The sequence below is a fragment of the Erythrobacter sanguineus genome, from assembly GCF_900143235.1.
GTDB lineage: Bacteria > Pseudomonadota > Alphaproteobacteria > Sphingomonadales > Sphingomonadaceae > Erythrobacter > Erythrobacter sanguineus.
In genome coordinates this window covers 1-56636 of sequence record NZ_FRDF01000013.1, presented here as the reverse complement: position 1 = coordinate 56636, position 56636 = coordinate 1, and the positions used below count along the sequence as shown (strand labels likewise).

The window sequence follows — 56636 nt, the reverse complement described above, 5'->3', positions numbered from 1 at the left end:
TCAGCACGCCCACCTTGTCGGTGAACACCCCGTGCGGACGGTTGCCGCTGTTCGCGCCCAGCACCCGCAGGCCGCCGACCAGCGCGGCCAGTTCCGGGATCGACAGGCCGAGCAGATGCGCCTTGTCGATCAGCATTTCCTCGGTGCGGACGATCGCCTTGGTGCGCAGATAGTTGCGGAAGCCATCGGCAAACGGTTCCAGCGGTTCGAAGCTGGCGGCATCGGTGTGTTCCTCACCCGCGTCGCCGCGCCCGCCCGTGAACGGCACGGTCACGTCGAAGCCAGCATCCTTGGCCGCCTTCTCGATGGCGGCGGAACCCGCCAGCACGATTGCATCGGCCATGCTCAACGAACCGCGATGCTGCCCGATCACGTCCAGCACCCTGGCCAGTTCCGCCGGATCATTGGCGTCCCAGTCCTTTTGCGGGGCAAGCCGCACGCGCGCGCCATTGGCCCCGCCGCGATGGTCGGAATTGCGGTAGGTTCCCGCCGAAGCCCACGCCGCCTTGACCAGTTCGGAGATGCTCAGCCCGCTGCCGAGGATCGCCGTCTTGAAACGCGCCACCTCGGCATCCGAAGGGGTCGTTCCGGCAGGCACCGGATCCTGCCAGATCAGGTCTTCGGCCGGGACTTCGGGGCCGAGGTAACGGATCTTCGGCCCCATGTCGCGGTGGCACAGTTTGAACCACGCTCGCGCAAAGGCATCGTCCAATGCGGCCTGATCGTTCAGGAAACGCTCGGAGATCTTGGCGTATTCCGGATCGCGCTTCAGCGCCATGTCGGCGGTGGTCATCATCGTCGGCACCTTCTTCGAAGGGTCGCGCGCGTCGGGGGCCATGTCTTCTTCGGTCTGGCCGATCGGCTGCCACTGGTTGGCCCCGGCGGGCGATTGCACCAGTTCATAGTCATATTTGAACAGCAGCCGGAAATAGTCGCCGCCCCACTGGGTCGGGTTGTTCGACCACGCGCCCTCGATGCCCGAGGTGGTGATGTTGCCGCGCGCGATCTCCTCCTCGTCATTGAGCCAGCCGAAGCCCATCAGGTGCAGTTCCTCGCTTTCCGGTGCGCCGCCGAAAGTATCGGCCGGATGCGCGCCGTGGGCCTTGCCAAAGGCATGGCCCCCGGCGGTAAGGGCCACGGTTTCCTCGTCATTCATGGCCATCCGGGCAAAGGTTTCGCGCATGTCGCGGGCCATGCCTTCGGGGTCATGCGGGTTGCCCTGCGGCCCTTCGGGATTGACATAGATGAGGCCCATCTGGATCGCGGCCAGCGGGTTTTCCAGCGCCATGCCTTCCTTGGGCTGGATGCGGGTGGCAACGCCTTCATTGACCCACTGTTCTTCGGTGCCCCAGTAGACGCTTTCCGGTTCGAACACGTCGGCGCGGCCGCCGCCAAAGCCGAACACCGGCCCGCCCATCGATTCAATCGCGACATTGCCGGCAAGGATGAACAGGTCCGCCCAGCTGATGTTCTTGCCGTATTTCTGCTTGACCGGCCAAAGCAGCCTGCGCGCCTTGTCGAGATTGCCATTGTCGGGCCACGAATTGAGCGGGGCGAAGCGCTGTTGCCCGCTACCCGCACCGCCGCGCCCGTCACCCGTGCGATAAGTGCCTGCCGCGTGCCATGCCATGCGGATGAAGAACGGGCCGTAGTGCCCATAATCGGCTGGCCACCAGCTCTGGCTATCGGTCATTAGCGCGGTGAGATCGGCCTTCAGCGCATCATAATCGAGCGCATTGAAGGCTTCGGCGTAATCGAAATCCTCGCCGTAAGGGTTGGCGCTGCGTCCGCCCTCGGTCAGGATATCGAGCTGCAATGCCTCGGGCCACCAGTCGCGGTTGGTGCGGCCCAAAAGGTTGCGCATGCCCGCATTGCCGTGGAAGGGGCACCCGCCGCTCATTTCTCCGGTCTTGGCATCCATGATCGTCTCTCCTCTCGCCTGTTATCTGTTCAGACTCGCCCTTGGGTAGAGCCTATGGCGGGAAGATTACGCTTTCAGGATGGTGCGTCCAATCGATTAATGCGCGATGATTGATTGATTGAGACGATTATGTTTCCGCACGCCGTCCGGCGTGCGATATCCTCGGCCCTTGCGGGCCTGCGGGCGGGCGGTCGCCCTTGCGGCCCGCATTCGCGGTCCGAAATCATCAGCAAACGGGCTCCCATGGGAGCCCGCAACGCCGGAGTCGAAGCCGAAGGCGCAGACGTGCGAAGCACACCTGCATGGCCGCCCGCAGTGACGCGCCCTGCGAAACTACGCCGCCTCGGCAATATCCTCGACCGGCTCGTTGCGGATCAGGAAGTCGAAGGCGCCGAGGCCAGCCTTGGCCCCTTCGCCCATCGCCACCACGATCTGCTTGTGCGGCACGGTGGTGCAATCGCCTGCGGCATAAATGCCAGGCAGGTTGGTCGCACCGTGATCGTCGATCACGATTTCGCCGAACTTCGACAATTCGAGGCCCGTTTCGCGCAGCCATTCGGTGTTGGGGACGAGGCCGATCTGCACGAACACGCCTTCGAGCGTGATGCGCCGTTCCTCGCCATTGGCGCGGTTCTTCACCACCAGCCCGTTCACGCGGCTGCCATCGCCCAGCACTTCGGTGGTCTGGCCGTTGGTGATGATTTCGACATTTGGCATGGAACGCAGCTTGCGTTGCAGCACTTCGTCGGCGCGCAGCTTCACGTCGAATTCGATCAGGGTGACGTGGCCGACGATCTTGGCCAAGTCGATTGCCGCTTCGACGCCCGAATTGCCGCCGCCGATCACCGCGATGCGCTTGCCCTTGAACAGCGGGCCGTCGCAGTGCGGGCAATAGGCCACGCCCTTGTTGCGATACTCGGCCTCGCCCGGCACGCCGAGATTGCGCCAGCGCGCGCCGGTCGACAGCACCAGCGAACGGGCGCGCAAGGAAGCGCCGTTGGCCATCACGACCTCGTGATAGCCGCCGATCTCCTTCGCGGGTTTGAGTTCGACCGCGCGGGCCAGATCCATCAGGTCGATATCATATTCGCCCACGTGGCTTTTCAGGCTGTCGGTCAGCTTGGGGCCTTCGGTATAGGGCGTGCCGGGCAGGTTCTCGATGCCCAGCGTGTCCATCAACTGCCCGCCGAACCGTTCCGCCGCGATCCCGGTGCTGAAGCCCTTGCGCGCGGTATAGACCGCCGCCGCCGCACCTGCCGGGCCGCCGCCGACAACCAGCACTTCAAACGCGTCTTTGGCGGACAATTTCTCCGCCGCCCGCTTGTCAGCATTCACATCCAGCTTCGACAGGATTTCGGCCAGTTCCAGCTTGCCGTTGTAGAACGGTTCGCCGTTGAGGAAGGTCGCGGGCACGGCCATGATGTCGCGCCGCTCGACCTCGTCCTGAAACGTGCCGCCTTCGATCAGGGTCGCGGTGATGCGCGGATTTTCCAGCGCCATCAGGGTCAGCGCCTGCACCACGTCGGGGCAGTTGTGACAGCTGAGCGAGAAGAACATCTCGAAATGGAAATCGCCTTCCAGCGCGCGGACCTGTTCGATCAGGTCGGCATCAACCTTGGGCGGATGGCCGCCGGCCCACAGCAGCGCGAGGACGAGGCTGGTGAATTCATGCCCCATCGGCAGGCCCGCAAAGCGCACCCACTTGTTGGCGTCCGAAGCGCGGCGGATGACGAAGCTGGGCTTGCGGTCATCGGTCCCGTCAAACCGGGCGGTGACAAGATCGTGCTGCGCAGCGATCTGTTCGATCAGCGTAGCCGTCTGCCGCGATTTCTCGCATTCGCCAAGCGAGGCGACCAGTTCCACGCCTTCGCGAAGATTGCCGAGATATTGCTTCAGCTGGGCCTGCATGGCGGCGTCGAGCATGATGTCCTCCGGGCGCGGATGATCGCGCGGGAAATGGGAAATTATCGGGGTTCAGGTAACGCGGGACTGGATGCCTCCCGCCCGTTCAAAGGGGGGGGGAAGAGCGGGGGCATCCGGTCCCGGCTACGACCCGAGGGCTGCGTGGCTCCCGGGATTTTACGGCCAGCGCGAAGCTGTGGGGGAAGGGGGGATGCCCCGCGCTGGCCGGTCTTGTAACGTCAGATCTTGCCGACGAGATCGAGCGAAGGGGCCAGCGTATCGCTGCCTTCTTCCCACGCTGCCGGGCAGACCTGACCGGGGTTGGCGCGCACATATTGCGCGGCCTTGATCTTGCGGGTCAGTTCGTTGGCATTGCGGCCCACGCCTTCGCAGGTGATTTCCATGATCTGGATCACACCGTCCGGATCGACCACGAAGGTCGCACGGTCAGCAAGGCCCACGCCTTCACGCAGCACGCCGAACTGGTTCGACAGCACGTGGTTCTGGTCACCCAGGAACGGGAAGGTCAGCTTACCGATCTTGTCCGAAGTGTCGTGCCAGGCCTTGTGGCTGAAGTGGGTGTCGGTCGAGACAGCATAGACTTCAACGCCCATGCTCTGCAGCGTGGCGTACTTTTCGCCCATGTCCTCAAGCTCGGTCGGGCACACGAAGGTGAAATCGGCCGGGTAGAAGAAGAACACCGACCACTTGCCGGCGAGATCTTCGCTGGTGACGTCGAAGAAATCCTTGCCCGCCTGAAACGCGGTCGCCTTGAACGGGGTGAGGGTTGAACCGATGATACCCATGGAGTTTGTCCTTGTGTTGGGGTTGAGAGGATAGGGTTGAGACTGATGCTGCCCAATTAGTGCGTTTTGCGCTGCACAAAAGTTGATTGTTGCGATTGCGAAGATCGGTTTTTTCAATCGTGGGAACGGGAACCGATCGGATTTGGTGTTCAGGGGTGTGCCGGGCTGCGTCTGCTTTTGGGCGCTGGCGACTGATTTCGCTATGGCCGCAAGTGGGTGGGAAGCAGACACCTTGTTTCGCCGTCATCCCAGCGAAAGCTGGGATCGCTGGCGGTCAGTTGATCTGCTCGAAAAGGTCACCCCATTCAGGGTTGCTCTTTTCAATCTGCTCGATCTTCCATGCGCGCTTCCATGCCTTCATCGCCTTTTCTCGGGCGATGGCGGCGGCGGTCTCGGCATGAGGCTCCGCGCAGACCAGTCGGTCAAGGCCATAACGACGGCAGAAGGCAGAGCCTTTGCTTTGCTTGTGTTGCATGATCCGCGCGGGCAGATCGGCGGTGACGCCGATATACAGCACGCCGCCGCGTTTGTTGGTCATGATGTAGACCCTGCCGCCGATTGCCGTGAGCTAGCACGAGGGCGAGAGCGATCCCAGCTTTCGCTGGGATGACGGTAAAGTCCGTTCCGGGGTCGCTAGCCGAACGGCAGCTTTTATCCGCATCATCGCGAAAGCTGCCCTGCCGCTACCCCACTTGCGCGCGGTGCAGCAGTTTGTGATCGGCCAGCACCAGCGCCATCATTGCTTCGACCACGGGCGTGCCGCGAATGCCGACGCAGGGGTCGTGGCGGCCCTTGGTGACCACCTCCACCGCCTGGCCTGCCGAATTGATTGATTCCACCGGGGTGAGGATCGAACTCGTCGGCTTGAACGCGACGCGGCACACCACCGGCTGCCCGGTCGAAATGCCGCCTGCCGTCCCGCCCGCGTGGTTGCTGGCGTAGATTGGCAAGCCATCGGGTCCGGGCCGCATCCGGTCGGCGTTCTGTTCGCCGGTCAGGCGCGCGGCTTCGAAGCCGTCGCCGATTTCCACGCCCTTGACCGCGTTGATCGTCATCATTGCCGCCGCCAGATCGCTGTCGAGCTTGGCATAGATCGGCGCGCCCCAGCCTGCGGGGACGCCGGTGGCAACGCATTCGACGATAGCGCCGAGTGACGATCCGGCCTTGCGCGCCGCATCGACCTTGGCCTCCCACCGCCTGGCGGCGTCGGGGTCGGGGCAGAAGAACGGGTTGTTCGCGATTTCGGCATGGTTAATCCGCGCGGGATCAATCCGGTCGCCGCCCAATTCGCACACATAAGCCACGATGCTGACTTCCGGGATCACCAAGCGCGCCACCGCGCCCGCCGCCACCCGCGCCGCCGTCTCGCGCGCGGAAGATCGCCCGCCGCCGCGATAGTCGCGGATGCCGTATTTGGCGTCATAGGCGTAATCGGCATGGCCGGGGCGGTATTGTTGGGCGATGTCGGAGTAATCTTTCGACCGCTGATCGGTGTTCTCGATCATCAGCGAAATCGGCGTGCCGGTGGTCTTGCCCTCGAAGGTGCCCGACAGGATCCGCACCAGATCATCCTCGCGCCGCTGGGTGGTGAAACGGCTGGTGCCGGGCTTCCTCGCATCCATGAAGGGCTGGATATACTCCTCGCTGATCGTCAGCCCCGGCGGGCAGCCATCCACCACCGCGCCCAGCGCAGGTCCATGACTTTCGCCCCAAGTGGTAAAGCGCAGCACGCGCCCGAAGGTGTTCCAGCTCATGCCGTTTCCCTTACCGCAAAAGCGCCGCGTGTCGAGCAGGCGTGGATTTCCTACTTGATCCGACCCGGGTAAAACCGGCGGCATGATCCGCGATGCACGCTGCCCCCGTCCGCCCGTTTTGCAAGCCGCGTGGCCGGGGCCGGCTTTTCCTCCCTGAACAGTGTCTCATGTGTCTCCAACACGCCCGCCAGCCAGTTGCGGACAGGGCGCAGAGCCGCACTGGCGTTCGCGGCCGCGATGGGGCAAGACTGCCGCGCTCAAGGTGCAAAGCGGTAGCGCGGGCTGGAACTCATGATTGCAAAGCTATCCGGCAGGCTGGATGCCACGGGCGAAGACTGGGCCATTATCGACGTGGGCGGGGTGGGTTACCTCGTCCATGCCTCGCGCCGGACGTTGGCGGCGCTGGGCGAGGTGGGCGAGGCCTGCACCATCCACACCGAATTGCAGGTGAGCGAGAACGACATGCGCCTGCTGGGGTTTGCCGAAGGGGCCGAACGCGACTGGTTCCGGCTGCTGACAGCGGTGCAGGGCGTGGGCAGCAAGGTTGCCCTCGCGATCCTCTCGGCCCTGTCGACCGGCGAGTTGCGCGATGCCTGCGGGCGGGTCGATGCGGCAATGGTGGCGCGGGCCAATGGCGTCGGGCCGAAGCTGGCGGGCCGGATCGTGAACGAGTTGAAGGACAAGGCGGGCACGATGCCGGGCGGCGGGCCGGGAGGCAATGGCGCTTTCGGAGGCGGCCCGGCCGCGCCAGTCGCCCTCGCCAGCGCCGATGCGGTGAGCGCGCTCGAAAACCTCGGCTTCAAGCCCGCCGTCGCCGCGCAGGCCGTCGCCCGCGCACAGGCCGAACTGGGCGAAGGCGCGAGCGAGGGCGACCTGATCCGAGTGGCGCTGAAGAAGGCGGCGGGTTAGGATCTGGGCAGGACAGGAGGAAATCTGATGCGTATTGCAATGACACTCACCTTTGCCGGGGCCTTTGCGCTCGCCGCCACCCCGCTGGCCGCGCAGGATATGAGCGCGTTCAAATCCGGCCCGGTGCTGGAGGAGTTCGGCGCGCACGCTCCGGTGCCGGGGGTGGAGCAACTGCCCGCCGATAGCACCTTTGCCATCGCCTTCGATGTCTCGACCCCGGCTGCGGAAGGCAGCACCAATCGCGGCTTCGACAGCGTCGCGCGGTTCCTCAACATGCATGTCGCCCACGGCGTGCCGCAGGAGAACATCCGGCTGGTGGTGGTGGTCCACGGCAAGGCCGCGCTCGAACTGCTGACCGATAAAGCCCACGCCGCCAACCCGCTTTCGCGGCAGGGTGACAACCCCTCTGCCAAGCTGGTGGAGGCGCTGCTGGCCGAGGACGTGCGCCTCATCCTGTGCGGCCAGAGCGCGGCGGCTTACGGTATCGCGCCCGATGATCTGATTCCCGGCGTGGAAATGGCGCTGTCCGCCATGACGGCCCACGCGCTGTTGCAGAGCAACGGCTTTACGGTGAACCCGTTTTGATGGGGCAGCCGCGCCGTGATCCCCTCCCGCCGCCATTTGACAAGTCCTACCCGGCGTGGCTGCTGCCGGTGCTTGGCGGGATACTGATGCTGATTGCGGTGCTGGGCATGACATGCGCGATCAAGTTTGCAGGGCAGGAAGACTGCGAGGCAAAAGGTGGCCGGTTTGCAGCGGGGCCGGGCGCTGCGAAGACGTGCATTTTTCCGGATGATGAAGAACCATCATGACCACCCCTGACCCCCTCCATACCCCGTCCCGCCAACCCGGCGACCCGGACGCAGCCCTGCGTCCGCGCCGTCTTGCCGAATTCGTCGGGCAGGAAGCCGCCAAGGGGAACCTTGCCGTCTTCATCGCCGCCGCGCGCGCGCGCGGCGAAGCGATGGATCATACGCTGTTCTTCGGTCCCCCCGGCCTTGGCAAGACCACGCTGGCGCAGATCATTGCAGGCGAGCTTGGCGTCGGTTTCCGCGCCACCTCTGGCCCCGTCATCGCCAAGGCGGGCGATCTTGCCGCGCTGCTCACCAATCTCGAACCGCATGACGTGCTGTTCATCGACGAGATTCACCGCCTTTCCCCGGTTGTCGAGGAGGTGCTTTATCCGGCGATGGAGGACCGCGCGCTCGATCTGATCATTGGCGAGGGGCCGAGCGCCCGCAGCGTGCGGATCGACCTGCCGCCCTTCACCCTGATCGGCGCGACCACCCGGCAGGGGCTGCTGACCACGCCGCTGCGTGATCGGTTCGGCATCCCGGTCCGCCTCAATTTCTACAGCCATGACGAGCTGGAACGCGTCGTCACTCGCGCCGCCGGGCTGCTCGGCCTCGCGATCCAGCCCGATGGCGCGCACGAAATCGCCCGCCGGTCGCGCGGCACGCCCCGCGTGGCCGGACGGCTGCTGCGCCGCGTGCGCGACTTTGCCGATGTCGCCGGTGCCGCCAGCGTCACCCGCCATGTGGCGGACGAGGCGCTGACCCGGCTGGAGATCGACCGGCTGGGCCTCGACGCGATGGATCGCCGCTATCTCACCATGATCGCCACCACCTACAAAGGCGGGCCGGTGGGGATCGAGACGCTGGCGGCGGGGCTGGCTGAACCGCGCGACACGGTAGAGGACGTGGTCGAGCCCTATCTGATCCAGCTCGGCCTGATCGCCCGCACCGCGCGCGGGCGGATGCTGAATGATGCGGGATGGGCGCATCTGGAGCTGAGCCCGCCCAGAGAATCACCCCCGAGCCAGTCCGGGCTGTTCGAAGATTGAGTCTGCGCGCCGGTGTTAACCTTGTGGCTAACGCGACCCCTGTTTTCGGTGCCAGATCGGGACAGCGCCTCTCAAATCTCGCGATTCCGGCCAGATTTGCGCGCTCTGGCGGCCTTGCCGATGGTTAAGCCGATTGCCCTGCAGGACTTTATCCCATCAGATGGAGGCTGGATCAGGTGAAGTTGCGGGCAGTCCGCGGCCAGCCACCACAGGCAAACAAGGTTACCGTCTATGTCGCTCAAGATGGCCATCGCGAAGCTTTCCGCCGCAGCAGCGGGCGTGGCGTTGTTGCAGGGCGGTGCGGTGCGCGTGGCCGAGCCGATGAACACCGACGCACCCGATTACTCCACCAATATCGACGGGAAGCTGATCGCGGTCGATCCGGACAGCGGCGCGCGCTATATCAAGTCGCGCGAGCGTGTGGTGCCGTTGCCCGAGCAGCGTCGCCGCCGGATTGTCGAGCGTACGATCGAATGCCAGCCGGTAGCTCCGGGCGGCGCGCCGAGCATGCCTGCGGGCGCGGTGCAGGCCTATTTCGACCCCAATGAATGCCCGCCGATCGCGCAGGTGGCCTACATGCCCGCGCCGCTGCCCCCGCTCCCCCCGATTCAGGGCGGCGGCGGCTTCGGGGCTGCGCCGATCATCGGCGGCGGGCTGGGCTTTGGCGGCGGTTTCGGCGGTGGGTTCTTCGGCGGCGGCTTCTTTGGCGGCGGGGGCGGCTCGTCTTCGGGCGATGTGTCGGTCTCGACCACCACCTCGACTTCGGGCGGCTCGACTTCGGGCGGCTCGACTTCGGGGGGATCTTCCTCGGGCGATGTCAGCTCGACTTCGGGCGGCACCACGTCCGGCAGCAGCGGGATCGTGATCGATATCAACATCGACAATTCCACGTCGACCACCTCGTCCTCGGGCCAGATCAGTTCCTCGACCGGCCAGGTTTCGACGTCGACGTCCACCGGCGGGGTTTCGAGCAGCACCGGGGCGGTTTCGAGCACCAGTTCGACGACTTCGGGCAATGTCTCGAGCTCGACCGGGTCGGTATCGTCGAGCACCGGCGAAGTTTCGAGTTCATCCGGCAATGTTTCCAGCAGCTCGGGGAACGTGTCGAGTTCCTCCGGCAATGTGTCGAGCAGCTCCGGCAACGTATCGAGTTCCTCGGGCAACGTATCGAGTTCATCGGGGAACGTTTCGAGTTCCTCGGGTGACGTCTCGAGCAGCTCGGGCAATGTGAGTTCTTCGACCGGCGCTGTGTCGAGTTCTGGCTCTTCGTCATCATCTTCCTCTTCGAGCTCGTCTTCGTCCTCGTCCTCGTCCAGTTCCTCGGGCGGGGGTGATGGCAGTTCGGGCAGTTCGGGTGGGTCGAGCAGCAGCGGTGGTTCGTCCAGCAGCGGCGGCTCGTCCAGTTCCTCTTCCAGCTCCAGTTCGTCGTCTTCGTCGAGCTCCTCGGGTGGCAGCACCACCAGCGGCGGCACGAGTGGCCATCCCGGCACCACCACCACATCGGGCGGTTCGGGCGGCAGTTCCTCGTCGTCGTCCTCCTCCTCCTCAAGCAGCAGTTCATCCTCATCCTCGGGCGGTGCGACCAGCGGCGGCAGTACGTCCGGCGACATGACCAGCAGCACCAGCAGCTCGTCTTCGTCTTCGTCCTCATCGAGCAGCTCGTCCTCGACAGGCACCTCGACCGGCAGCAGTGGCTCGTCGGGCAGCTCATCGAGCAGCAGCAGCGGTTCCTCGTCCTCGTCGAGCGGCAGCAGCAGTTCGTCGTCGAGCAGCAGCACCAGCGGCGGCACCGAAGTGCCGGCCCCGCCGATGATGGTGCTGTTCGGGCTGGCCGCCGCAGCAATCCTGAGAAGGCGCAAGCTGCGCCCGTCACAGGACGCGTAAGCGCGCGGCGCAGCACACTTGTGCGGTAAACAGAAAGGGCGGCTCCGGGGGGAGCCGCCCTTTTGTTGCAGGGGGAATGGAACGCAGCAGCGCTATTCGAGCGGCCGGCCCGCCTCTTCCCAGGCGAGGATGCCGCCGGCCAGATGCTCCACCGGCTTGCCGGTCGCCTCGGCCAGCTTCGCGCCCGCCATCGCCGAACGCTTGCCCGAGCGGCAGTAGAGCACCACTTCGCGCCCGTCCGCCGGGCCGAACGCTTGCGGGTCAAAGCGATCCAGCGCGATATGTTCGGCACCGGGGATCATGCCCTCGGCGATCTCTTCATCGGTGCGCACGTCGATCAGACGGATGTTGCCCGCCGCCAGCCGCGCCGCCAGTTCTTCCGGCGTCACGTCGATCATCGGGCCGGGCGCGCGGGCCTGCGGCACGGTGGCCGCGGCGTCATCGGCCAATCCTGCCCCGGCCCCGGCAAAGGCCAGTTCAAAGCCGAGCGGCGCCGAGGGCGCGTCCCGCTTGCCATCCTTGCGCGAACCGCCGCTGCAGGCAGACAGTGCTAGCAGGGCCGAAGCGGCAAACAGGGCGGCGCGGGACGCTTTCATCCTCTCGCTTATGCCGCAAGCTTGCGCAAAACGTAATGGAGAATGCCGCCGTGGCGGTAATATTCCATTTCATTTGCGGTATCTATGCGACACAGCGCGGTGAAGCTGAAGCTCGTTCCGTCGGCGCGGGTGACTTCCACGGTGATGTCCTGACCCGGCACCAGATCGGCAAGGCCGCGCATCGAGAAGGTGTCATCCGCCGTCAGGCCGAGCGTCTCGCGGGTGTCGCCATCCTTGAACTGCAAGGGCAGCACGCCCATGCCGACGAGGTTGGAGCGGTGGATGCGTTCAAAGCTTTCGACGATCACCATACGCACGCCAAGCAGGATCGTGCCCTTGGCCGCCCAGTCGCGGCTACTGCCAGTGCCATATTCCTTGCCGCCGATCACCACCAGCGGCGTGCCGTCTTCCTTGTGGCGCATGGCTGCGTCGTAGATCGGCATGGTCTCACCGCCATAGGTCGAAAAACCGCCTTCGACGCCGGGGACCATCTCGTTCTTGATGCGGATATTGGCGAAGGTGCCGCGCATCATCACTTCGTGGTGGCCGCGGCGCGAGCCGTAGGAGTTGAAGTCCTTCTTGGCGACCTGGTTGGCCATCAGAAACTTGCCGCCGGGGCTGTCTTCCTTGATCGAACCGGCCGGGCTGATGTGGTCGGTGGTGACCGAATCGCCGAGGATCGCCAGCGGCTTGGCATCGACGATGTCCATGATCGGCGCGGGCGTCATGGTCATGCCGTCAAAATAGGGCGGGTTGGCGACGTAGGTGCTGCCTGCGCGCCACTGATAGGTGTCGGACGGTTCCACCGTGATCGCCTGCCAGTGCTCGTCCCCGTCATAGACATTGGCATAGCGGCTGACGAACATCGAACGGTCGATATTGGCGGCGCGGTTTTCCGCGATCTCGGCGTTGGTCGGCCACAGATCGGCGAGCATCACCGGCTTGCCATTCTGATCGTGGCCGATCGGGGTGGTGGTGATGTCTTCGGTGACGGTGCCCTTCAGCGCATAGGCCACCACCAGCGGCGGCGAGGCGAGGAAGTTGGCGCGCACATCGGGCGACACGCGGCCTTCGAAATTGCGGTTGCCCGACAGAACCGAAGCAGCAACGATGTCATTGCCGTTGATCGCGGCGCTGATCGGCGGGGCGAGCGGGCCGGAATTGCCGATGCAGGTGGTGCAGCCATAGCCGACCAGATCGAAGCCGATCGCGTCGAGGTGATGTTGCAGGCCCGACTTCACCAGATAGTCCGTGACCACCTGTGATCCGGGAGCGAGCGAGGTCTTGACCCACGGTTTTGGCTTCAAGCCCTTTTCGTTGGCTTTCTTGGCGACGAGGCCGGCAGCAATCAGCACATCGGGGTTGGAGGTGTTGGTGCAGCTGGTGATGGCCGCGATCACCACATCGCCATCGCCGATATCGTGGCTCTTGCCGTCCACTGCCACCCGGGCCGGGCCGCTCTTGCCGTAGACCTTCGACAGGTCGCCGTTGAACAGTTCGTCCACCTCTTGCAGGATCACCTTGTCCTGCGGGCGCTTGGGCCCGGCAAGGCTGGGGACGACCGCGGCCATGTCGAGGCTGAGCGTCTTGGTGAAGACCGGCACATTGGCCGGATCGAACCACATGCCTTGCGCCTTGGCATAGGCCTCAACCAGCGCGATGTTCTCTTCGCTGCGGCCGGTCAGGCGCAGATATTCGATGGTCTTGTCGTCGATCCCGAAGAAACCGCAGGTCGCGCCATATTCGGGCGCCATGTTGGCGATGGTGGCGCGGTCGGCGAGCGTGAGGTTGGCGACGCCCGGCCCGTAGAATTCCACAAACCGCCCGACCACGCCGACTTCGCGCAGCATCTGCACGCAGGTCAACACCAGATCGGTGGCGGTCACGCCTTCGGCCATCGCGCCTTCGAGGTAGAAGCCGACGACTTCGGGGATCAGCATCGACACCGGCTGGCCGAGCATTGCGGCCTCCGCCTCGATCCCGCCGACGCCCCAGCCCAGCACGCCTAGGCCGTTGATCATGGTGGTGTGGCTATCAGTGCCGACGCAGGTATCGGGATAGGCGACCATCACCCCGTCCGGCCCTTCGGATGACCACACGGCCTGTGCGATATGTTCAAGATTGACCTGGTGGCAGATGCCGGTGCCCGGCGGCACGGCGGAGAAGTTCTGGAAGCTCTTGGAACCCCACTTCAGGAAGTCGTAACGCTCGGCATTGCGCTCATATTCGAGCGCCATATTGGCTTCCATCGCCTTGGGGTGGCCGAATTCGTCGACCATCACGGAATGGTCGATCACCAGGTTGACCGGCACCAGCGGGTTGATCTTGGCGGTATCGCCGCCCAGTTTCTTGATCGCATCGCGCATCGCGGCCAGATCGACCACGCAGGGCACGCCGGTGAAATCCTGCAACAGCACGCGCGCCGGGCGGTACTGGATTTCGTCACCCGTGACAGGATTGTCCTGCCAATCGACAATCGCCTGAATATGCTCGCGCCCGACAGTGAAGCCTTCATCTTCAAAGCGCAGCAGGTTTTCCAGCAGCACCTTCATCGAGATTGGCAGGCGCGAAACATCGCCCAACTGCTCGGCGGCCTTGGCCAGCGAGTAATAGGCATATTCCTTGCCGTTCACCGAGAGGGTCTGACGGGTTGCGAGCGTATCCTTGCCGATGTCGGTCATGGGGCGTTTTTCCATCCTTTTGTCTGTCCCGCACCCCGATCCGAAAAAAGGCGCGGTTTTCGGGCGCGCACTGCGCTTTCAGGCGCGTCAGGTCAAGGGGGCGAAGGGACATCGCCCTTGCCGAAATGGTCTTAGGCGGGCAGGTTTTCAGGCATGGGATCGCGGCGGGTGACCAGCCAGCACCCGGCGACAATCAGCATCGTGCCAGCCAGCGTCGGCACGGTCACGCTTTCGCGGAAGAACAGCCAGCCCAGCACGCTCGCCCAGACGAAGCCCGAATATTCGATCGGCACCAGCGCCTGTGCTTCCTCGCGGGCATAGGCCCAGGCAATCGCCATTGATCCCGCCACCGTGAGCGCCGCCGCGGCCACCAGCGGCATCAGGGCATGGCCGTTTGGCGGCAGCCACAGGATCGGCGCGGCAAGCAGCAGCACCGCGCCGCCGATTCCGCTGTGGAAGGTCGCGATCTCGACGGGGCCGGCGAGCTGTGATTGCCGGCGGATGACGATGAAATTATAGGCATAAAGCACCGCCGAAAACAGCATCGCGGCAAGGCCGAGGGCGGCGTCCCGATCAAACGCGCCCGCGCCGATCCGTCCGCCGACGATCACCAGCGTCCCCGCAAAACCCAGAATGCTGGCCAGCACCGCCTTGCGCGCGATGGTTTCTCCCAACAGCACGCGGGCGAGGTAAAGTGCCAGCAGCGGCGCGATGAAGCTCAATGCGATCGCCTCGGCCAGCGGCAGGCGGGTGAGCGCGAAGAAGAAGCTGAGCGCCATGAAGGCGGACACCACGCCGCGTTCGAGGTGCAGTTTCATGACCCTTCGCGATGGCCATGCCGGGCCGCGCGCAAGCCAGAAGGGCGCAATGATGCTGGCCCCGATCAGCGCGCGCAGCACCGTGGCGGTATAGGCGCCGATCATCAGCGCGGCCTCTTTCATGAAGGCATCCATCAGCGACAGGAAACCGACCCCGGCAAAGGCGGCAAGAAACGGCAGGAGCGGATGGGTGCGCGGCGGCATGGCGCAAGCCCCATAAGCGCAAGGGCGCGCAAGGTCACGTGTCCTTGTGCCGTGCCTGTTCACGCGCACGCAAGCCAAGATAGTTGATAGGAACCGCAAGTCTCGCGTATGATAGCCGCGGATGGTATGGCGTTGCACAGGGCGGCGCGACGGGGTTGAAAGCTTAACTATGACGCAGTTTGCGGGCAGATTGGCATGCGGGATCGCGGCGGCGGCGCTGCTGGCAGGCTCGGCCTTTGCCCAGAGCGAGGCCGGTCGCGAGGATATGATCCCCGGTGGCCAGCAATGGACCGGGCCCGAGCGGGTGGAGTTGCCGACCGCGCCCCCGGCTCCAGCGCCAACCCCCGATCCGAGTCCCGTTGCGCCCGCTGGCGAGAACTTCGACGCGGCCTTTCCGCGGATGGTGTCCGAACCTGTGGTGCAGGGCGGCATGGAAAAGCCTGCGTCGCTGATGCAGCCATGGACGCTTGCCAATGCTGCCAAGCTCGTCGCGGTGATCGAGGGGATCGGTGCCGAGGGGCTTGATCCGGCTGATTATGACCTCGCGCCGCTCAAGGTCGCGCTCGTCTCCGGCCCGTCGGAAGAACTCGATGCGCTCGCCTCGCAGAGCTTCGTGTGGCTGGTCGAGGACCTGCGTGATGGCCGCACCCCGATGGATGCGCGCACGCAGTGGTTCGTCGAAGACCCTGACCGCGAGCTTTACCGCACCGGCAACGTGCTGGCAGACGCGCTGGCATCGGGCGACATCGCCGGGACGCTGGCGAAGCTGGCGCCGACCCACCCCGATTACGCCCGCCTGCGCGAGGAACTGGCCCAGACGCCCGAAAGCGAGACGGCCAAGCGCAAGCTGATCCGCGCCAACATGGACCGCTGGCGCTGGCTGGCGCGCGATCTCGGGCCGCAATACCTCATCACCAACGTGCCCGAGTTCCAGCTGCGCCTGACGGTCAAGGACCGCATCATCAGCACCTATCGCACAGTCGTGGGCAAGCCGGGCCGCACAGCCACCCCGCAATTGGCCGAGATGGTCGAAGGCGTGGTGTTCAACCCGACATGGACGGTGCCGCAGTCGATCGTCAAGGGCGAAGGGCTGGGCGCCAAGGTGCTCGCCAACCCCGCATGGGCCAAGCGCAACGGCTATGTCGGCACCAAGGGTGTCAATGGCTATATCAGCGTGGTCCAGCAGCCCGGGCCGGGCAATTCGCTGGGGCAGATGAAGCTGGAGATGCCCAACCCGCACGCCATCTTCTTCCACGACACGCCCTCGCGCCACCTCTTCGCCAATGACAGCCGTGCGCTGTCCCACGGCTGCATCCGCACCGAACGGGCGCTGGAACTTGCGATCACCATGGCGATCCTCGGCAAGGGCGCGAGCAAGGACGAGGCGGTGGCGATCTCGAGCTCGGGCAAGTACACCAAGGTGATGCTGAAAAAGCAGTTTCCGGCCTACATCACCTATTTCACCATGGCCTCCGACATCAACGGCGAGATGGCGACCTTCAAGGACATCTACAATCGCGACGCGCCGGTGCTGGCCAGCCTCGACAAGCCGCGGGTGCGCAATCGCAGCAACGTGATCGACGACGAGGTGATCGTGATCGAGGACGATCTGCAGGACGGCTGACGCCTCAGAACGCGCTGGTCGCCGGGCGCGGTGACAGATCAAGCGGCTGGCGTTCGATCATCGCCAGTTCGGGCACCGGCTGGATGGAACCGTCTTCCTCCAGCCCCAGCGAATCCGCAAACAGCAACCGCCCGCCCGAAAGGTGCATCAGCGCGATCCGGAACTGGTCCTCGCCCATCGCGAAGCAGCCATTGGAGCGCCCGAGCCTGCCCCAGCGATCAATATGCGAGGCTTCCGCATAATCGGCGCGGTGCATCACGATGTAGCGGCGCAGCGCGGCATTGTTGCTCTCGTCCAGCCCGCCTAGCCGCACCGAGGTGCCATAGCGGCCCTTGTACCATTCCCATGTCACATAGGCCCCGCGGCTGGTCGCGTTGGAACCTTCGGTGTTGGAGAACTGCTTGAGCCAGCCATCATGCTGGCGGTCTGACCCTGTGCCGTGGCTGACATAATGGGACTGCACCGTGCCCCGGTCGAGATTGACGAAGTGGAACCGCGGCTTGGCCGAATGCAGGCCGAAATCGGCGATGCCTACGATATCGCGTTTCCAGATCGCATCGCCTGCCCGGTCAAGCTCGCGCTTGGCCAGCGCAAACAGCACCCGGTCACGTGGGGAGCCTGCAAGCGGCGCTGCGGGGACCGTGCTGGCAAGCAGGCGCGCAGGAACAGCCAGTGCCGCCCCGGCAATCAGAGTGTTCCTGAGAAGGTCGCGCCGCTTCATTGCAGAATAACCTATAGTGCGCCGGTTGCGTTCCCGGTAACGGAAAATGACGTTTTGTCCCATATCGGCGTCACTTCATCGCTGCTGGCTGGTCATTTTGGCGGGGCGTTTCGTGAATGGCCTTGGCCGCCATGCCAAGCCGGATCACCGCCGGCATCGCGTCCGTCACCGCCGCCCGGAACCCGGCCAGCACCGCCAAACGCGGATCGCCGGCCGCCATCATCCGGGCAATTGTCGGCGCGGTCGGATCGAGCCGCGATTGCGCCAGCCACGCGGCAATCTCCGGCGTCTGCGACCATGTGCCGCGGTTCATCATGTTCATCATGAAGGCATAGGGGAAGGTTTCCGGCGTGTCGGTCAGCGGCCCGGCGCGGGCGAGCTGATTCTTCGTCGCATCATCCGGATAATGTGCTTCGAGGAACGCGGTGATCGCGGCGCTGAGCGTCACCAACGGCACATTGACGGGTTGCAGCACGATCGTGTCGCCGCGAAATTGCGGGCCGCTGTTTTCCATCGCGCTGAAGGGCACCGCGCGGGCGGTGCAATCGATGAACAGCGCGTCGGTGGGAACGGCGTGCGCGACATCACCGAACAGCAGTTTCCCCGGTTCGATCGCGGTCACCCGGCCGGTGCGGATGACCTGCGTGATCCGCCGCAGCAAGGCGATCTCGCCTTCGGAGATCACCGCATAGTGATACATGTCAGGCCGCACATCGGGATCGAGCCGCAGCATGTAGCCGCCGCGTTCGAGTGCTTCGAACACATCATGTCCGTCGCTGGCCTGTGCAAAGGCATTGAGATGCGCGATCTGGCTTTCGACCGTAGCGCCGAGGAAATCCTCCCCCGGCTGGACATATTTGCGGTTGTTGAGCCAGCTGTCGCGTGGCCGCACCCAATGGATCCTAGCGGGATCGACCCCCGCCTCGATCAGCCACACGCCGGTATCCATCGCGGTCTTGCCCCCGCCGAGGATGACGAAATTCGATGGGATGCGGGACGGATCCTTCCACAGATCGGGCAGCGCGCCGGGCGCTGTCACCCGCACGCCGCCCGCAACGGCAAAGGCGCGGGTATGGGTTGCTGGCACCGAAGTCTGGTAGAAGGTCGCATCCACCAGCTTGCGGCGCACGGCGATGCTGTGTTCCGCGCCCGACAACACACCGATGATACGCGCGGTGCCGCCTTCGTCACGGCCCCTGAATTCGCTGAGCCGGTGATACGCCACCCGGCCGCTGGGCAGCAGGCGGTGGTTCATCACCCGTTCGAAATAGGCGGTGACTTCGGCCCCGCTGGCCAGCGCGTACAGCCCCTTGTTGGGGCCATGCGGGTCGATCTGTTCGCTGGGGAAGGCCATCGAATTGACGCCGTAAAAGGCCGATGGCTGATGCAGCGCGACGAAGGGATAGGCATCGTTCCAGTGCCCGCCGGGCCGGGCGTGCTTGTCGACAAAGGTGATGTGGCAATCAGGATCTTCGTCGATCAGCGCATCGGCAAAGGCAAGGCCCACCGCGCCCGCGCCGATGATCAGATAATCGGTTTCATCATCGGCCATCTGTTGTTCTCCGGGCGGCGCTTTGCATCTGCTGTAACATCATGTCGGCCATGCCGCCCGTGCATTTTCGTCGGCCATCGCCAGCATCGAGGCCGCGTGGCGCGCGGCGACTTCGCGGGCATCGTCGCCATATCCCCCGCCCAGCGCCGAAGCGATGGCAAGGCCCCGGCGGCGGGCTTCGGCAACCACGAAGCGGTCGCGCAGTTCCAGCCCGGCATCGGTCAGCGCCAGCCGCCCCAGCTTGTCGCGGTGGTGGGGGTCGACACCGGCCTGATAGAGCACGAAATCGGGCGCGAAATCGGCGAAGACTTCGGGCAGGTGGCGGGTCAGCGCCGCCATGTAGCCATCATCATCCACCCCGTCTGGCAGGCCGACATCGCGGCTGGAACGGGCCTTGCGCACCGGGAAGTTCTTCTCAGCATGGAGCGAAAGGGTGAAGATGTCCTCGCGCCCGGCGGTGAGGCTGGCGGTGCCATCGCCCTGATGCACGTCGAGGTCGACGATCAGGATGCGCCGCGCATCGCCGGTCGCGATCAACCGGTTGGCCGCGACCGCGAGATCGTTGAACACGCAATAGCCTGCGCCCGTATCATGCAGCGCATGGTGGCTGCCAGCGGCGGAGTTGGCGGCATAACCGTGGCGCATGGCGAGCCGCGCCGCCAGCCATGTCCCGCCATTGGTGTGGCGCACGCGGGACGTGATCGCAGGTGTTACCGGAAAGCCGATGCGCCGTTCCTTGTCGCGCGGGACTGCGGCGCGGAACACGGCATCGACATAGTCGGGGCAATGGACAGCCTCCAGCCATTCGCGGGGCATCGGCTCGGGCGCGTGTTCGGTCATCGCCGCTCCGCTGGCGCGCAGTTCCTCCATCACGAGGTGGTACTTGTCGAATCGGAACGTCCCCCGATCAGGCCGGGGAGCCATATAGTCGGCGTGGTGAACGACGTGGAGCATTCAGCTTAGGGCTTCCGTTCCTGTCTGTTGGAGACACATGTGACACTGTCCAGGAACCAGAAATACGGGCCGCCCACGGCTGCGGTTGCAAGTATCGGGGTGAGGAGGCGGGATCGCGATCATGTGCGGGTCATGCCAGCTTCACGCGCTGTAGGACAGGCTCACAGCCAGCCCGTATGTTCGGCGAGGATCTTGCAGCCCAGCCCGATCAGGATCACGCCGCCCGCACGTTCGGCCCATGCGCCCATGTGGTGGCCCGCGCGTCGGCCCAATGCCACCCCTGCAAGGCTCAAGGCGAAGGTGACGAGGCCGATCAACGCCGCCGCCGTCAGCGGGTGGACACCCAGGGTCGGCAGGGTGATCCCCGCGGCGAGCGCATCGATACTGGTTGCAACCCCTGCCACCAGCAGCGCCGTGCCGGTAAGCGCGCGGGAGGCCTCATCCTCGCCGACATGGCCGCCGAGCATCCGCACCCCGAGGACGGTCAGCAATGCAAAGGCAATCCAGTGATCGACCGCTTCGATATATTCGAAGGCGAGTGCGCCAATGCCCCAGCCGATCAGCGGCATAATCGCCTGAAACAGCCCGAAGGTGAGCGCAATCGCCAGCGCGCCTGCCACCTCGGGCCGGAACCGCGCGCCCTGCGTCAGCGCCACCGCAAAAGCGTCCATCGCCAGGGCGAGCGCGAGGAGGATGGCTGCGATCACCGCTCTGCCCGCCTATTCTGCGGCGGGCAGGGGTGCCTCTGCCAGCGCGGCCAGTTCGGTGTGAATCGCGTCCTCGCTGCGGGTGGCGGCATTGCGCCAGCTTTGCGCGGTGTCGGCGTTCACCAGCGCGCCTTCCGCCGTAAGCACCAGCAGCGCAGGGGTGCCGGGAAAATCGGCGAGGCCGAAGCGCTGGGCAATGGCAAGATTATGCCCGTCGCCGGTCTGCGGCAGGCCGACATTGACGAACACCAGTTCATACCGTTCGGCCACCAGCGCTGACAGGCGCGGCGTTTCCAGCCATCCGGCCAGCGCGCGGCTATCGTGGCACCAGTTTGCCCCCATCACCAGCAGCACCCGCTTGCCACCAGCGGCGGCGCGGGCGAGCGCTGCGTCGACATCGCCCATCGCATCAGCCGTGACGGCATAGGATCTCGCCTCGGGGTGGGTCGGAGCGGGCGGCGTGGTCGCGCAGGCGGACAGCGCCAGCGACGCAACCAGCATCTGGCCTCCGGCAAAAGCGGCGCGGATCACTCGGCAGCTTCGGCGGGTTGCTGCGGCGCGGCGTGCGGATCGAAGGCGACCTGCTCCCCCGCTTCGATAGCGGCGGCCTTTTCCTCGACCAGCCGGACGATGTGATCGAGCATCGCCTCGTCATCGATGGCGTGGGCTTTCATGCCCGACAGATAGACCATGTGCTTGCCATTGCCGCCGCCGGTCAGGCCGATATCGGTCTCGCGCGCTTCGCCGGGGCCGTTGACGACGCAGCCGAGCACCGAAAGGCTCATCGGAGTCTTGATGTGTTCGAGCCGCTTTTCCAGCGTTTCCACCGTGCGGATCACATCGAAGCCCTGCCGCGAGCATGACGGGCATGACACCACCCGCACGCCGCGGGTGCGCAGGCCCAAGGCCTTGAGCATGTGGTAACCGACCTTGATCTCTTCTTCCGGTTCCGCCGACAGGCTGACGCGGATCGTGTCGCCAATGCCCGCCCACAGGAGCGAGCCCATGCCGATGCTCGACTTCACCGTGCCGCCGATCAGCCCGCCCGCTTCAGTGATGCCAAGGTGCAGCGGGCAATCGACCGTTTCGGCGAGCCCATGATAGGCCGCGACCGCAAGAAACACGTCGGAGGCCTTCACCGCCACCTTATATTCGTGGAAATCGTGGTCCTGCAGCAGCTTGATGTGATCCAGAGCGCTTTCGATCAGGGCTTCGGGGCAGGGCTCGCCGTATTTTTCGAGCAAATCCTTTTCGAGCGAACCCGCGTTCACCCCGATGCGGATCGCGCAGCCATTGGCCTTGGCGGCGCGCACCACTTCGGCAACGCGCTGGGCGGAACCGATATTGCCGGGATTGATGCGCAGGCACGCTGCGCCAGCATCGGCTGCTTCCAGAGCGCGCTTGTAGTGGAAATGGATGTCGGCCACGATCGGGATGCGCGCGCCGCGAGTGATCTTCTTGAAATCGCGGGTCGATTCCTCGGTCGGGCAGGACACGCGGATGATGTCCGCGCCCACTTCCTCGCATCGGCGGATCTGGTCGAGCGTCGCCGTCACGTCCTCTGTCGGGGTGTTGGTCATGGTCTGCACGGTGATGGGGGCATCACCGCCAACGGGGACATTCCCCACCATGATCTGACGACATTTGCGCCGTTCTATCGTGCGCCAAGGACGGATGCTGGACATGAGCCAGCCTATAACCGCCTGCGCGTTTCTGGGCAATCACAACCGCGCGCTTGACTTGGCGCCGCACCGCGCCAGTCTGGCGGGCCAAGGGGAGAAACCATGCTGACCGATAATCCCGCCGAATTGCGCAGCCCGGCGCCCAGCCTGTTCATGCGCGTGATCACGTGGCTGATCGCACGGCGCCCGCCGGTGTTCCCGCACGACACCGAAGGCTTTCACCGGCGGATGACGGGCCGCCCGCTGCCCGCCGACGCCCCCATGCCAGAGCGGTTCCGCCGCCGCTTCGTGGTGGAGGAGCGCGAGGTGCAGGGCCAGAAGGTGGTGACGCTCCACCCGCAATCCGGCCCCGCTCCGTGGCACATGCTCTATTTCCACGGTGGCGGGTTTGTGCAGCCGATGTTCAAGGTGCATTGGCCGCTGGTGGCTGAAATGGTCGATACCTGCGGGGTGAGCATCACCGTGCCGCTGTATGATGTCGTGCCCGAAGCGCCGCACGCCGCGCAGGATCACCTTGCCGATGCGGTCTATGCCGAACTTGCGGAGGCCCATGATCCGGCCCGGATCATCTTGAACGGCGATAGCGCGGGCGGCCACATGGCGCTGGCGCTCGCCTTGCGCCTCGCCCGCAATGGTGGCCCGATGCCGGGCAAGCTGGCGCTGTTTGCCCCGTGGCTCGATCTGACGCTGGCCGATCCGGCGATTGCGGCGGTCGAACCGCATGACCTGATGCTCAAGATCGGAACCTTGCGCGCCTGCGGGGACATGGTCGCAGGCGGGCGCGATCCCGCCAGCGCGGAAGTCAGCCCGCTTTATACTCCGGCAGAGGAACTGGCCGCGCTGCCCCCGACCCGCATCTGGACCGGGCGGCACGACCTGTTCATCGTGGATTCGCGCACATTCGTGGGCCGCCTGCGCGCCGCCGGGGTGGACGCGAAGCTGTACGAATACGAGGCCGCGCCGCACGTCTTCATGGCGATCACCCCCACGCGTGAGGCGAAGGATGTGTTCGGCCTGCTGAGCGATTTTCTCGCCGCCTAGGCGGGGTATTGCGCCCCGGTCAGCTGTTCGCTGAGCGTCCACAGCCGTTCGGCAGATTGGGCATCAAGCGCATAGGAGCGCACCCCGCTTGCCGATGATTGGTCGTCCACCGCGGCGACGTGGCAATCCTCGCAATAGACCCCGCCGGCGCCTTCCAGCTCCGGCGCGGTCGCCGCCCAGCAGCTGGTGGCCGCGCCCTGGGGGATGGTCTTCCAGGCAAAACCGGCATCGCTGGTGGTAACCCGCGCCATCAGTTCGGCGACCATCGCCGCGTCCAGATGGCGGCCCAGATTGGTGTTGATTCCGCCGGGATGCACCGCATAGGCGTGAATGCCTCTCTGCCCGTAGCGGGCCTCCAGCCCCACGCTGAACAGGATGTTCGCGGTCTTGGACTGGCCGTAGCTGATCCACGGGTCATAATCCTGTTCGGTGAAGTTGGGATCATTGCAGTCGGTGGGGGCAAACTGGTGCCCGCGGCTCGACAGGTTGACGATCCGCCCGCTGCCTTTGGTGTTCGCACCCGCTTCGATCAGCGGCATGAGTTCGGCGGTCAGCGCGAAATGGCCAAGGTGATTGGTGCCGAACTGCATTTCGAAGCCATCGGCGGTCCGCAGCAGCGGGCAGGCCATCACCCCGGCATTGTTGATCAGCAGGTCGATTTTTGCGAACCGCGCCCGCGCCTCGTCCCCGCAGGCGCGAATGCTGGCGAGGTTGCCGAGGTCGCAGATGATGGTTTCAAGCTCGGCATCGGGCAGATCGGCGCGGATCGCGGCCACCGCCGCATCCAGCTTGCCCTGATCGCGTCCGGCCATGATCACAATCGCGCCCGTCGCCGCCAGTGCGCGGGCGGTTTCCTGCCCCAGCCCGGAATTGGCCCCGGTGATGAACACCGTGCGGCCCGTCAGGTCGATGCCTGTCAGCACATCATCGGTGGTGCTGTTCCTGTCAAAAGTGGGGCCAAGGGTGGTCATGCGCGCTCTCCCAATCGCAGTTCATACAGGAATTCCGGATCGATATGCTCGCCCACCCGGAAGGTGATGTCGGCTATATGCGCAAAACCATACCGCTGGTAAAAACGCTGCGCGCCGAAATTCTCGGAATAGACCGACAGCAGGACGGCATCGTGGCCCCTTGTTCGCGCCTGTTCCAGCGCCCAGTCCATCAGCTGCGCGCCGAGCCCCGCGCCGGTGTATCCCGGCAGCGCGTAAAGCTGGCCCAGCTCGATCGGATCGCGCGCGGTTGAATGATGCGCATAGTGGCTGGGGTGGCGCAGCTTGCAGAAGGCGACCAGTTTGCCGTTTTCGTCGGCGAGGCGATGGGTGCATTCGCTCCCTGCAATTTCCTCGGCCACGGCGGCGGGATCATGCACCTCGGCGATAAAGGCGGTAAGGTCAGCCTCGCGGTAAAGGTGGCCGAAGGCGGCGGTGAAGCTTTCCGCGCCCAGCCGCGACAGGGCGGGCGCATCGGCGATGGTGGCAGGGCGCAGGATCATGGCCGCGCTCTAGCGTGCGAGGGCCGCACTGTTAAGCTGGCGAAAGGCGCAGGGGCGCGTTATGCCTGCGGCCATGAAGAACCTCATCACGCTGATTGCGCTCGCCCTGATGCCCGCCGCTGCCTTGGCCGAGGACGCAGCGCCGCCGCCCGAAGCCCCCAAATGGTCGATTGCGATCCACGGCGGGGCGGGGACATTGAACCGCGATGCGATGACGCCTGAACGCCGCGCCGGATACGAAGCCGCCTTGCAGGAAGCGCTCGATGCCGGGCGCGCGGTGCTGGCGCGCGGCGGCAGCGCGATGGATGCGGTCAAGGCGGCGATCCTGCCAATGGAGGATTCGCCGCTGTTCAACGCCGGGCGCGGGGCGGTGTTCACCTGGGAAGGCACGAATGAACTCGACGCCTCGATCATGGACGGGCGTGATCGGAGCGCCGGGGCCGTGGCCGGGGTGAAGACGGTGAAGCACCCGATCCTGCTCGCCGATGTGGTGCGCACGCAAAGCCCGCACGTCATGCTGATGGGCAAGGGCGCGGAGGAATTCGCCGCCGAACAGGGCTTTGCCGTGACCCCGGCCGAATGGTTCGCGACCGAGGCACGCAAGCGGGCGCTGGAGCGGATGAAGACAGACAAGCTCTCCGCGCTGGATGTTGATCACAAATTCGGCACGGTGGGCGCGGTGGCGCTCGATATGGAGGGCAATCTTGCGGCGGGCACCTCGACCGGCGGGATGACCGGCAAGCGCTGGGGCCGGGTGGGCGATGCTCCGGTGATCGGCGCGGGGACCTATGCGGATAATCGCGCTTGTGCTGTGTCGGCGACGGGGTGGGGCGAGTATTTCCTGCGGGTCGGTGTGGCGCATGAGATTTGCGCGCAGTTGCGGGCCTCGAGCGAGTTCAAGGCGATGATCGTTGACGATGAAATCGCAGATGAACTCCCGGCTGGCATCTGGAAAGACGAAGCCCAGACCATCGCAGATGCGGTCATGGCCGACGTGGCGCAGCTCGGCGGCGATGGCGGGGTGATCCTTGTCACGCCTGAGGGCCATGCGATCTTCAGCTTCAACACCAGCGGCATGTATCGCGGGCGGGCGACCAGCGACGGGGTGAACGAGGTCGCGATCTTCGGCGGCGAGGAAGGCGACAAGGCTTCGGCCACGCCGGATCATTGATCGAGATACTCCCCTCCCGTAAGGGGAGGGGAGAAGTTCAGTATAGCTTACCCACCAGCGGCAGGCCCCGCTCCGGTTCGGCGAATTCCTTGATCAGCGCGCCCACCCGCGCCAGCGTCATCTCGCCGCTGGCCAGCATCTCGTCCTCGCTCTGCCGCGCGCGGAAGTAACAGGCGAAGGTGATCGGCGGCTGTCCCTTCGGCCCTTCGGCAAAGCCGATGTCGATGTAATTGTAGTCGCTGCCGATCAGCCCGCTGGTGCCGGTCTTGTCGCCCGCCACCCAGCCTTCGGGCAGGCCCGCCCGCACCCGGCGGAGGCCGGTTTCGGTGGCGATCATCCAGCCTTTCAATTCCGCCCGCGCTGCCTCGGGCAGCACGTCGCCATAGATGATCTTCGCAACGGTGCGCGCCATTGCCGCCGGCGTGGTCGTGTCGCGGAATTCGGATGTGGGAACGTTGTTCATCTCCGGCTCGGTGCGGTCCACCCGGCTGATCTCGTCCCCGATGCTGCGCCAGAACGCGGTCAGCGCCGCCGGGCCGCCCAGCTCGCGCAGCAGGATATTGGCCGCCGGATTGTCCGAGGTGACCTGCGTCGCCCGCGCCAGTTCGCGCAATGTCGCGCCCTTAGCCATCCGGTCGCGGGTGAAGGGCGCGTGCTGCAGCATGTCCGCCTCGTCCCACATCACGCGCTTGTCCCCATCAATCGCGCCTGCCGCATCGCGTTCCAGCAGCAGCGCCGCCAGCGACAGCTTGAAGGATGAGGCATGGCCAAACCGCCGGTCGCGGTTGATCCCGACCGAAAGGCCGGTGGCGGTATCGAACAGTTCCACGCCCAGCGTGCCGTTCCCTTGCGCCTCGATCAGCCGCAGCTGCGCCGCCAGCCGCGCCGCAGGGGCCTGATCGGGGGGAATGCATGCCGCTGCGCCCAATGCCAGCGTTCCGCCGATGAAGAACCTTCGGTCGATGATCATGAGAACTTGTCCGCTTTTCGTTTGCCGAAGCGCATCTCGCCCTCCAGCTTGGCCCGCAATTGCCCATAGAAGGCTTCGAGAAAAGCCCTTTCGTCGCCTGCGCCCGGATCCCAGCCGATCTTGCGGCAGATGGTGGCATGCACCGCGGCCAGCGCATCGGGCGAGGATTCGCGCAGCATCCGTTCCAGCGTCTGCAATTCCTTTTCGCCGTAAACCGCCAGCTCCGCCTCGCCGAAATCATAGCGCGCGCCGGTCACGTCGCTGGCGCCCAGCGCGGCTGCGCCCTGTGTGGAAAGCGTTTTGGCGAGCCGGGTGCGCGGCATTTCCACCACCCAGGTTCCGGCGATGATATCGCCCGCGCGCAGGGCATCGCGGTTGAAGAAGGGCAGCAGCAGGAACAGCGCAAACCACAAGGTCGCAATCCCCGCCAGCGGGCCGATATCCTCGCCGCCCGCGCTGCTGGCCAGCAGCACGAAGATGAACACCAGCGGATAGAACAATTCGATATCGCGCAGCAGGTTGCGGGCGATCACCGCTTCGCCGCTGAGCCGCCCGCCGCCCTGTGCCGCGACCCGGATACCGACCACGCGCTTGCCCAATGTCGCCCCGCGCGGGCCCAGTTCCTGCACGAGGAAATAGCCGTACCAGGTGACGAAGACGACGATCACCAGCAGGATCTGGAGGAATTCCTGCGCGCCGCGCGGTGCAGCCGAAGGGTCGAGCGCCGTGCCGTCGAGCAGGCCGCCCGCGATCCAGAACAGCAGCAGGTGAAAGGCGACCAGCCCGGTGATGATGATCAGCACATCAAGGATCAGCGCCCCGGCGCGGGCACCGCGCGCGGCAATCGTGATCGGCAGCGCCAGCCCTTCGGGCGTCACCATCATGCGCTGGCGCTTTTGCGCGGCGCGTTGCGGCAGGCGCGCGGCTTTCATGCGCTGTCCCCGGCGGGTTGGCGCGGACGGTAAAGGAAGAAATAGGCAAGCCAGAAGGCCAGCATCATCCCGCCGATCAGGAAGCGCGGCCCGGCACCTTCGACCAGCTGGCGCGGAAAGGCTTCAAGCAGCGCCGCGACGATCATCATGATCACCACGCCGACCATCACCACCGCCCCGCGCTTGCCCCCCTCGGAGGCAGCGATCAGCACGGGCCGGTTGCCGGGAAAGGCCATCGACCGCCCGATATGCAGCCCTGCCGCGCCCGACAGCAGGATGCCGAACAATTCGGTGGTGCCATGCACGCTGAGCCATGCGGCGAGGTCCACCAGCAGCCCCTGCCCATCGAACAGCCACAGCAGCGCGCCCAGCAACGCCATGTTGTGCACCAGCAGCATCAGCGACGGGATGCCAAAGGCGAACCCCAGCGCGAAGGCAAGGATGCAGACAGCCGAATTGTTGCTGAACAGATAGGCCGCGAAGCTTGACAGGCCGACGGCGCTTTCCTCGGTCGCGAGGGTGGAAAGCAATTGTTCGCGGCTGGCCCCCGGCACACGAACCTCGCCCGGCCCGCCAGGCACGAGGCGGTAATACCACGCCTCGTCACGCGCCACGAGCAGCCAGCCGACCACACTGCCCGCGACCATCACGAACAGCGCGATGCAGATGTCGAGCCACATCGCCCTGACCGCGCGGCTCCACCCGCCCAGCAGGAAGTCGCGCAACCATGCGGCAAACCCCTTGGGCGGGCCATAGACCTGAAACCAGGCGCGCTGCACCAGGCTTTCAAGATAGGCCAGCGTTGCCGCATCGAGGCTGGTTTCGCGCGCCACGGCAAGGCTGGATGCCGCGGTGCGGTACAGCGTGGGCAGGGCCAGCAGATCATCATCCGCGATGCGCTTCAACCCGCCGCGCTCCATCCGTGCGACGATATCTTCCAGCCGGCGCCAGTCGCCCTCGCGTTCCAGCCGGAAACGGTCGGAACGCAGCGCTGCGCTTTCGATATCGGGCGGGGCTGCCACCGCGCCGCGTCCGAACCATGATGACAGGACCGGCGCCCTCATCCGATCATCTCGCTGTTCTTGATGATAAAATAGCGGTCGATCAGCTGCGGGCCGATTTTCTCCCATGGGGCCTCGACCACGTCGATCCCCATCCGGCGCAAGCGCCCGAGCACCAGCTTGCGCTGCTGGGCAAGGGTATCGGCGGTGACCGCGCGGGCAAGCGTGGCGATGTCGGCAGGCGGCGCGGCGATGATATCCTCGATCTCGGCATCGGCCATGGTGACGAACAGCACCAGATGCTTGTTGGCCAGCCGCCCGAGGCTTTCGACCATGATTTCGGCTGCCGTGGGATCGGTGAAGTCGGAAAACACCACCACCAGCGAACGGCGTTTCAGCCGGGTCGTCAGCGTCGCCAGCGCGAGCGTGAAATTGGGCTCGGCGCTTTCGTAATCGAGGCCTGCCGCCGCGCTTTGCAAACGGTGGAAGGCGCGGGTATCGCCGATGAAGGGGGTCATCAGCTGCGGCGTTTGCGCAAAGCCGAACAGCGCGACCTTGTCCCCGCCCTTCAAGGCGACATAGGCGCAGGTCAGCGCGGCGGACACAGCGCGGTCAATCCGGGGCAGCCCGTCCACCGGCTCGCACATCGCCTGCCCGCAGTCGAAGGCGAAGACGATCTGGTTGTTGCGCTCGCTTTCGTTCTCGCGGGCATAAAGGTGGTTGTGGCGCGCGCTAGCCTTCCAGTCGATCCGGCGGCGGTCCATCCCGGCCTCGTATTCGGAGAGCGCCTCGAACTGGGTGCCTTCGCCGCGGATGCGCCGGGCGATCAGGCCGGTCTGGGCGTTGCGCAGGAAGGTTTGCAGATCCCGCGATCGCACCGGCGAAAGGTCGGGCCAGATGCGCACCGCCTGTTCGAGCGGATAGGAAACCTGCCGCGCGCCAAGGCCCAGCGGCCCCTCCCAGCGCAGCCAGGTACGGGTGACTTCGGCGGTGCCGCGCCGCGTCGGCGTGATGGTGCTTTCGCCGCGCCAGCCGGGCGTATTGGCCGCGGGCGCAAGATCGAAGGTCACCCGCCCGCCGGGCGCAAGGCGCGGATCGCAGGCGAGCGCGGCGGTCACGGCCTTGCGCCGCCCTCCGCCAAAGCGCACCGTGACGGCGAGCAGGATCGGCTGGCCGACTTCGGTATCGGCAGGGGCGTGGATGTCCCACCCGGTATTGCGGCCCGATAACAGCGCATCAAGTGTCACCAGCGCCAGCAGCGCCGCGCCCAGCACCGGCGCGATCACCCAGGCCCCCGGCGCGGTGGCGGCGATCACCAGCGCCACCGGCGCAAGTCCCGCGATGGCCCAGACGGCGCGCTCGGTCGGGACGATGATCGCCAGCCGTGCGAGCGGGGCGAAGATGATGCTGAGGAGGCGGCGGACGGCAGACATTGCCTAGCGGGGTGCCTCGGTGCTTTCGACCAGTTCGGCCACCAGCGTTTCCATGTCGCGTCCCTCGATCTCGGCCGCCGGACTGAGCGTCAGGCGGTGGCGCAGCACCGGCACGGCCAGCGCCTTAACATCATCGGGAATCACGTAATCGCGCCCTTCCAGCGCTGCGCGGGCGCGGGCGGCCCCGGCCAGCAGCACCGCGGCGCGCGGGGATGCGCCCACGGTCAGTTCGGCATGGTCGCGGGTGGCGCGCACCAGCCGCACGACATAGGAGGTGATCTCGTCAGCCACGGTGACCTGCGCCAAGGCCGCGCTCGCCGCGCCGATCCCGGCGGCGTTGGTGACCGCGACCACGCCCAGATCGGCGGGCCGCTGCGGGCCGGAACGCTGGCCATAGGTGGCAACGATCCGCGCCTCCTCGGCCTCGGCGGGGTAGGGCACCAGCAGCTTGAACAGGAACCGGTCAAGCTGGGCTTCGGGCAGGGGATAGACGCCCTGATTCTCGATCGGGTTCTGGGTCGCCACCACCATGAAACGTTCGGGCAGGCGGTGGGTTTCCCCGTCCAGCGTGACGCGGCGTTCCTGCATCGCCTCAAGCAGCGCGGCCTGCGTTTTGGGCGGGGTGCGGTTGATTTCATCCGCCAGCAGCAGATCGCAGAAGATCGGGCCGCGAGTCAGGGTGAACTGGCTGGTCTGGAAGTTGAACAGGTTCGACCCCAGAATATCTCCCGGCAGCAGATCAGGGGTGAACTGGATGCGCCCGAAATCGAGGCCCAGCGCCGTGGCAAAGGCATTGGCGAGGAAGGTCTTGGCGGTGCCCGGCGGGCCTTCCATCAGCACATGGCCTTCCGAAAGCAGCGCCACCAGCAGCATGTCCACCATGTCGTCCTGCCCGACGATCGCCTTGGCGATTTCGGCGCGGATGGCATCGGCGAGACTGCGCACGTCCTGAAGGCTCATGGTCATTGGTTGCGTATCCCTGTCACAGCTTGGTGGTCAGATCGTCCAGCGCCTGCGCGGCGCTGAGGATGTCGGCGGGTTTTCGGGCGGATTCGAGCCGCGCGGCGCGGCGCGAGAAGGGTTCTTCGCCGGGCAGGCGGCGGGCAAGCGCATCGTCGATCATGGCAGCATCAGGCCGTGCAAGGCCAAGCCGCTCGGCAATCCGCCGCGCCGACAATGCGGCATAGGGCACGCCCAGCAGGCCAAACCGCCGCGCCCGCAGGATCAGCCCGGCGCCATTGGCGATCAGCCGCTGCTTGCCGAAAGCGATCGCCGGCCCGGCCCCGGCAGCGGGCGGGCCGAAGCGCTGGAACGCACGCCAGCCGATGATCAGCAGCGCCATGATCAGGCACAGCGTCGCGGCGAGGAAGGGCGGACGGAAGGCCAGCGTCAACAGGTTCTCCGACGCGCCAAAGCCATTGAGGGTAAGGTCGAAGGTAACCTCCGTGATGTCGCCTTCATAGGCGGCATCGCGCACCAGCGCGAGCGCTGCGGCGGCGCGCTGCCGGTCGGCAAGGCCGTAATTGTTCACCAGATCGGGTTCGACCACAAAGGTCGTCCAGTGCGCGTTCTCGTAAAATTCGCTGCCTTCCTTGCCCAGCACGCGGGTCGCCAGCCAATGCCCTGCCGCGTCGGTCATCAGCGCCCCGTGAAGCGGGGTATCGGCGGCATAAGGAATGGTGCGCGTGGGCAAATCGCCGCTCAGGCCGAGACCTTCCCAGCCCGGCTCCTCGTCAGCCTCCAGCGTTTCCAGCCCGTGCGTGAAGCTGTAGGGGGCGGGCAGCGCGGAAGGCCATTCCAGTTCCTGGGCTGCGCCAAGGATCACCCATCCCGGCTTGAACTTTTCGCGCACCTCGCGCGGGAGGATCTGGGGCGGGCGCAGCGCAGACCACTTGGGCAGGATCACCAGGGTCGGGCCGATGTTCTCGCGCTTGCGCAGCAGTTCGCCCAGCGCCGCAGCGTCGGTGGCGGGCGGCGGGGTCAGCACCAGCAGGCCCTCGGTTTCCAGCCCGGCGGGGCTGCGCGAACTGGAGACGTCAAAACCCTCGGCTTCAAGCAGCCGGACAAGCCCGGCATAGCCGTTCAGCCCCTTGGCTGCGGCGTGGGCCTGACCATTATTGCTGTCCCCGCCGAATTCCTCGCCCGCGGCGATCAGCCACACCATCGCAAGGAACAGGGCGAAGCCTGCGGCCACCAGCGCCAGCGCGCCCCCGCGCGAAAAGCCCCCGCGCACAGCCGCAGTGCCGCCGTCGCTCATGCCGCGCGTTCCTGCCCGGCAAGGCGGGCGAGCGCGAAATCGGCATAGGCTGCGCGGGCGGCTTCCCAGTCGGCCCGGTCAAGCGCGCGCAAGGCGAACAGGCTGCGTTCGACCCGCTCGGCAATGATCCGGAACGCGGTGCGCGCAGCTTCGGGCAGGGCGGGGAGCGCCGACAATTCGCGCGCGGTGCTCGACGGTTCGACCAGTTCGGGCCGCGCGGCGGCGATCTGGCCGACGCTGCGGCGCAGCAGCAGGCGCGCGGCCTCATCAAAGCGGCCTTCGGCGGCGAGCCTGTCGGCATCTTCCAGCAGCGCAAGGCTGGCAGCGCGTTCGGGCTGCCACTCGGCCTCGGCTTCGTCGGCGACGCGGCGGCGGCGTTCGGCTCCGGGGCCGAAGGCGCGCACCAGCAGCACCAGCACGAACACCGCCACCGCCGCCAGCAGCACCCATTGCAGCCACGACCACGAAGCGCCCAGCGCCTGACCCACCGGGGCAAGCAGATCGGCGAGAAAATCGAACACCTTTGCCAGCATCCGTTCGAACCAGCCGGGTTCAGGCGCCTTGATTTCGGGGATTTCGACTGGCGCGAATTGCAGGTCGCCATCTTCGCGCAAGGCGTTCCACGCGCCAGCATCGAAGCCAGACGATGCACCTGGGTCTTCGGGGTATTCGGCTGAGAGGGTCTGCGCCGCTGCGGTCATGCCTGCCGGGTGGTGGCATGGCGCGCACGCGGGCGCAACCGGGAAACCGGGTGCGTGCGCGCTATCCTCTGGCGCGCGCCTGTTCGTAGGTGCCCAGAATGCGCAATTGCTTGGAATGGAAGGCGCATTCCTCCAGCGCCCGATCAACCGCCGGATCGCCCGGCGCGCCGATGATGTCGGCATAGAAGGTGGTCGCCGAAAAGCTGGTGCCCTTCTGGTAGGATTCAAGCTTGGTCATGTTGACCCCGTTGGTGGCGAACCCGCCCATCGCCTTGAACAGCGCGGCGGGGATGTTCTTCACCTCGAACACGAAGGTGGTCATCACCGGCCTGTCAGCCAGCGCGCCTGCGGGCAGGGGCTGGCTGGCGAGGATGACAAAGCGGGTCATGTTGTCAGGGCTGTCCTCGACATTTTCCTCGATGATGCGCAGGCCATAGAGTTCGGCGGCGATGGCCGGGGCGATGGCCGCCACATTCGGATCGCCGCGTTCCGCCACGAAGGCTGCCGCGCCCGCAGTATCGGCATGGCTCAGCGGCACGATGCCCTTTGCCCGCAGATAGCGGCGCGACTGGCCAAGCGCCTGCGGGTGCGAGTAGGCGGCCTCGAACGGGCCATCGCCCAGCGCCATCAGCGCGTGATGGATCGGCATGAAGAATTCGCCGGTGATATTCAGCCCGCTTTCGGGCAGCAGGAAGTGGATATCGGCCACCCGTCCGTGCTGCGAATTCTCGATCGGGATGATGGCATGGCCGGCCCGCCCGTCCTTCACCGCTTCCAGCGCATCCTCGAAGCTGAAGCAGGGCAGCGGCAGCAGGTCGGGCCGCGCCTCGGTTGCAGCGCGGTGCGAGTTGGCGCCGGGCGATCCCTGAAAGGCAATCGCGCGTGCAGGATCGGCGGCGGCGACGGCGCGCATCCGGTCGACAATTTCAAGGGCAGGGCCGGGAAATGAACGCATGGTGGCATCGGCTGCTAGAGACCTGCGGGCAAGGCGGCAAGCCCGCTTGCAAAGCTTGCAAGAAATCGTGCCATGATCGCCCTTGCGCAGGGACGAGGCCGCCACTATGGGCCTGCCGGGATGACTCAGGACACTTCTTCGCAATCCGAAGCTGCAAGCCAGAATGGCGGCGGCGATCTGTTCAACACGGCCGCAGGCTGGGTGCTGTTCGCCGGCGTTGTCGGCCTTGGCCTCTCAATCCTGTCGGGCAAGTATTTCCACGGCGACAGCCCGGAGCGGCCGGAGCAGCTGGGTTACGTGATCGAAGGCGCGGTCGAACAGGCCGCAGGCCCGGCGGAAATGTCGATTGCCGAAGCGTTGAACGCGGCGCCGGTGGCTGATCTGATCGCCGCTGGCGAAAAAGCCTATGCCAAGTGCCAGAGCTGCCACACCATCGCTGCCGGCGGTGCCAACGGGGTCGGCCCGAACCTCCACGCCATCATGGGCGCACAAGTGGCGGCCAAGCCCGGTTTTGCCTACAGCAACGAGCTGAAGGCGCTGGGCGGCCAGTGGGACTGGGAAAAGATGGACGCCTGGCTCAAGAACCCCAAGGGTTACGTCCCCGGCACCAAGATGGGCTTTGCCGGTCTGTCCAAGGTCGGGGATCGCGCCGCGATTTCGGCCTATCTCAACGCGCAGGGGCCAGGCTTGCCGCTGCCCGAATTCACCCCTGCTGCGGCCCCTGCCGAGGGTGAGGCCGATCCCGCCGAGGCAGAGGCTGCCGAAGGCGGTTCAACCGAAGCTGCGCCCGCCGCATAGACCGCGGGCAAATCCGGGCCGCGCGGTTAATCGCGGCCCTTGAACTTCTGCGCCACCACATACCATTCCGACGAGCCCTTGCGGCTGGCCGGCGGCTTGGCGTGTTTGACCAGCGCGAAATGCTGCTTGAGTAGGGCCAGCAGATCGGCATCGGTGCCGCCCGCCAGCACCTTGGCCACGAAAGCCCCGCCCACGGCCAGGTTTTCCACCGCAAACCACGCCGCCGCCTCGACCAGACCCATGGTGCGCAGGTGGTCGGTCTGCTTGTGGCCGACCGTGTTGGCCGCCATGTCCGACAGCACCAGATCGGGCGATCCGCCAAGCGCGGCAGTAAGCGCCTGCGGGGCTTCGTCGGCCATGAAATCCATCTGGAAGATGGTTACACCCTCGATCGGCTCCACCGGCAGCAGGTCGATCCCCACCACCTGCGCCTTGGGCACGCGGGCGCGCACCACCTGCGCCCACCCGCCCGGCGCAATGCCGAGATCGACGACCCTCTGCGCGCCCTTGAGCAGGCCGAAGCGTTCGTCGAGCTCGATCAGCTTGTAGGCCGCGCGGCTGCGATAGCCATCGGCCTTGGCCTGCCTGACGTAAGGATCATTGAGCTGACGTTCGAGCCAGCGCACCTGCGAAGCCGTGCGGCCCTTGGCGGTCTTGACCCGCTTGTCGGGTGTCTTGCCGGAACGGCTCATGACGAAGGTTGCCCCGACCGCAACTGCTGGAGCGCGCGCAGCGACCGTTCCGAGCGGCGTTCGGCGGCCATCAGGCTGCGCAGGATGCCTTCGCGGATGCCGCGATCGGCGACCCCCAGCCGCCGCGCAGGCCACAGGTCCAGAATTGTTTCAAGGATGGCGCAACCTGCCACCACCAGATCGGCGCGGTCCTGACCGATGCAGGGCAGGTTGCTGCGTTCATAAGGCGTCATCACGGATAGCCGCGAACTGATTTCGCGCATGGCGGGCGCGGGCACGATCAATCCGTCAACCGCGCGGCGATCATAGCTCGGCAGTTCGAGATAGAGGCTGGCAAGGGTTGTCACCGTGCCGCTGGTGCCGAGCAGACGGATGTCGGCGTGCCCCGCCGCATCGGTGACCCGCGCGGCAAAGGGAGCAAAGCTGTCCGCCACCAGTTGCCGCATCCGGACATAGCGCGCGGCCCGCGCGGTCTCGCCCTCTTCGCTGCGGCCGACGGTATCGGTCAGCGAGACAACGCCCCACGGCACGCTTTGCCAGTCGAGAATGCGCGGCACCCGGCGCGCCTCCGGCCCGCCCGCCTCGACCAGCACCAGTTCGGTCGAACCGCCGCCGATGTCGAAGATCATCGCCGGGCCTTCGCCCGCCTCGAGCAGGATGTGGCAGCCAAGCACGGCCAGCCGCGCTTCTTCCTCGGCGCTGATGATATCCAGAGCGATTCCGGTCTCGTGCCGCACCCGCTCGATGAATTCCTCGCCGTTTGTCGCACGCCGGCACGCCTCGGTCGCGACCGAGCGGGCAAGGCGGACATTGCGGCGCTGCAGCTTGTCAGCGCAGATCGACAGGGCGGCGAGCGTGCGGTCCATCGCCTTGTCCGACAGGCGGCCATTGGTGGCCAGCCCTTCGCCCAGCTTCACCACCCGGCTGAAGGCGTCGATCACAGTGAAATCGCGGCCCGAAGGACGGGCGATCAGCAAGCGGCAATTGTTGGTGCCAAGGTCGAGCGCGGCATAGGCTTCGCCCTGATGGCCGGGGCGGACCGTGCCGATTGCGGCCAGATCATGCTCCGCCCGCGGGCTGCCGCGCTGGGCTGCACCCTTGGCCCGGCCGTTCTGGCCGTTTTTGCGGGATTCGGACTGGGGGGCGGGTTTGTAGCGAAAATCGACTACCTTGCCGGACCTAGAGCCCCGTTTCTTGCCAGTCCTGCCATTCCTGTCCGGCGGCAGAGTTTCCGCCATACTGATTGTACTTTCACATCACCGAAACGCGCAATGTTTGCGCGCGGCACCTGTTCACAAGCTAGCCCAACCCCCGGTGCAGGGCAAGCGCGCCCGCCGGGTTATCGTGCGGGATGGCCTTGACCTTGTGCGCGCACAAAACTAGGGAGCGCCCTCGCTTCCGGTGCCGCACCCGCGCGCCACGGCGATTGCCCCGTCGTCTAATGGCAAGACTACGGACTCTGACTCCGTCAATCGAGGTTCGAATCCTCGCGGGGCATCCAGCCTTTCCTTCCCCTGAAATGCGTGGCATTCCGAACCGCTTGCCGCGCAAATCCAGCGCGCCTAGGGCCGAGCAATGACTGAAAAAGAACTCACGAACCGCAAGTTCTACCCGGCGGGCGAGGAAGCCCGCTTTGCCGAAGGCGTGCCCGAGCGCACCCCGCAGACCGCGCATCCGGCCTACAAGCTGGCGTTCCGCGACACCGAATTCCTGCTGCGCGAGGAATTGCGCCCGGTTCGCTTCCAGCTTGAACTGCTGAAGCCCGAAATGCTGCTGGATGAAGCGCGGATCGGATCGACGCTGGTGATGTATGGTTCGGCCCGCATCCCTTCACCGGCCCAGGCCGAGGCCCGGATCGAGGCGGCGAAGAACGGCAGCGAACACGACCAGAAGGTCGCCCAGCGGCTCTTCGAAAAGGCGAAATATTACGACGAGGCCTATAAACTCGCCCGGCTGGTCAGCGAGAAAGCGATCATCGAGGATGGCAAACGCCAGTTCATCGTCACCACCGGCGGCGGGCCGTCGATCATGGAAGCGGGCAATCGCGGGGCGTCGGATGCGGGCAGCGAATCGATCGGGCTCAACATTGTGCTGCCCCACGAACAGGCGCCCAACCCCTATGTCACGCCCTATCTCAGCTTCCAGTTCCATTATTTCGCGCTGCGCAAGCTGCACTTCCTGCTGCGCGCCCGCGCGGTGGCGGTGTTCCCCGGGGGCTTTGGCACCTTCGACGAATTCTTCGAACTGCTGACCCTGATCCAGACCGGCAAGATGAAGCCGATCCCGATCATCCTGTTCGGCAAGAATTTCTGGACGCGGGTGATCGATTTCGATGCGCTGGCAGAAGAAGGGACGATTTCGAAAGCCGATCTTGACCTGTTCCAGTGGTGCGAAACCGCAGAAGATGCGTGGAACTGCATCGCGGATTTCTATGAGCTCCCGCGCGACTGACCCGGTGATCCACACCCGGCGGCTGGTGCTGCGCCGGGTGCGGCCAGAACATGATTTCGCCGGGATGCATGCGGTTCTTTCTGACCCGGCGGCGATGGCTTACTGGGCCACACCCCCGCACGACAGCGCCGATCAGACCCGCGACTGGCTGGCGGCGATGGCCGCCACACAGCCCCGCGAAGGTGACGATTTCATCATCGAATATCAGGGGCGCACGGTCGGCAAGGCGGGGTTTTTCCGCTTTCCCGATATCGGCTACATCATCGATCCGGCGCTGTGGGGGCAGGGACTGGTCGCCGAGGCGCTTGTCCCGGTGATCGATCGCGCCTTTACCCTGCACCGGCTTGAACAGATCATCGCCGATGTCGATCCGCGCAATGCGGGTTCGATGCGCCTGCTGGAAAAGCTCGGGTTTGCCGAAAGCCACCGGGCGCAAGCGACCTTGCTGATCGGCGGGGAATGGTGCGACAGCGTCTATTTCGCGCTGTCACGCGAAAGCTGGCCCGCCCGCACCGCCTGATGCCCCAGCGGGCCATTGCCAGCCCCGAACCCGGGGGCGGCCTCGATCGCGCGGATCACGAATTGGCGGCCCAGCCTGACCGCGTGTTCCAGCGGCTGGCCGTGGCCGAGCAAGGTCGCGATCGCCGATGACAGCGTGCAGCCCGTGCCGTGGGTGTGGGGCGTGTCGATGCGGGCGTGATCGAACTGCACCGCACGGGCCTGAGGCACATAGAGCACATCGATGATCCGCGCGTCGGACGTATGCCCGCCCTTGGCCAGCACCGCCGCCCCGGTCATGTGCGAAAGCTCTTCGGCCGCCTCGACCAGCTGTTCGCTGGTGGTGAGGTTGCGGCCCAGAAGATGGCCGAGTTCGGGCAGGTTGGGAGTGATCAGCGCCGCTCGCGGGAACAGCGTCTCGCGCAAGGCGGCGATGGCTTCGGGGTCGATCAGCGCCGCGCCGCTGGTGGCGATCATCACCGGATCAACCACGATCGGCGCCCGCACGCCTTCCAGCGCCCGCGCGACATGGGCGATGATATCGGCATCATGCAGCATCCCGATCTTCACCGCATCGACCCCGATATCGGAAATGCACGAGGCGATCTGGTCGGCCACCATGTCGCCGGCCATCGGCGCAATCGCCTGCACCCCGACCGAATTCTGCGCGGTAACCGCGGTGATCGCCGTCATGCCATAGCCGCCGAGCATGGCGATGGTCTTCAGATCGGCCTGAATGCCTGCGCCGCCGGAGGAATCGGAACCGGCGATGCTGAGAATTCTCGGGGCGGGGATTCGCGGGGGCGTGCTGGTGTTCATGGTGCCCGCCATAGCAAGTCCGCGGGCGGTCCGGGACGGTTTTTGTCGGATTATCCCTGAACTGCGGTTTCCGGCGGCTGACACACGGGGATGAAAATGGCGGGCTGGAGTTTGCGCAAAGGCTTGATCAGACAAGATTGACATCGTAACGGCGGTCCCATAATCGATGTTATGTTGTCACATGTCCCGATGAGACTGTTCAGTTTCGCCGCGCGCCAAGGCAGCCCACGCTCTCATAAGGTCCCACCTTGTCTTCCGGTCCCAACCTCTCATCAGGGCCCATTCTCTCGTCAGGAATTGTGATGAAAAGTGATCGCGCCAGTTTTGCGGCCTCTCTCCTTGGGGTGTGCGCCGTTGTTCTTGCAGCGCCAGCGCAGGCCGAAAGCCTGGCCGGGGCCGACAGCGAGGCAGCAAACGACACCGAAGACGGCATCCTCATCACCGCCACCCGTCCGGCCTATCGCGGCGATTTCGAGGGGCTTGAAATCCCGCAGATCGAACTCGTGATCGGCCAGCAGCAATTGCGCGACATCAACGCGCTGGATCTCAACACCGCGCTCGACCTTTCGGCCTCGGTTGCCCGGCAGAACAATTTCGGCGGGCTGTGGAATGCTTTTGCGGTGCGCGGTTTTGTCGGCGACGAAAACCTGCCGAGCAATTACCTCGTCAACGGCTTCAACGCCGGGCGCGGTTTTGCCGGGCCGCGCGATCTTTCCGGGGTCGAAGCGGTCGAAATCCTGAAAGGTCCGCGCGCAGCGCTGTTCGGGCGGGGGGAGCCGGGCGGGACGATCAACCTCGTCACCAAGCGGCCCAAGTTCGAAAGCGCGGGCGAAATCCGGCTGCTGGCCGGATCATTCGACACCTATCGCGCCGATGCCGATTTGCAGACCACGCTGGGCGATAATGTCGGGGTTCGCTTTGTCGGCTTCTACGAGGATGCGGGCAGTTTCCGTGACACGATCGAAACCGAGCGGTTCGGCTTCATGCCCTCGATCGCGGTCAAGCTGTCGGATGCGACCCGGCTGGTCTACGAGCTCGAATATGCCCGTCAGGAAATCCCGTTTGATCGCGGCGTTGTTGCGGTGGACGGGCAGCTTGGCGTGATCCCGCAGAGCCGCTTCCTTGGCGAACCCGGCGAAGGGCCGAACATTGCCGAAGTGTTCGGCCACCAGATCGAGTTGCAACACGATTTCTCCGACAACTGGAGCGCGCTGGTCGGGGTCAATTACCGCGACACCTCGCTTTCCGGCACCTCGACCGAGGCCGAACTGACCGGCAGCCGCCAGCTGCTTTTCCGCGACGGGCGCACGCTCACCCGCCAGCGGCGTTTCCGCGATTATGATGCGACCTATTTCGTCGCCCGCGCCGAACTCGCAGGCAATTTCGCCACCGGCGATATCACCCACCGCGTGCTGATCGGCGCGGATACAGACCGGTTTGAAAATGATCAGGTGTTCCTGCGCGCCCGTGCGCCCTCGCTCGCCAGCAATCCAAGCTTGCAGCAATTGCAGGCGATCGACATTTTCGATCCCGTCTATGGTCAGTTCCCGCTCCCCACACTCGGCCCGCTGACCGATCGGGTGGAAGTGCAGAAGGCGACCGGGATTTATGCGCAATACCAGATCGGCTTTTCGGAAAGCTTCGAATTGCGTGTCGGCGGGCGCTATGACGATTATGATCAGCGCCTGACCAACCGCGCCAACGGCAATGTGGCGCGCACCGGGGAAAGCCGCTTCAGTCCGCAGGTCGGTGCGGTGTACCGGGCGACGCCGGAACTGTCGCTTTATGCCACCTATGGCGAGAATTTCCGCCCGCTGTCGGGCACGGATTTTGCCGGCAATCCGTTCGATCCCAACCTTTCGGAATCGCTCGAAGGCGGGATCAAATATGCCGCCGCCAATGGCCGCATGACCGCGACCGCCAGCGTCTTTTCGATCCAGCAATCGAATATCCTCGTCGCTGATCAGCTCAATGCCGGGTTCACTCTGGCAGCGGGCGAGGCGCGCAGCCGGGGCTTTGAATTCGACTTCAACGGCGAAATTGCGACCGGGCTCGATCTGTGGGTGTCCTATGCCTATGTCGATGCTCAGGTCAGGAATGATGTCGCTGATCCCGATTTCGGCCTGCCGATCGAAGCGGGTGACCGCTTGCTCAATATCCCCGAACACACGCTGAGCGTGCAGCTGGCCTATTCCACCCGCATCGCCGGGCGCGAGGCGCGTTTCGGTGGCGGGGTGCTGCATGTGGGTGAGCGGCTGGGCGAGGTCGGCACGGATTTCGAACTGCCCGATTACACCCTTGCGCGGGTCTTTGCGGAGACGGAACTGACGCAGGGCGTGCGCTTGCGGCTGGACATTGACAACCTGTTCGATACCGACTGGTTCAGCAATTCCTTCTCCCAGCTCTGGGTTCAGCCTGGCACGCCGCGCAATGCCCGGGTGACCGCGAGCTTTGCTTTCTGATAGCCGATACGGGACCTTGCCCATGACCCCATCACTCGAAGCCCGCTCGCTCTCGTTGGTGCGTGATGGCAATGTTGTCCTCAATCAGGTGTCCTTCACGGCCGCGCCGGGCGAGGTCTATGCCCTGCTTGGCGGCAACGGGGCGGGGAAATCGACGACTTTGCTGACCTTCCTCGGCTTTCTCCAGCCTTCGGGCGGCAAGGTGCTGGTCGGCGGGCGCGAGGTGGCGGCCGATATCGAGGCGGCGCGGGCGCAGATCGCCTATCTGCCCGAGGCGGCGTCGCTTTACGGCCATCTCGATGCCTATGAAAACCTTAGCTATTTCCTTGATCTGGCGGGGCGCAAGGTGACGCGCGCGGCGATTGACGCGGCGCTGGATCAGGTTGCCCTCCCGCATGCGGCGCGGACCCGGAGAATGCAGGCATTTTCCAAGGGGATGCGGCAGAAGACCGCGATTGCGCTGGCGCTGCTGCGCGATACGCCGATCCTGCTGCTGGACGAGCCGACGTCGGGCCTTGATCCTGTCGCGATTGATGAATTTCACGACATGGTGAAGGCGTTGGCCGCTGCCGGTCGCACGGTGCTGATGGTGACACATGATGTCTATGGCGCCTGTCAGGTTGCCGACCGCGTGGGCCTTCTGCGCGGGGGCCGGTTGGTGGGCAGTTTCGAGGCGGCAGAAGGCCAACGGATCGATACCGAGACCGTCCACGCCGCCTTTGCCGAGCGTGAGGCTGCGTGAACACCGTCCTGCTGATCGCGCGCGAGGAATGGCGGCTATGGGCCCGTTCGCGGGTGGTGCTGGTGGCGGCGCTGATCGTGGCCGTGCTGCTCGCTGTGACCAGTGCGATCACCGCTGCGCGCGTCGGTGATGAGGCGGCAAAGCGCACTGCACGGCAGGCGAGCGCCGAGGCGACCTTCTTTGCCCAGCCCGACCGGCACCCGCACCGCATGGTGCATTATGGCCACTACGCCTTCCGCTCGCCCCCGCCGCTGGCCGCCTTCGATCCGGGGGTGGATGCCGTGACGGGGCAGTCGATCTTCCTCGAAGGCCACCGTCAGAACACCGCGATGTTCGCCGACACCCGTTCGGGCGCTGACCTCGGCGGGTTTGCTGCGCTGAACCCGGCCAATCTCTATCAATTGTTGCTGCCGCTGCTGCTGATTATCATCGGCCACGGCATGGTGCTACGTGAACGCGAAAGCGGCACATTGGCGGTGATGCTGGCGCAGGGACAATCCGGGCTGGCCATCGCGGGCGGCAAGGCGCTGGCGCTGGCAGGGGTGGCGGCGCTGTTCCTGTTGCCGGTCGCGGGGCTTGCGGGCTTTTCGGTTGCGGCCGGAGAAGCACCATTGGCGGCAGCAATCCTGGTCGCGGGCTACGCGCTTTACCTTGGCGTTTGGGTGGCGCTGGTGCTGGCGGTGTCGCTGCTGGTGCGCCAGCGCAGCGTGGCGCTCGGCCTGCTGGTGTTTGCCTGGCTGCTGATCGCGCTGATCGTGCCGCGGCTCGCCATCAATGCGGGCAGCGCGGCGGTCGATGCGCCGGGCAAGATCGAAAGCGACCTTGTGATGCTGGCGCAGCAGCGCGCCCTTGGGGATGGGCATAATGCTGCCGATCCGGCGTTCGATGCGCTGCAGAAGCAGGTGCTCGAACAATATGAAGCCGCCAGCATCGAGGAACTGCCGATCAACTGGCGCGGGGTGGTGGCGGGCTATTCCGAGGCGAAGCTGACCGATCTGATGAATGGTTACGCCGAAGCCCGGATGCAGAAGGAAGCGCAGCAATCGCGGATCGTCACGCTGTTCGGCCTTGTGTCGCCGACGCTGGCGGTAGGCGCGTCGTCGCGCACCCTGGCGGGGACTGACCTTGCGACCCATCACCGTTTCCTGCGCGAAAGCGAGGCGCTGCGGTTCGATTTCGTGCAGGGCCTCAATGATCTCCACGCCAAGGCGTTGACCTATGCCGATGATGCAGCGCGCAGTGCCGATCCCGAGGCGGAGGCGCGCACCCGCGTCAATGCCGATGCGTGGCGGCTGCTCGAGACCTTCCGTTTCGTCCCCGATCCTGCCACCCAGCGGGTCGCCCGCGCGGGCCTGCCGCTGGCGTTGATGCTGATCTGGCTGGCGGCGCTGGGCGGCGTGATCGCGGTTGGCGCGCGCAGGCTGCGGCCATGAGCGCGGTGCTGCGCGAGGCGCGGTTTCTGCTGCGCGATCGGGGGGCGCTCCTGTGGATCATGCTCGCCTTGCTGCTGTCGGTGGCGGCAACCGGTTTCGGCATTGCCGAAGTGCGCGATCAGCGCGCGACCATCGCCGAGCTGCTGGTTGAGGATGCCAGGGACCGCGCCAACGCGCTGGCTGGTCAATCGGACTGGGGGGGCGCGGCCTATGCCGCCTTTCACCTCACCTATGCCCCGCCATCGGAGTTTTCCTTTGCCGCCCTTGGCCAACGTGACACGGCGCCCTGGCTGCACCGCGTGCGGATGCTCGCGCTGGAAGGGCAGATCCACGAGGCCGACACAAAGAACGCCGATTTCGGCCTGATCGGGCGGTTCGACTTTGCCTTTCTGGCCGCTGCCGTGGCCCCGTTGCTGCTGATCCTGCTGCTGCATGATCTGCGCGGGCAGGAGCGTGTGGCAGGACGGCATGATCTGCTGGTGGCGACCGCGGGCAAGCCTTCGCGCCTGTGGCTGCCGCGCGCGGGCCTGCGTTTTGCCGGCCTGGCGACCGCGCTGCTGCTGCCGTTCTGGGCCGGTGCGGCGATCGAGGGCGCGGGGATGGCAAAGGTGCTTGCGGCCAGCGCGCTGGTGCTGGGCGCGCTTGCGCTGTGGTGGCTGATCATTGAACTGGTCGGCCGTGCGCAGGCCAGCCCGCCGGTGCTGCTGACCGCGCTGGTCGGCATCTGGCTTGCGCTGGCCTTGCTGGTGCCGGCGGTCGCGCGGGCAGCGATCGAAGCGTCCACGCCTGTGCCCGATGGTGCGGAGATCCTGATGCTCCAGCGCGAGGCTGTGAACGGCGCATGGGACCTGCCCAAGGAAGCGACGATGCGCCCGTTCCTTGCCGCCCACCCCGAATGGGAGCCGCTGGGCGAGGTCACCAGGCCGTTCGAATGGAAATGGTACTTCGCGTTCCAGCAGGTCGGCGACGGGCAGGCCGCGCCGGTGGCCAAGGCCTATCGCGAAGGCCGGATCGCGCGTGACCGGGCCGCCGGGATCGCCGCTTTCCTGTCCCCCACGGCGCTGGTCGAGCGCGGGTTCGAACGGTTGGCGGCAACCGATACCGCTGCCATGATCGCCTATGAGGACGCAGTGCGCGCCTACCACGGCGAATTGCGCGCCTTCTATTACCCGATGCTGTTCCGCGACCCGCCCTATGATCCGGCTGTTTTATCGCAATTGCCGGGCTATACTCCTGCGCAATGATGACATTTCGCCTTCTGCTTGCCGCCCTGTTGCTTGCCATTGTTCCGATTTCTGCGTCGGCGCAGCCTGCGCCTGCGCCTGCGCCTTTTGGCATGGCCGGGACAAGCATCGCGCCGGACAGCCGGGCGGATTTCCGCATCCCGGTGCCCGAAGGCAGCGACGGCGCGACCTTCATCCCGGTCACGGTGATCCACGGCGCAAAGCCCGGCCCGGTGCTGGCGGTGGTCGCCGGGGTGCACGGCTTCGAATTCGCATCAATCCTCGCTGCCGAACGGTTGGCCGAACGGGTCGATCCGTCGCAGCTTGCCGGAACGCTGGTGCTGGTGCGCATCGCCAATATTCCCGGCTTCGAAGGGCGATCGCCCAACGTCAATCCGGTTGACCGGAAGAACCTCAACCGGGTGTTCCCCGGCGACCCCCAAGGCACCCAGACCGAACGCATGGCTGACCTCATCGCCCGCGAGGTGGTGGCGCGCAGCACCTTCCTGATGGATGTGCACAGCGGCGACGGGGCTGAATTCCTCGATGCATTCGTGGGCGTCTATGGCGGGCCGCTGGCCACCGACTTCCCGCTGGCGTTAAAGGTTGCGCAGGGTTTCGGCTTTCCCAACATCGTGCGCTATTCGATGGAAACACAGGAACAGATCGACCGCGGGCGCTCGCTCAACCGGCAGGGCGTGGCCGCGGGCAAGCCCACCATCCTTGTCGAGATCGGCCAGAACGGCAGCCGCGAGGAAGCGCATGTCGCGGCCATCGCCGCCGGTGTCGAGAATGCGCTGGTTGTCCTTGGCATGGCCGATGGGCCCATGCGCGATGTGCCGCCAAGCCTGCGCCTGTTCGAAGGCACCATTGCCGTCGCGGCCACGCACACCGGGATCTATCATCCGCAGAACCCGGCCCCCCGCGCAGTCGCACAGGGCGAACTTATCGGCATCATCCGCGATTACACCGGCAAGGAGGTGGAGCGGCTCCATTCGCCGATCGATGGTTACACGCTTTACGGCATCACGGGTCCGCCGGTGGAGGCCGGTGACGGGGTGGCAACGATCGCGATCCCGGCATCGGGCTTTTGATCACCGTCACAGCGGGACTGCGAACCGGCAGCGCGTGCAGCCATTCACGCGCGGGGCGGGCAGGTCAGAGCAATCGAAAGGTGCCGCTATCGCGGCGACCATGGGGCCGCAGGGGAGATGCCCTTTGCCCCCTTCCGCAGATGGGGACGGCAAGCGCTTCAGGTTCTTGAATGACCATGCTTTCCGGGTGACCGGGTGATCCCGCCCGGCTCGACAGTGCTCTATGCCGATTGGCGGATCACCAGTTGCGGGGGCAGCACCAGGCTCTCGGTCTCCTCGCCCGCCAGGCGCCGCAGCAGCAGGTGCACCATCCCGCGCGCGCCTGCGGCGATGTCCTGCCGGATGGTGGTGAGCGGCGGCGCGGTCTGGCGCGCGATCGGCAGGTCATCAAACCCGACCAGCCGCACCGTCTCAGGCACCGCAAGGTCGCGTTCACGCAGCGCGGTAAGGCACAGCGCCGCGAGCGTGTCGGTGGCCGCGAAGATCCCGTCGACCTGGCCTTGGGTCGCGGCGAGATGGCCGGCGATCTCCTCGCTCGCGCGGTCGGGCGAGAGGTGCGTGGGCAGAGCGATGATTTCGACCCCGAGCCTTGCTGCGGCATCGCAGGCTCCGGCGAAGCGGGCGGCGAATTCCATCGGCCCGGTATCGCCCAGAAAGGCAAGGCGGCGCGCGCCCGCCGCGATCAGCCGTTCCACCGCCATCCGCCCGCCGAGGCGGTTATCAGTGCCGACCACGCAGTGCCGCTGGCCTTCCTTGTGATTGCCCCACACCACCATCGGCAGATAGCCGTCGGCGACGTCCTCGATCAGGGCGAACTGGTCGGACTGGCCAATCACGATCACCCCGTCGATCATCCCCGATCCGATGAAACGGTCGAGCCAGTCGGCATCGTCGCCGGGCACCACCCGGCGCAGCATCAGATCATAGCCTTCCTGCGTGAGTTCGTCGGCGAGGAAGCCGAGCAGGGTCATGAAGAAACCGTCAGAAATCTGCTGGCGGGAATCGTGCCCCATCGGAATGACGACGCCGATCACACCGGTCTTCTGGCGGCGCAATCCGCTCGCCATCTGGTTGGGACGGAAACCGTGCTCGCGGGCGATTGCCTCGATTTTCTCGCGGGTCTTGGTGTTGACGAGGCTTTTGCCGGCAAGCGCGCGCGACACCGTGCCGGGCGAAACTCCCGCGATCCGCGCCAGATCGGTGATGGTGCGCACTGTCCCACGCGCTGTCCGCTCGTCCCCTTTCGCCATTCTAGCCTGTTACCAACCCCTGTTCGCGCAGTTGCCGGTGGCCCGCGTCGACCAGCAGCGTAGCCAGCGCACCGGCCATCATCAAGACGCCGCCCAGCATCAGCACATTGCGCGGATCGCCGCCCAGCAGGGGGCGATAGATCAGCGGCATGGTGAGGGTCTGGATCAGCATCGGGATCACGATGAACAGGTTGAAGATGCCCATATAGATGCCGTTGCGTTCGGGCGGAATGCAATCGGCAAGCATCACATAGGTATTGCCCATCATGCCCGCCCAGCCAATCCCGATGCCAAGCATCAGCACGAACAGCGCGAGCGGCGTTGATGCGCCGGGGATCAGCAGCATTGCCGCGCCCGATGCTGCAAGACACACCGCGTGGACATGACGCGCGCCAAACCGCCGCACGACCGGGATCAGCGCCAGCGCGCCCAGAAAGGCGATGAAATTGTACAATGCGCCCGCCTGCTGGGTGGTCAGGGTCGCTTCGCGGAAGGCGGTGCTGGCGGGATCGCTGGTGTTGTAAAGCGAACGGCCCACCGCAAAGGTGATATATTGCCAGTAAGCGAACATCGCATACCACTGGCACAGCATCGCCGCGGCAAGCTGGCGCATCGGACGCGGCATTTCGCGGATAGCGAGGCCGATTTCGGCAAAGGTCGCGCGCGCGGTGAGCGGGCGGGCCTCAAGATCGGCCTGTTCAGCCGGCGAGAGTGGCAGTTCGGGCACGCGCCAGACCGACCAGACAATGGTGGATATCGACAGGATCGCCCCGATAATGAAGGCCATCCGCACGATCACCGGAATGCCATTGGCATCCAGCACGTCGCGCGCCACAAATGCCGTCAGCAGGCTGGGCGCGAGATAGGACAGCGTCTGGGCAAGGCCGGTAAAGGCGCTCTGGGTCAGGAACCCGGTCGAACGCTGGCCCGGGGTAAGCCGATCAGCGACATAGGCGCGGTATGGCTCCATCGTGATGTTGTTGCCCGCATCGAGGATCCACAGCAGGCTCGCCGCCATCCACAGCGTGCTGGAATAGGGCATGGCGAACAGGCTCAATGTGCAGATCACCGCGCCGATCAGGAAATAGGGCGTGCGGCGGCCCAGCCGGGTGTTGGTGCGATCGCTCATCGCGCCGACAATCGGCTGGATGATGAGGCCCGTCATCGGCCCCGCCAGCCACAACAGCGGCATGGTCGCCTCATCCGCGCCAAGAAAGCCGTAGATCGGCCCCATATTGGCCTGCTGCAGCCCGAAACTGAACTGAAGGCCGAAAAAACCGATGTTCATCTCGATGATTCGCAGCAGCGAAAGCCGTGGCTTTTCCGTCACCTGTTGCCTCATTTTCGATCCTGTCCCGTGCCCTGATCAAGCCAGTGCTGTGGCGTAGACGTGACATGTTTCCGGGTCATTTGCAAACGATTGCATTTTTCCTGTTGCAATCGTTTGCATTAACATTATGCCTTGCAGTGTCGTCGCCAGAGAAGCGCGAACCCGAGAGGAGAATCACCATGAATATTCGTCACGCGCTTTGCGCCGGGGTGGCCGTCTGCGGCCTTGCCAGTCCAGTTGTCGCGCAATCCCGGAGCGACGCCGAAACGGTTGAGACTGAAGACAATGAAATCATCGTCACCGCGGTTGCGCGGGGGCAGAACCGGATTGAAAGCTCGGTTTCGGTCAGCACCATTGGCGCCAATACGATCGCCAATCTCGCTGCGCCTTCTGCTGCCGACCTGATCCGCCAGATCCCCGGCATCCGTTCGGAAGCATCGGGCGGTGAAGGCAACGCCAACATCGCGGTGCGCGGCATTCCGGTCTCGACCGGCGGGGCGCGTTATATCCAGTTGCAGGAAGATGGCCTGCCGATCCTCGAATTCGGCGACATTATCTTTGGCAATGCCGACAACTTCCTGCGCGCCGACCGCAGCGTGGCCCGCGTCGAAGCGGTTCGTGGCGGATCGGCCTCGACCTTCGCCTCGAACGCGCCGGGCGCGGTGATCAACTTCATTTCCAAGACCGGCGAGCGTGAAGGTGGCGCGATCCAGAGCAGCATCGGGCTCGATTTCGAAAGCTACCGGCTCGATTTCGATTACGGCGCACCGCTGGCCGAAGATCTCTATTTCCACGTCGGCGGCTTCTATCGCACCGGCGAAGGCCCGCGCGACATCGGCTATAACGGCTATGATGGCGGCCAGATCAAGGCCAACATCACCAAGGAATTCGATGGCGGCTATGTGCGGTTTCACGCCAAGTATCTCAACGACACGACGCCAACGATCCTGCCGCAGCCGGTGGCTGTTGGCGGCGCCAACGGCAACCCCGATTACAATGCGATCCCCGGTTTCGACCCGCGCACGGATTCGCTTTACAGCCCGTTCCTGACCCCGGCGGTCACGCTGGACGGGAACAACAACCCGGCGCGGTTTGACTTCCGCGACGGATTGTCGGTGCAAAGCCTCGCCTTCGGGATCGAAAGCGAGATCGACGTTGGCGGCGGGTGGACGCTGACCAACCGGTTCCGCTTTGCGGACAATTCGGGCGGGTTCCAGTCGCCGTTTCCGGCCGGGGCGGGCGCGGCGCAGGATATTGCCAACGGCATCGGCGGGGCCGGATCGACCATCGAATTCGCCACCGGGCCGAACGCGGGTGGTCTTGCCAATGCCGCCAATATCGGCGGCAACGGATTGCTCGCCAATGTGGTGGTGTTCAACGTGCGGCTCAACAGCCTCGACAATGTCACCAATGATTTCCGCATCAACAAGGAATTCGACTTCGGCGGTGGCACGGCGAATTTCACCACCGGTTTCTACATGTCGCGTCAGGACGTGAACACCGACTGGCTGTGGACCTCGCATGTCCAGACCGTGGAAGGTGATGGCAACGCCGTGCTGGTCGACATCCGCGATGCGAACGGCGATCTCGTCACCCAGAACGGCACGGTCGGCTTCGGGGCAAGCTTCTTCGGCAATTGCTGCCGCCGCAGTTATGATGTCGCCTACAGCACCTATGCGCCCTTCGCCTCGCTTTCGGTCGAACTCGACCGGCTGACGATCGATGCCAGCATCCGCTATGACTACGGCGATGCCAGCGGCACGATCACCGGTGCTGACAGCGGTTTCGGGGTCGGGCTGGGCAGCTTCGATTTCGACAATGATGGTGCGATCAGTCCGGCTGAAGGGCAGACTTCGGTGCTGCCGCTGGGCAATGCCCGCCCGGTCAATTACGAATTCGATTATTTCAGCTTCTCGCTCGGTGCGAACTATCTCGTGACCGACGATCTCGGGGTGTTTGCACGCTACAGCCAGGGCGGCCGTCACACCGCTGACCGCAGCCTGTTCTCACCCGCGGTCAGCGCCGTGGACGGCGGCCTGCCGGGCGGCGATTCGGGCGTGATCGCAAGGGTCAACCAGCTCGAAGCGGGGCTGAAGTACCAGTCTGGCGGGCTCGGGCTCTATGCCACGGGCTTCTACGCTGAAACCGCCGAGACGAATGTCGACATCGCGCCGGTGGTGCTGTTCGATACCGAATTCGAAGCTTTCGGGATCGAGCTGGAAGGTGCCTATCGCACCGGCCCGTTCACCCTCTCGGCAGGTGCGACATGGACCGATGCGGAGATTGTGGACGCGCTCGATGCCAGCGTGATCGGCAATCGCCCGCGCCGCCAGGCTGATCTCGTCTATCAGGCGACCGCGCAATATGATGCGGACATGTTCACGCTGGGCGCCAATGTGGTTGGTACCACCGACAGCTTCACGCAGGATGTGAACCAGCTGGAGCTGCCCGCCTTTGCACAGGTTAATGCCTTCGTGGCGTTTCGACCAATCGACCGGGTGGAAATCGGGCTGAACGCCACCAACCTGTTCAACGCCATCGGCTTTACCGAGGCGGAAGAAGGCGCGATACCGGCCAACCAGATCGTGCGCGCGCGCTCGATTGCTGGCCGCACGGTGCTCGCTTCGGTACGGTTCGATTTCTAGAGCCACTGCGAAGCGCAAGGGCTGGCCGCTTATACCCCCCGGCGGCCAGCCCCTTTTTTTCCAATGCTGACTTGGGATAGAGTGCTGACATGACCACCGCCTGGATCGCGGACCACGTGCATCGGATCGCGCGGCAGGCTGCGGTGCGGATTCCGCCGGTCATCATGCCCGATCGTTCGGGGCTTGAGTGCGGGCGGCTTTATTGGGACATGTGGCCGGTGCAGGATGCCACTGGCGGGCGCGTGACGGTTGCCGGCCGCGCGCTATGGATGGCGCTGACCGCGCCCGACCGCGGCGATCCGTCGCTCAGGCATTTCGAGGCGAAGATCCACCTGCTTGAGCGGAGGGGCGAGGCATGGGGCGATCTTGGCCCGGTCCTGCCCGATTTCTCCGTGCCCTACGAGCGCGAATGGGCGGGCTCCGCACTGCTCGATAATGGCGTGTTGACGCTGTTCTTCACAGCTGCGGGAACCAGTGCGAAGGCGGGCGGCTACCAGCAGGAGTTATGGGCAGCGACGGGGCGGATCGGCGCGGACGGCCTGCCGCACGACTGGACGGCACCGACACGGCTGATCGCGGGCTACGGCCCTCACTACATGCCTGCCGATGCGCACGAAGGCGAGGCCGGCAAGATCAAGGCATTCCGCGATCCGGCCTATTTCCGCGATCCTGCAGACGGGGGCGAATATCTCGCCTTCACCGCGTCGCTGGCAGGATCGGACAGCGCCTATAATGGTGCCTTCGGGCTGGCGCGCAAGGCGGCTTCGGGGTGGGTTCTGACGGCGCCTTGCCTCCATGCCGAAGGCGTCAACAACGAGCTGGAGCGTGCCCATCTGGTGTTCCACGCGAACCATTACTACGCCTTCTGGTCGACGCAGACCGCGACCTTCGCGCCCGGTCTGCCCGATGCACCGGGGGGACTTTACGGGATGGTGGCGGAATCGATGCAGGGGCCTTGGCGCCCGCTCAACGGCAGCGGACTGGTGCTGGCCAATCCGCCTGATCGCCCGTTTCAGACCTATAGCTGGTATGTCGATGCTTCACTGACGGTCTGCAGCTTCGTCGACATGCTGCCTGACGGGCAATTCGGGGGAGTCCCGGCGCCCTTGCTCCGTCTGGCGCTTGACGGTGATCGGGCCGGCATCACCGCATTGACCAGCGGTTCCGCGGCCTGATGCTTGGCGCGGTCGAGGCGGGCGGCACCAAGTTCGTGCTGGCGGTTGGCCCCGCGCCCGGCCGCATCACCGCGCGCACGCAGATCCCGACCCGTGATCCGGGCACCACGCTGGCCGAGGCGGCAGACTGGTTCGCCGCGCAAGGCACGCTGACGGCGATCGGCATCGGCAGTTTCGGCCCGCTTGAACTCGACCCGGGCTCGCCCCGCTGGGGCTTCATCACCAACACGCCCAAACCGGGCTGGGCCGATTGCGACATCGCCGGTTTCTTCCGCACCCGGTTTGGCGTTCCGGTGGGTCTTGATACCGACGTCAATGCCGCTGCGCTGGCAGAATATGCCGCAGTCCAGGCCGAGGGTTGCCGCAGTCTCGCCTATCTTACCATCGGCACCGGCATCGGCGGTGGACTGGTTCTTGATGGCCAGCCCGTCCACGGCATCGCCCACCCCGAAATGGGCCACATCTTTCCGCGCCGCCATCCGCAAGACCGCGATTTTCCCGGCATCTGTCCGCATCACGGCGACTGCCTCGAAGGCCTTGCCAGCGGCCCTGCGATCAAGGCGCGCTGGGGTGCATCGCTGTCGGAATTGCCCGCCGATCACCCGGGCCACGCGATCATTGCCGATTACATCGCCCAGGCTTGCCACATGCTGTTCGCCACGCTTGCAGTCGAGCGGGTGGTGATCGGCGGGGGCGTGGCCAAGACGTCGGAACTGCTGGCACGGGTTGCCGCGCGCATGGTGGAACTGGGCGCAGGCTACCTCCCGGGCGGGGCGCGTCACCAGATCGCGGCTCCGGTTTACGGCGACAATGCCGGGATTACCGGAGCAGCCATGCTTGCCGATCAGGTCGGCGTGACGTGCTAAGCTGAAGGCGGGAGCAAGCCGTACGAGCCCCTTTCAGACAAACACGGCCGCGCCCGACGACTGGAAACAGCAGCGCCCCGGTCTCTTGTGCAACACGCTGTGCGTAAACGGCGATTGGTCGCCAAGACCGCAGTGCCTCGCCCTTGCAAGCCCAAAGACGGTCCACAGAGAACCTATGATTTTCCGAGGGAAAATGCGGAAAAAAGGTGGCGCGCTTACGCGACTCGAACACGTGACCCCATCATTGCGTATTATCAATACTTTAGATGCATAGTTGTATAGTTTGTTGTATAGTAATTTTCTGTAAAATGCCTTAATTACAGGGACTTGGTGGGGTTGACGCGACATCGCAAAATCCCGTCACCTCAATGCCATAGCATCAACGTGTCGGGTTACCCGACAACACGCCACATCCATGATATCACCGCTGTCGGGCAACACGACCCACACATCACTTTACGCCGCTCCGACGATCATCCAGCGAAGCGGGCGCCCATTCGGCCTTTTCTTGAATAAGAAAACTTGTTTGCGTTGGTCCCAGCCCGCGGATCTCGACTTGACCGCGCTCTTCTAACTCAAAATCGTCGAGCAAGCGGGCGCGCACAGCGCTTGCCACATGGATACGACCAGGCAAACTCGTGCTTTCTAGCCTACTGGCAATGTTCACGACATCACCCCACAGATCATAGCTGTATTTCTGCTTGCCCACGATGCCAGCCACCACTGTACCCGTATGAATTCCCATTCGCATCTGAAGTGTTTGCCCAGATTCCCGATTATAATCATCCAAGGTTTTCAAGGCCGCCAAGGCAAAGCGAGCGACTTGCTGGCAATGAATCGGACTACGCTCGGGAACACCGCCCACGACCATGTAACAATCACCAATGGTCTTGATTTTCTCGAGGCCAAATTCAGCCAGCATCTCATCAAACCTGCCAAAAACATTATTGAGTATATCGACAAGTTTCTGCGGGTGCATAGAAGCGCTAAGCTTTGTAAACCCTACAATATCAGCAAACAGGACCGTAACTTCTGGAAATGTTTCAGCAATGTTGGCCTCGCCCTCCTTGAGGCGATCTGCTATCAAAACGGGCAATATGTTATGAAGCAGCTTTTCGCTGTGAGCCCGCTGCTCATCCAGCTCACGCGCCTTCTGGTGCGCTTCGTTGAGAGATTGCTCCAACCGTTCCGCCATCTCGTCAAAGGCATTGGCGAGCAATGCCACTTCATCGCTGCCAGTATCCCTCGCACGAGCCCCCAACTCACCTGCCGAAATGCGCTCGACTGCCCGCAGCAAGTTCCCCCCCCGCAGAGCCAAGCGGCGGCGCATTTCGAAGGCTAACGCTCCCATCAGAACGAAAAGCAAAATACAGGTCAGGATCAATGCCACCGACAATTTGGCAGCTCGATCATTTGCTATGTCGAGCTCTCCTGAGAGGCGCGCATTCAAAGATTGGATGAAGAGCGCAACAGGCTCCATGATCGAAGCCTTGGCATCGTAATATTCGGGGCTGTATAATAACGCAATCGCAGCAGCCCGTCCAGCAAGCGACGATTCAGCGGCCGCGCTTGAGATAGAGCGCCCCATCAGATCATTCATCGCCATTTCTTCAAGCTTGGCCAGCGTATCAGAGCGTCCCTGGGCATCTTTTAACAGCGCAAACTCTTCCAGAGACAGGCCTGATGCAATCATTCTCTTTTCAAGCGACTGATCCTGATCATTTGTCGCTGTCGGCTCAGGGCGCTGGCCTGCCAGCACCAGTTGCCAATAAACGGACAGGCTTTCATTGGGCGGAGCATACAGGCCGTTTCGCATATCGAGTGTTTGCTTGTAGTATCTGCGATATCGCTCATTACCAGTGGCCGCGAAATTTCGTGCAAACCCAGTCAGCCTCTCGCTCGAGTCAATCAACTCGGTCGCCAGTGCTTGCCCGTGCAAACTGCGCGCACCCGCCTCTTCTGCTATCTCCAACTGACTCTTCAGCAGCAAGGCCAACGAAGCTGCAGCAGCAGACAGTACGGCTGCGGCGATCAACATGTTGAATAACAAGGTTCGTATTGTCACTCGCTGATCTCCGACCTTAATCGAACACGTTTAAAAACATGCCGCGCGGTTAATACGCAGTCGGTTCTAGCACTGCCTTGAAATTGGATCATGATACGCAACAACACCGAACATCCGCGATATCGCCGTTTTCGGGTAACACGACCCACACATCACTTTGCCGCTTTGCGCAGTGGCCGTGCCAGACCCATCTGCGCCAAATGCCCGTCAAGCTCGCCAGCGTTCACTGCTGCGATCACAGCATCAATGGCCGGTTCGAAGTCGCGCGGCATTGTCCCCCGTCAGCACCAATGGCACAGATTTGAGGTTGTGATTTAAGGAGGGTTGGGGCTTCGTCGTAGTGACGAAGGAACGAAGATGAAGACCCAACCCTCCTTGAAGAAATCGCCCCCCAAGAAGGCCCCTGCCGAGCGGGTGGTGAAGGACATCCGGCGTGCAACCCGTCGCCATTTCTCGGCTGAGGACAAGATCCGCATCGTGCTCGATGGCCTACGCGGCGAGGACAGCATCGCCGAGCTGTGCCGGAAGGAAGGCATCGCCCAGAGCTTGTATTACACCTGGTCCAAGGAGTTCATGGAAGCA

The 56636-nt window shown here is 64.9% G+C and carries 51 protein-coding genes and 1 tRNA gene (1 of these 52 running past the window's edge); 20 read left to right on the top strand and 32 right to left on the bottom strand.

From position 1 onward, the window contains the following. From katG to aroC, 5 genes are all read right to left on the bottom strand, one after another. Positions 1 to 1921 carry the 5' portion of a catalase/peroxidase HPI gene (gene katG / locus BUA05_RS11315; RefSeq protein ID WP_072675123.1) on the bottom strand. It extends 284 nt beyond the left edge of the window, so the window shows 1921 of its 2205 coding nt (coding positions 1-1921); it begins with the start codon at positions 1919 to 1921; the stop codon falls past the left edge of the window. Positions 1922 to 2254: 333 nt separating this feature from the next. Further along, complete coding sequence (ahpF, locus tag BUA05_RS11310; RefSeq protein ID WP_072675122.1) at positions 2255 to 3844, bottom strand: alkyl hydroperoxide reductase subunit F; 1590 nt, start codon at positions 3842 to 3844, stop codon at positions 2255 to 2257. A gap of 218 nt (positions 3845 to 4062) precedes the next feature. Further along, positions 4063 to 4629 (bottom strand): alkyl hydroperoxide reductase subunit C, encoded by a 567-nt coding sequence (gene ahpC, locus BUA05_RS11305; protein WP_072675121.1) that lies wholly within the window; start codon positions 4627 to 4629, stop codon positions 4063 to 4065. A gap of 274 nt (positions 4630 to 4903) precedes the next feature. Then, positions 4904 to 5167, bottom strand: a complete 264-nt coding sequence (locus BUA05_RS11300; RefSeq protein WP_072675120.1) for a GIY-YIG nuclease family protein — start codon at positions 5165 to 5167, stop codon at positions 4904 to 4906. 145 nt (positions 5168 to 5312) lie between these two features. Further along, complete coding sequence (gene aroC / locus BUA05_RS11295; protein WP_072675119.1) at positions 5313 to 6383, bottom strand: chorismate synthase; 1071 nt, start codon at positions 6381 to 6383, stop codon at positions 5313 to 5315. A gap of 291 nt (positions 6384 to 6674) precedes the next feature. Here aroC and ruvA point away from each other — a divergent pair, with 291 nt between their 5' ends. Genes ruvA through ruvB form a run of 4 tightly spaced genes read left to right on the top strand, consistent with a single transcriptional unit; the run spans position 6675 to position 9135 of the window. Then, positions 6675 to 7292, top strand: coding sequence for a Holliday junction branch migration protein RuvA (gene ruvA / locus BUA05_RS11290; RefSeq protein ID WP_072675118.1), 618 nt, complete (start codon positions 6675 to 6677; stop codon positions 7290 to 7292). Positions 7293 to 7319: 27 nt separating this feature from the next. Then, positions 7320 to 7877 carry a DsrE family protein gene (locus BUA05_RS11285; RefSeq protein WP_072675117.1) on the top strand — a complete coding sequence of 186 codons (558 nt, stop codon included), beginning with the start codon at positions 7320 to 7322 and terminating at the stop codon, positions 7875 to 7877. Next, positions 7877 to 8104, top strand: a complete 228-nt coding sequence (locus BUA05_RS11280) for a hypothetical protein (protein WP_072675116.1) — start codon at positions 7877 to 7879, stop codon at positions 8102 to 8104. The genes BUA05_RS11285 and BUA05_RS11280 overlap by 1 nt, the downstream gene beginning before the upstream one ends. Further along, complete coding sequence (gene ruvB, locus BUA05_RS11275) at positions 8101 to 9135, top strand: Holliday junction branch migration DNA helicase RuvB (RefSeq protein ID WP_072675115.1); 1035 nt, start codon at positions 8101 to 8103, stop codon at positions 9133 to 9135. Before BUA05_RS11280 ends, ruvB begins: the two co-directional genes overlap by 4 nt. Before the next feature lie 71 nt (positions 9136 to 9206). On the opposite strand, the gene BUA05_RS14810 is transcribed toward ruvB, so the two are convergent. The 5 genes from BUA05_RS14810 to BUA05_RS11255 form a co-directional block, all read right to left on the bottom strand. After that, on the bottom strand, positions 9207 to 9464 hold the full coding sequence (locus tag BUA05_RS14810; RefSeq protein ID WP_143736640.1) for a hypothetical protein: 258 nt from the start codon (positions 9462 to 9464) through the stop codon (positions 9207 to 9209). 279 nt (positions 9465 to 9743) lie between these two features. Next, entirely contained in the window at positions 9744 to 10994 is a 1251-nt protein-coding gene (locus BUA05_RS14950) for a hypothetical protein (protein WP_245790179.1), read from the bottom strand. A gap of 117 nt (positions 10995 to 11111) precedes the next feature. Continuing rightward, on the bottom strand, positions 11112 to 11615 hold the full coding sequence (locus BUA05_RS14390) for a rhodanese-like domain-containing protein (protein ID WP_084662629.1): 504 nt from the start codon (positions 11613 to 11615) through the stop codon (positions 11112 to 11114). Between the two features lie 8 nt (positions 11616 to 11623). Continuing rightward, the gene (gene acnA / locus BUA05_RS11260; RefSeq protein ID WP_072675170.1) at positions 11624 to 14296 is read right to left on the bottom strand and encodes an aconitate hydratase AcnA; all 2673 of its coding nucleotides are present in this window, start codon (positions 14294 to 14296) and stop codon (positions 11624 to 11626) included. Between the two features lie 131 nt (positions 14297 to 14427). Continuing rightward, positions 14428 to 15318 carry a DMT family transporter gene (locus tag BUA05_RS11255; protein WP_072675114.1) on the bottom strand — a complete coding sequence of 297 codons (891 nt, stop codon included), beginning with the start codon at positions 15316 to 15318 and terminating at the stop codon, positions 14428 to 14430. Between the two features lie 169 nt (positions 15319 to 15487). Between BUA05_RS11255 and BUA05_RS11250 the strand changes: the two genes are divergently transcribed. Next, positions 15488 to 16942, top strand: coding sequence for a L,D-transpeptidase family protein (locus BUA05_RS11250; protein WP_072675113.1), 1455 nt, complete (start codon positions 15488 to 15490; stop codon positions 16940 to 16942). 4 nt (positions 16943 to 16946) lie between these two features. Here the strand turns inward: BUA05_RS11250 and BUA05_RS11245 are convergent, their stop codons facing one another. The 6 genes from BUA05_RS11245 to ispG form a co-directional block, all read right to left on the bottom strand. Next, a complete protein-coding gene (locus BUA05_RS11245; protein WP_072675112.1) occupies positions 16947 to 17663 on the bottom strand; it encodes a murein L,D-transpeptidase catalytic domain-containing protein in 717 nt (238 codons plus the stop codon). A gap of 70 nt (positions 17664 to 17733) precedes the next feature. Next, positions 17734 to 19215: an NAD(P)-binding protein gene (locus BUA05_RS11240; protein ID WP_072675111.1), complete on the bottom strand. Its 1482-nt coding sequence runs from the start codon at positions 19213 to 19215 to the stop codon at positions 17734 to 17736. Between the two features lie 39 nt (positions 19216 to 19254). Then, complete coding sequence (locus tag BUA05_RS11235; RefSeq protein WP_245790178.1) at positions 19255 to 20169, bottom strand: histone deacetylase family protein; 915 nt, start codon at positions 20167 to 20169, stop codon at positions 19255 to 19257. A gap of 161 nt (positions 20170 to 20330) precedes the next feature. Then, a complete protein-coding gene (locus BUA05_RS11230) occupies positions 20331 to 20876 on the bottom strand; it encodes a manganese efflux pump MntP (protein WP_211277626.1) in 546 nt (181 codons plus the stop codon). A 12-nt stretch (positions 20877 to 20888) separates the two neighbouring features. Then, entirely contained in the window at positions 20889 to 21407 is a 519-nt protein-coding gene (locus BUA05_RS11225; RefSeq protein ID WP_245790177.1) for a thioredoxin family protein, read from the bottom strand. Next, entirely contained in the window at positions 21404 to 22561 is a 1158-nt protein-coding gene (gene ispG / locus BUA05_RS11220) for a flavodoxin-dependent (E)-4-hydroxy-3-methylbut-2-enyl-diphosphate synthase (protein ID WP_072675108.1), read from the bottom strand. The genes BUA05_RS11225 and ispG overlap by 4 nt, the downstream gene beginning before the upstream one ends. Before the next feature lie 99 nt (positions 22562 to 22660). On the opposite strand from ispG, the gene BUA05_RS11215 reads away from it, so the two are divergent. Continuing rightward, entirely contained in the window at positions 22661 to 23599 is a 939-nt protein-coding gene (locus tag BUA05_RS11215) for an alpha/beta hydrolase (RefSeq protein WP_072675107.1), read from the top strand. On the opposite strand, the gene BUA05_RS11210 is transcribed toward BUA05_RS11215, so the two are convergent. Further along, positions 23596 to 24570: an SDR family NAD(P)-dependent oxidoreductase gene (locus BUA05_RS11210; RefSeq protein WP_072675106.1), complete on the bottom strand. Its 975-nt coding sequence runs from the start codon at positions 24568 to 24570 to the stop codon at positions 23596 to 23598. The genes BUA05_RS11215 and BUA05_RS11210 overlap by 4 nt on opposite strands. Continuing rightward, positions 24567 to 25091: a GNAT family N-acetyltransferase gene (locus BUA05_RS11205; protein WP_072675105.1), complete on the bottom strand. Its 525-nt coding sequence runs from the start codon at positions 25089 to 25091 to the stop codon at positions 24567 to 24569. Before BUA05_RS11205 ends, BUA05_RS11210 begins: the two co-directional genes overlap by 4 nt. Positions 25092 to 25164: 73 nt before the next feature. Between BUA05_RS11205 and BUA05_RS11200 the strand changes: the two genes are divergently transcribed. After that, complete coding sequence (locus BUA05_RS11200) at positions 25165 to 26262, top strand: isoaspartyl peptidase/L-asparaginase family protein (RefSeq protein ID WP_084662640.1); 1098 nt, start codon at positions 25165 to 25167, stop codon at positions 26260 to 26262. A gap of 37 nt (positions 26263 to 26299) precedes the next feature. Here the strand turns inward: BUA05_RS11200 and bla are convergent, their stop codons facing one another. From bla to BUA05_RS11160, 8 genes are all read right to left on the bottom strand, one after another. Continuing rightward, the gene (bla, locus tag BUA05_RS11195; RefSeq protein WP_072675104.1) at positions 26300 to 27232 is read right to left on the bottom strand and encodes a class A beta-lactamase; all 933 of its coding nucleotides are present in this window, start codon (positions 27230 to 27232) and stop codon (positions 26300 to 26302) included. Beyond that, positions 27229 to 28164, bottom strand: a complete 936-nt coding sequence (locus tag BUA05_RS11190) for an RDD family protein (RefSeq protein ID WP_072675103.1) — start codon at positions 28162 to 28164, stop codon at positions 27229 to 27231. Before BUA05_RS11190 ends, bla begins: the two co-directional genes overlap by 4 nt. Beyond that, positions 28161 to 29228, bottom strand: coding sequence for a stage II sporulation protein M (locus BUA05_RS11185; protein WP_072675102.1), 1068 nt, complete (start codon positions 29226 to 29228; stop codon positions 28161 to 28163). The genes BUA05_RS11190 and BUA05_RS11185 overlap by 4 nt, the downstream gene beginning before the upstream one ends. Then, complete coding sequence (locus BUA05_RS11180) at positions 29225 to 30598, bottom strand: DUF58 domain-containing protein (protein WP_072675101.1); 1374 nt, start codon at positions 30596 to 30598, stop codon at positions 29225 to 29227. The genes BUA05_RS11185 and BUA05_RS11180 overlap by 4 nt, the downstream gene beginning before the upstream one ends. A 3-nt stretch (positions 30599 to 30601) precedes the next feature. After that, positions 30602 to 31558 carry an AAA family ATPase gene (locus BUA05_RS11175; protein WP_072675167.1) on the bottom strand — a complete coding sequence of 319 codons (957 nt, stop codon included), beginning with the start codon at positions 31556 to 31558 and terminating at the stop codon, positions 30602 to 30604. Positions 31559 to 31580: 22 nt separating this feature from the next. Next, positions 31581 to 32855 carry a DUF4350 domain-containing protein gene (locus BUA05_RS11170; protein ID WP_072675100.1) on the bottom strand — a complete coding sequence of 425 codons (1275 nt, stop codon included), beginning with the start codon at positions 32853 to 32855 and terminating at the stop codon, positions 31581 to 31583. Then, on the bottom strand, positions 32852 to 33556 hold the full coding sequence (locus BUA05_RS11165; RefSeq protein WP_072675099.1) for a hypothetical protein: 705 nt from the start codon (positions 33554 to 33556) through the stop codon (positions 32852 to 32854). Before BUA05_RS11165 ends, BUA05_RS11170 begins: the two co-directional genes overlap by 4 nt. Positions 33557 to 33617: 61 nt before the next feature. Then, on the bottom strand, positions 33618 to 34511 hold the full coding sequence (locus BUA05_RS11160; RefSeq protein ID WP_072675098.1) for a prephenate dehydratase: 894 nt from the start codon (positions 34509 to 34511) through the stop codon (positions 33618 to 33620). A 72-nt stretch (positions 34512 to 34583) separates the two neighbouring features. Here BUA05_RS11160 and BUA05_RS11155 point away from each other — a divergent pair, with 72 nt between their 5' ends. After that, positions 34584 to 35309: a c-type cytochrome gene (locus BUA05_RS11155; protein ID WP_342742094.1), complete on the top strand. Its 726-nt coding sequence runs from the start codon at positions 34584 to 34586 to the stop codon at positions 35307 to 35309. Positions 35310 to 35335: 26 nt separating this feature from the next. Here BUA05_RS11155 and BUA05_RS11150 read toward each other — a convergent pair whose 3' ends face one another. Both BUA05_RS11150 and BUA05_RS11145 read right to left on the bottom strand, forming a co-directional pair. Then, entirely contained in the window at positions 35336 to 36001 is a 666-nt protein-coding gene (locus BUA05_RS11150) for an RlmE family RNA methyltransferase (RefSeq protein WP_072675097.1), read from the bottom strand. Continuing rightward, positions 35998 to 37239 (bottom strand): Ppx/GppA phosphatase family protein, encoded by a 1242-nt coding sequence (locus tag BUA05_RS11145; RefSeq protein ID WP_072675096.1) that lies wholly within the window; start codon positions 37237 to 37239, stop codon positions 35998 to 36000. The genes BUA05_RS11150 and BUA05_RS11145 overlap by 4 nt, the downstream gene beginning before the upstream one ends. 189 nt (positions 37240 to 37428) lie before the next feature. On the opposite strand from BUA05_RS11145, the gene BUA05_RS11140 reads away from it, so the two are divergent. The 3 genes from BUA05_RS11140 to BUA05_RS11130 all read left to right on the top strand — a co-directional run bounded on the left by BUA05_RS11140 (position 37429) and on the right by BUA05_RS11130 (position 38972). After that, positions 37429 to 37502: transfer RNA gene (locus BUA05_RS11140), tRNA-Gln, on the top strand. 74 nt (positions 37503 to 37576) lie between these two features. Beyond that, the gene (locus BUA05_RS11135) at positions 37577 to 38452 is read left to right on the top strand and encodes an LOG family protein (RefSeq protein WP_072675095.1); all 876 of its coding nucleotides are present in this window, start codon (positions 37577 to 37579) and stop codon (positions 38450 to 38452) included. Then, positions 38433 to 38972, top strand: a complete 540-nt coding sequence (locus tag BUA05_RS11130) for a GNAT family N-acetyltransferase (protein ID WP_072675094.1) — start codon at positions 38433 to 38435, stop codon at positions 38970 to 38972. Before BUA05_RS11135 ends, BUA05_RS11130 begins: the two co-directional genes overlap by 20 nt. Here BUA05_RS11130 and thiD read toward each other — a convergent pair. Continuing rightward, positions 38927 to 39769 (bottom strand): bifunctional hydroxymethylpyrimidine kinase/phosphomethylpyrimidine kinase, encoded by an 843-nt coding sequence (gene thiD, locus BUA05_RS11125; RefSeq protein ID WP_072675165.1) that lies wholly within the window; start codon positions 39767 to 39769, stop codon positions 38927 to 38929. The genes BUA05_RS11130 and thiD overlap by 46 nt on opposite strands. A gap of 302 nt (positions 39770 to 40071) precedes the next feature. Here thiD and BUA05_RS11120 point away from each other — a divergent pair, with 302 nt between their 5' ends. From BUA05_RS11120 to BUA05_RS11100, 5 genes are read left to right on the top strand one after another with little or no spacing between them, the layout of a single operon-like run. After that, complete coding sequence (locus BUA05_RS11120) at positions 40072 to 42231, top strand: TonB-dependent siderophore receptor (protein WP_072675093.1); 2160 nt, start codon at positions 40072 to 40074, stop codon at positions 42229 to 42231. Between the two features lie 22 nt (positions 42232 to 42253). Beyond that, positions 42254 to 42973 (top strand): ABC transporter ATP-binding protein, encoded by a 720-nt coding sequence (locus BUA05_RS11115; protein WP_072675092.1) that lies wholly within the window; start codon positions 42254 to 42256, stop codon positions 42971 to 42973. Then, positions 42970 to 44406, top strand: coding sequence for a DUF3526 domain-containing protein (locus BUA05_RS11110; protein WP_072675091.1), 1437 nt, complete (start codon positions 42970 to 42972; stop codon positions 44404 to 44406). Before BUA05_RS11115 ends, BUA05_RS11110 begins: the two co-directional genes overlap by 4 nt. After that, a complete protein-coding gene (locus tag BUA05_RS11105) occupies positions 44403 to 45650 on the top strand; it encodes a DUF3526 domain-containing protein (protein WP_072675090.1) in 1248 nt (415 codons plus the stop codon). The genes BUA05_RS11110 and BUA05_RS11105 overlap by 4 nt, the downstream gene beginning before the upstream one ends. After that, entirely contained in the window at positions 45650 to 46723 is a 1074-nt protein-coding gene (locus BUA05_RS11100) for a M14 family metallopeptidase (RefSeq protein ID WP_178139178.1), read from the top strand. The genes BUA05_RS11105 and BUA05_RS11100 overlap by 1 nt, the downstream gene beginning before the upstream one ends. Positions 46724 to 46944: 221 nt before the next feature. Here BUA05_RS11100 and BUA05_RS11095 read toward each other — a convergent pair whose 3' ends face one another. After that, positions 46945 to 47973, bottom strand: a complete 1029-nt coding sequence (locus tag BUA05_RS11095; RefSeq protein WP_072675088.1) for a LacI family DNA-binding transcriptional regulator — start codon at positions 47971 to 47973, stop codon at positions 46945 to 46947. A 1-nt stretch (position 47974) separates the two neighbouring features. Then, positions 47975 to 49315, bottom strand: a complete 1341-nt coding sequence (locus tag BUA05_RS11090) for an MFS transporter (RefSeq protein WP_072675087.1) — start codon at positions 49313 to 49315, stop codon at positions 47975 to 47977. Positions 49316 to 49482: 167 nt separating this feature from the next. On the opposite strand from BUA05_RS11090, the gene BUA05_RS11085 reads away from it, so the two are divergent. The 3 genes from BUA05_RS11085 to BUA05_RS11075 all read left to right on the top strand — a co-directional run bounded on the left by BUA05_RS11085 (position 49483) and on the right by BUA05_RS11075 (position 53989). Next, positions 49483 to 51948 carry a TonB-dependent receptor domain-containing protein gene (locus BUA05_RS11085; protein WP_072675086.1) on the top strand — a complete coding sequence of 822 codons (2466 nt, stop codon included), beginning with the start codon at positions 49483 to 49485 and terminating at the stop codon, positions 51946 to 51948. An 89-nt stretch (positions 51949 to 52037) separates the two neighbouring features. Then, positions 52038 to 53123 carry a glycoside hydrolase family 68 protein gene (locus BUA05_RS11080; RefSeq protein ID WP_072675085.1) on the top strand — a complete coding sequence of 362 codons (1086 nt, stop codon included), beginning with the start codon at positions 52038 to 52040 and terminating at the stop codon, positions 53121 to 53123. Beyond that, positions 53123 to 53989 (top strand): ROK family protein, encoded by an 867-nt coding sequence (locus BUA05_RS11075; RefSeq protein WP_072675084.1) that lies wholly within the window; start codon positions 53123 to 53125, stop codon positions 53987 to 53989. The genes BUA05_RS11080 and BUA05_RS11075 overlap by 1 nt, the downstream gene beginning before the upstream one ends. Before the next feature lie 451 nt (positions 53990 to 54440). Here the strand turns inward: BUA05_RS11075 and BUA05_RS11070 are convergent, their stop codons facing one another. Continuing rightward, complete coding sequence (locus BUA05_RS11070; protein WP_072675083.1) at positions 54441 to 56027, bottom strand: adenylate/guanylate cyclase domain-containing protein; 1587 nt, start codon at positions 56025 to 56027, stop codon at positions 54441 to 54443. A gap of 384 nt (positions 56028 to 56411) precedes the next feature. Here BUA05_RS11070 and BUA05_RS11060 point away from each other — a divergent pair. Then, positions 56412 to 56636, top strand: a 225-nt coding sequence (locus BUA05_RS11060; RefSeq protein ID WP_143150305.1) for a transposase, incomplete at its 3' end; no start/stop codon positions are given.

Bases quoted from the DNA above. Each gene is read 5' to 3' on its own strand.
- aroC (WP_072675119.1), bottom strand. From the start codon at position 6,383: ATGAGCTGGAACACCTTCGGGCGCGTGCTGCGCTTTACCACTTGGGGC.
- BUA05_RS11145 (WP_072675096.1), bottom strand. From the start codon at position 37,239: ATGGCGGAAACTCTGCCGCCGGACAGGAATGGCAGGACTGGCAAGAAA.
- bla (WP_072675104.1), bottom strand. From the start codon at position 27,232: ATGATCATCGACCGAAGGTTCTTCATCGGCGGAACGCTGGCATTGGGC.
- BUA05_RS11235 (WP_245790178.1), bottom strand. From the start codon at position 20,169: ATGCTCCACGTCGTTCACCACGCCGACTATATGGCTCCCCGGCCTGAT.
- BUA05_RS11180 (WP_072675101.1), bottom strand. From the start codon at position 30,598: ATGTCTGCCGTCCGCCGCCTCCTCAGCATCATCTTCGCCCCGCTCGCA.
- BUA05_RS11160 (WP_072675098.1), bottom strand. From the start codon at position 34,511: ATGCGTTCATTTCCCGGCCCTGCCCTTGAAATTGTCGACCGGATGCGC.
- BUA05_RS11185 (WP_072675102.1), bottom strand. From the start codon at position 29,228: ATGAGGGCGCCGGTCCTGTCATCATGGTTCGGACGCGGCGCGGTGGCA.
- BUA05_RS11300 (WP_072675120.1), bottom strand. From the start codon at position 5,167: ATGACCAACAAACGCGGCGGCGTGCTGTATATCGGCGTCACCGCCGAT.
- BUA05_RS11170 (WP_072675100.1), bottom strand. From the start codon at position 32,855: ATGAGCGACGGCGGCACTGCGGCTGTGCGCGGGGGCTTTTCGCGCGGG.
- BUA05_RS11130 (WP_072675094.1), top strand. From the start codon at position 38,433: ATGAGCTCCCGCGCGACTGACCCGGTGATCCACACCCGGCGGCTGGTG.
- BUA05_RS11175 (WP_072675167.1), bottom strand. From the start codon at position 31,558: ATGAGCCTTCAGGACGTGCGCAGTCTCGCCGATGCCATCCGCGCCGAA.
- BUA05_RS11090 (WP_072675087.1), bottom strand. From the start codon at position 49,315: ATGAGGCAACAGGTGACGGAAAAGCCACGGCTTTCGCTGCTGCGAATC.
- BUA05_RS11215 (WP_072675107.1), top strand. From the start codon at position 22,661: ATGCTGACCGATAATCCCGCCGAATTGCGCAGCCCGGCGCCCAGCCTG.
- BUA05_RS11105 (WP_072675090.1), top strand. From the start codon at position 44,403: ATGAGCGCGGTGCTGCGCGAGGCGCGGTTTCTGCTGCGCGATCGGGGG.
- ruvB (WP_072675115.1), top strand. From the start codon at position 8,101: ATGACCACCCCTGACCCCCTCCATACCCCGTCCCGCCAACCCGGCGAC.
- BUA05_RS14390 (WP_084662629.1), bottom strand. From the start codon at position 11,615: ATGAAAGCGTCCCGCGCCGCCCTGTTTGCCGCTTCGGCCCTGCTAGCA.
- BUA05_RS11135 (WP_072675095.1), top strand. From the start codon at position 37,577: ATGACTGAAAAAGAACTCACGAACCGCAAGTTCTACCCGGCGGGCGAG.
- BUA05_RS11190 (WP_072675103.1), bottom strand. From the start codon at position 28,164: ATGAAAGCCGCGCGCCTGCCGCAACGCGCCGCGCAAAAGCGCCAGCGC.
- BUA05_RS11095 (WP_072675088.1), bottom strand. From the start codon at position 47,973: ATGGCGAAAGGGGACGAGCGGACAGCGCGTGGGACAGTGCGCACCATC.
- BUA05_RS11285 (WP_072675117.1), top strand. From the start codon at position 7,320: ATGCGTATTGCAATGACACTCACCTTTGCCGGGGCCTTTGCGCTCGCC.
- BUA05_RS11245 (WP_072675112.1), bottom strand. From the start codon at position 17,663: ATGAAGCGGCGCGACCTTCTCAGGAACACTCTGATTGCCGGGGCGGCA.
- BUA05_RS11120 (WP_072675093.1), top strand. From the start codon at position 40,072: ATGAAAAGTGATCGCGCCAGTTTTGCGGCCTCTCTCCTTGGGGTGTGC.
- ispG (WP_072675108.1), bottom strand. From the start codon at position 22,561: ATGTCCAGCATCCGTCCTTGGCGCACGATAGAACGGCGCAAATGTCGT.
- BUA05_RS11240 (WP_072675111.1), bottom strand. From the start codon at position 19,215: ATGGCCGATGATGAAACCGATTATCTGATCATCGGCGCGGGCGCGGTG.
- BUA05_RS11250 (WP_072675113.1), top strand. From the start codon at position 15,488: ATGACGCAGTTTGCGGGCAGATTGGCATGCGGGATCGCGGCGGCGGCG.
- thiD (WP_072675165.1), bottom strand. From the start codon at position 39,769: ATGAACACCAGCACGCCCCCGCGAATCCCCGCCCCGAGAATTCTCAGC.
- BUA05_RS11085 (WP_072675086.1), top strand. From the start codon at position 49,483: ATGAATATTCGTCACGCGCTTTGCGCCGGGGTGGCCGTCTGCGGCCTT.
- BUA05_RS11205 (WP_072675105.1), bottom strand. From the start codon at position 25,091: ATGATCCTGCGCCCTGCCACCATCGCCGATGCGCCCGCCCTGTCGCGG.
- acnA (WP_072675170.1), bottom strand. From the start codon at position 14,296: ATGACCGACATCGGCAAGGATACGCTCGCAACCCGTCAGACCCTCTCG.
- ahpF (WP_072675122.1), bottom strand. From the start codon at position 3,844: ATGCTCGACGCCGCCATGCAGGCCCAGCTGAAGCAATATCTCGGCAAT.
- ruvA (WP_072675118.1), top strand. From the start codon at position 6,675: ATGATTGCAAAGCTATCCGGCAGGCTGGATGCCACGGGCGAAGACTGG.
- BUA05_RS11280 (WP_072675116.1), top strand. From the start codon at position 7,877: ATGGGGCAGCCGCGCCGTGATCCCCTCCCGCCGCCATTTGACAAGTCC.
- BUA05_RS11150 (WP_072675097.1), bottom strand. From the start codon at position 36,001: ATGAGCCGTTCCGGCAAGACACCCGACAAGCGGGTCAAGACCGCCAAG.
- ahpC (WP_072675121.1), bottom strand. From the start codon at position 4,629: ATGGGTATCATCGGTTCAACCCTCACCCCGTTCAAGGCGACCGCGTTT.
- BUA05_RS11200 (WP_084662640.1), top strand. From the start codon at position 25,165: ATGAAGAACCTCATCACGCTGATTGCGCTCGCCCTGATGCCCGCCGCT.
- BUA05_RS11165 (WP_072675099.1), bottom strand. From the start codon at position 33,556: ATGACCGCAGCGGCGCAGACCCTCTCAGCCGAATACCCCGAAGACCCA.
- BUA05_RS11115 (WP_072675092.1), top strand. From the start codon at position 42,254: ATGACCCCATCACTCGAAGCCCGCTCGCTCTCGTTGGTGCGTGATGGC.
- BUA05_RS11100 (WP_178139178.1), top strand. From the start codon at position 45,650: ATGACATTTCGCCTTCTGCTTGCCGCCCTGTTGCTTGCCATTGTTCCG.
- BUA05_RS11155 (WP_342742094.1), top strand. From the start codon at position 34,584: ATGATCGCCCTTGCGCAGGGACGAGGCCGCCACTATGGGCCTGCCGGG.
- BUA05_RS11255 (WP_072675114.1), bottom strand. From the start codon at position 15,318: ATGCCGCCGCGCACCCATCCGCTCCTGCCGTTTCTTGCCGCCTTTGCC.
- BUA05_RS11210 (WP_072675106.1), bottom strand. From the start codon at position 24,570: ATGACCACCCTTGGCCCCACTTTTGACAGGAACAGCACCACCGATGAT.
- BUA05_RS11080 (WP_072675085.1), top strand. From the start codon at position 52,038: ATGACCACCGCCTGGATCGCGGACCACGTGCATCGGATCGCGCGGCAG.
- BUA05_RS11075 (WP_072675084.1), top strand. From the start codon at position 53,123: ATGCTTGGCGCGGTCGAGGCGGGCGGCACCAAGTTCGTGCTGGCGGTT.
- BUA05_RS11070 (WP_072675083.1), bottom strand. From the start codon at position 56,027: ATGTTGATCGCCGCAGCCGTACTGTCTGCTGCTGCAGCTTCGTTGGCC.